Origin of the sequence: Psychrobacter immobilis (assembly GCF_904846235.1) — a bacterium.
Taxonomy (GTDB): domain Bacteria; phylum Pseudomonadota; class Gammaproteobacteria; order Pseudomonadales; family Moraxellaceae; genus Psychrobacter; species Psychrobacter immobilis_C.
Genome location: NZ_CAJGZN010000004.1, coordinates 1 through 57,671, shown reverse-complemented (window position 1 = coordinate 57,671; position 57,671 = coordinate 1). Strand labels below are relative to the sequence as shown.

47 protein-coding genes (1 of these 47 running past the window's edge) are annotated in these 57,671 nt (G+C 42.1%); 33 read left to right on the top strand and 14 right to left on the bottom strand.

The annotated features are described in order from the left end of the window. From JMX07_RS03715 to JMX07_RS03690, 6 genes are all read left to right on the top strand, one after another. Window positions 1-8, top strand: partial view of an IS607 family transposase gene (locus JMX07_RS03715; protein ID WP_201606360.1) — the final stretch only. The gene continues 604 nt to the left of window position 1, outside the view; 8 of the gene's 612 nt are visible here — the last part of the coding sequence; its start codon lies beyond the left edge, outside the window; the stop codon is at window positions 6-8. Next, window positions 5-1,159: an RNA-guided endonuclease InsQ/TnpB family protein gene (locus tag JMX07_RS03710; RefSeq protein WP_201606359.1), complete on the top strand. Its 1,155-nt coding sequence runs from the start codon at window positions 5-7 to the stop codon at window positions 1,157-1,159. Before JMX07_RS03715 ends, JMX07_RS03710 begins: the two co-directional genes overlap by 4 nt. A 298-nt stretch (window positions 1,160-1,457) precedes the next feature. Further along, window positions 1,458-2,735: a PQQ-dependent sugar dehydrogenase gene (locus JMX07_RS03705; RefSeq protein ID WP_201606358.1), complete on the top strand. Its 1,278-nt coding sequence runs from the start codon at window positions 1,458-1,460 to the stop codon at window positions 2,733-2,735. A gap of 178 nt (window positions 2,736-2,913) precedes the next feature. Further along, window positions 2,914-4,557, top strand: a complete 1,644-nt coding sequence (locus JMX07_RS03700) for a BCCT family transporter (protein ID WP_201606357.1) — start codon at window positions 2,914-2,916, stop codon at window positions 4,555-4,557. A gap of 244 nt (window positions 4,558-4,801) precedes the next feature. After that, on the top strand, window positions 4,802-6,454 hold the full coding sequence (locus JMX07_RS03695) for a BCCT family transporter (protein WP_201606356.1): 1,653 nt from the start codon (window positions 4,802-4,804) through the stop codon (window positions 6,452-6,454). 243 nt (window positions 6,455-6,697) lie between these two features. Beyond that, the gene (locus JMX07_RS03690; RefSeq protein ID WP_201606355.1) at window positions 6,698-8,350 is read left to right on the top strand and encodes a BCCT family transporter; all 1,653 of its coding nucleotides are present in this window, start codon (window positions 6,698-6,700) and stop codon (window positions 8,348-8,350) included. 143 nt (window positions 8,351-8,493) lie between these two features. Here JMX07_RS03690 and JMX07_RS03685 read toward each other — a convergent pair whose 3' ends face one another. The 8 genes from JMX07_RS03685 to dnaQ form a co-directional block, all read right to left on the bottom strand. Then, window positions 8,494-8,742: a hypothetical protein gene (locus tag JMX07_RS03685; RefSeq protein ID WP_201606354.1), complete on the bottom strand. Its 249-nt coding sequence runs from the start codon at window positions 8,740-8,742 to the stop codon at window positions 8,494-8,496. A 341-nt stretch (window positions 8,743-9,083) separates the two neighbouring features. Then, window positions 9,084-9,440: a DUF3144 domain-containing protein gene (locus JMX07_RS03680; RefSeq protein WP_102078350.1), complete on the bottom strand. Its 357-nt coding sequence runs from the start codon at window positions 9,438-9,440 to the stop codon at window positions 9,084-9,086. A gap of 76 nt (window positions 9,441-9,516) precedes the next feature. Further along, window positions 9,517-10,683 carry a methionine adenosyltransferase gene (metK, locus tag JMX07_RS03675; protein WP_201606353.1) on the bottom strand — a complete coding sequence of 389 codons (1,167 nt, stop codon included), beginning with the start codon at window positions 10,681-10,683 and terminating at the stop codon, window positions 9,517-9,519. A gap of 489 nt (window positions 10,684-11,172) precedes the next feature. Next, complete coding sequence (gene nth, locus JMX07_RS03670) at window positions 11,173-11,868, bottom strand: endonuclease III (RefSeq protein ID WP_201606352.1); 696 nt, start codon at window positions 11,866-11,868, stop codon at window positions 11,173-11,175. 139 nt (window positions 11,869-12,007) lie between these two features. Then, window positions 12,008-12,853 (bottom strand): RnfABCDGE type electron transport complex subunit B, encoded by an 846-nt coding sequence (locus JMX07_RS03665; RefSeq protein ID WP_201606351.1) that lies wholly within the window; start codon window positions 12,851-12,853, stop codon window positions 12,008-12,010. A gap of 238 nt (window positions 12,854-13,091) precedes the next feature. Beyond that, window positions 13,092-14,036: an NAD(+) diphosphatase gene (gene nudC / locus JMX07_RS03660; RefSeq protein ID WP_201606350.1), complete on the bottom strand. Its 945-nt coding sequence runs from the start codon at window positions 14,034-14,036 to the stop codon at window positions 13,092-13,094. Window positions 14,037-14,303: 267 nt separating this feature from the next. Further along, the gene (locus JMX07_RS03655; RefSeq protein ID WP_201606349.1) at window positions 14,304-15,986 is read right to left on the bottom strand and encodes a hypothetical protein; all 1,683 of its coding nucleotides are present in this window, start codon (window positions 15,984-15,986) and stop codon (window positions 14,304-14,306) included. A gap of 147 nt (window positions 15,987-16,133) precedes the next feature. Further along, window positions 16,134-17,780 carry a DNA polymerase III subunit epsilon gene (dnaQ, locus tag JMX07_RS03650; RefSeq protein ID WP_201606348.1) on the bottom strand — a complete coding sequence of 549 codons (1,647 nt, stop codon included), beginning with the start codon at window positions 17,778-17,780 and terminating at the stop codon, window positions 16,134-16,136. A 350-nt stretch (window positions 17,781-18,130) separates the two neighbouring features. On the opposite strand from dnaQ, the gene JMX07_RS03645 reads away from it, so the two are divergent. Beyond that, window positions 18,131-18,676 (top strand): hypothetical protein, encoded by a 546-nt coding sequence (locus tag JMX07_RS03645; protein ID WP_218870141.1) that lies wholly within the window; start codon window positions 18,131-18,133, stop codon window positions 18,674-18,676. 103 nt (window positions 18,677-18,779) lie between these two features. Next, a complete protein-coding gene (locus JMX07_RS03640) occupies window positions 18,780-19,085 on the top strand; it encodes a hypothetical protein (protein ID WP_201606347.1) in 306 nt (101 codons plus the stop codon). 109 nt (window positions 19,086-19,194) lie between these two features. Here JMX07_RS03640 and JMX07_RS03635 read toward each other — a convergent pair whose 3' ends face one another. Continuing rightward, window positions 19,195-19,674 (bottom strand): YkvA family protein, encoded by a 480-nt coding sequence (locus JMX07_RS03635; protein ID WP_201606346.1) that lies wholly within the window; start codon window positions 19,672-19,674, stop codon window positions 19,195-19,197. A 203-nt stretch (window positions 19,675-19,877) separates the two neighbouring features. Between JMX07_RS03635 and JMX07_RS03630 the strand changes: the two genes are divergently transcribed. Then, window positions 19,878-21,155 carry an LD-carboxypeptidase gene (locus JMX07_RS03630; protein ID WP_201606345.1) on the top strand — a complete coding sequence of 426 codons (1,278 nt, stop codon included), beginning with the start codon at window positions 19,878-19,880 and terminating at the stop codon, window positions 21,153-21,155. Between the two features lie 19 nt (window positions 21,156-21,174). Here the strand turns inward: JMX07_RS03630 and JMX07_RS03625 are convergent, their stop codons facing one another. Beyond that, window positions 21,175-22,197 (bottom strand): GlxA family transcriptional regulator, encoded by a 1,023-nt coding sequence (locus JMX07_RS03625; protein WP_101205632.1) that lies wholly within the window; start codon window positions 22,195-22,197, stop codon window positions 21,175-21,177. A 181-nt stretch (window positions 22,198-22,378) separates the two neighbouring features. Here JMX07_RS03625 and JMX07_RS03620 point away from each other — a divergent pair, with 181 nt between their 5' ends. The 6 genes from JMX07_RS03620 (at window position 22,379) to arfB (ending at window position 28,891) form a co-directional block, all read left to right on the top strand. After that, the gene (locus JMX07_RS03620) at window positions 22,379-24,184 is read left to right on the top strand and encodes an acyl-CoA dehydrogenase (RefSeq protein ID WP_201606344.1); all 1,806 of its coding nucleotides are present in this window, start codon (window positions 22,379-22,381) and stop codon (window positions 24,182-24,184) included. A 22-nt stretch (window positions 24,185-24,206) separates the two neighbouring features. Continuing rightward, on the top strand, window positions 24,207-25,214 hold the full coding sequence (locus JMX07_RS03615; protein ID WP_201540295.1) for an NADP-dependent oxidoreductase: 1,008 nt from the start codon (window positions 24,207-24,209) through the stop codon (window positions 25,212-25,214). A 3-nt stretch (window positions 25,215-25,217) separates the two neighbouring features. Further along, entirely contained in the window at window positions 25,218-26,000 is a 783-nt protein-coding gene (locus tag JMX07_RS03610) for an SDR family NAD(P)-dependent oxidoreductase (protein WP_201606343.1), read from the top strand. 174 nt (window positions 26,001-26,174) lie between these two features. Beyond that, complete coding sequence (locus JMX07_RS03605; protein WP_198331300.1) at window positions 26,175-26,936, top strand: SDR family oxidoreductase; 762 nt, start codon at window positions 26,175-26,177, stop codon at window positions 26,934-26,936. A gap of 341 nt (window positions 26,937-27,277) precedes the next feature. After that, entirely contained in the window at window positions 27,278-28,120 is an 843-nt protein-coding gene (locus JMX07_RS03600; RefSeq protein WP_201606342.1) for an HpcH/HpaI aldolase/citrate lyase family protein, read from the top strand. A gap of 357 nt (window positions 28,121-28,477) precedes the next feature. Then, on the top strand, window positions 28,478-28,891 hold the full coding sequence (gene arfB / locus JMX07_RS03595; protein ID WP_102078834.1) for an alternative ribosome rescue aminoacyl-tRNA hydrolase ArfB: 414 nt from the start codon (window positions 28,478-28,480) through the stop codon (window positions 28,889-28,891). A gap of 153 nt (window positions 28,892-29,044) precedes the next feature. On the opposite strand, the gene JMX07_RS03590 is transcribed toward arfB, so the two are convergent. The 3 genes from JMX07_RS03590 to JMX07_RS03580 all read right to left on the bottom strand — a co-directional run bounded on the left by JMX07_RS03590 (window position 29,045) and on the right by JMX07_RS03580 (window position 34,180). Then, on the bottom strand, window positions 29,045-30,928 hold the full coding sequence (locus tag JMX07_RS03590) for an autotransporter domain-containing protein (RefSeq protein WP_201606341.1): 1,884 nt from the start codon (window positions 30,926-30,928) through the stop codon (window positions 29,045-29,047). Window positions 30,929-31,349: 421 nt separating this feature from the next. Beyond that, window positions 31,350-32,627 carry an MFS transporter gene (locus tag JMX07_RS03585; protein ID WP_201606340.1) on the bottom strand — a complete coding sequence of 426 codons (1,278 nt, stop codon included), beginning with the start codon at window positions 32,625-32,627 and terminating at the stop codon, window positions 31,350-31,352. 353 nt (window positions 32,628-32,980) lie between these two features. Then, window positions 32,981-34,180, bottom strand: a complete 1,200-nt coding sequence (locus JMX07_RS03580) for a sugar transporter (RefSeq protein ID WP_201606339.1) — start codon at window positions 34,178-34,180, stop codon at window positions 32,981-32,983. Window positions 34,181-34,917: 737 nt separating this feature from the next. Here JMX07_RS03580 and JMX07_RS03575 point away from each other — a divergent pair. From JMX07_RS03575 to JMX07_RS03555, 5 genes are all read left to right on the top strand, one after another. Then, the gene (locus JMX07_RS03575; RefSeq protein WP_201606338.1) at window positions 34,918-35,832 is read left to right on the top strand and encodes a hypothetical protein; all 915 of its coding nucleotides are present in this window, start codon (window positions 34,918-34,920) and stop codon (window positions 35,830-35,832) included. 57 nt (window positions 35,833-35,889) lie between these two features. After that, window positions 35,890-36,474 (top strand): YqiA/YcfP family alpha/beta fold hydrolase, encoded by a 585-nt coding sequence (locus JMX07_RS03570; protein WP_201606337.1) that lies wholly within the window; start codon window positions 35,890-35,892, stop codon window positions 36,472-36,474. 97 nt (window positions 36,475-36,571) lie between these two features. Next, window positions 36,572-37,204: a TetR/AcrR family transcriptional regulator gene (locus tag JMX07_RS03565; RefSeq protein ID WP_201606336.1), complete on the top strand. Its 633-nt coding sequence runs from the start codon at window positions 36,572-36,574 to the stop codon at window positions 37,202-37,204. Between the two features lie 79 nt (window positions 37,205-37,283). Continuing rightward, window positions 37,284-38,267: an MDR family oxidoreductase gene (locus tag JMX07_RS03560; RefSeq protein ID WP_201606335.1), complete on the top strand. Its 984-nt coding sequence runs from the start codon at window positions 37,284-37,286 to the stop codon at window positions 38,265-38,267. 396 nt (window positions 38,268-38,663) lie between these two features. Next, a complete protein-coding gene (locus JMX07_RS03555; protein ID WP_201606334.1) occupies window positions 38,664-39,299 on the top strand; it encodes a hypothetical protein in 636 nt (211 codons plus the stop codon). A gap of 180 nt (window positions 39,300-39,479) precedes the next feature. Here the strand turns inward: JMX07_RS03555 and JMX07_RS03550 are convergent, their stop codons facing one another. After that, the gene (locus tag JMX07_RS03550; RefSeq protein ID WP_201606333.1) at window positions 39,480-40,118 is read right to left on the bottom strand and encodes a TetR/AcrR family transcriptional regulator; all 639 of its coding nucleotides are present in this window, start codon (window positions 40,116-40,118) and stop codon (window positions 39,480-39,482) included. 378 nt (window positions 40,119-40,496) lie between these two features. On the opposite strand from JMX07_RS03550, the gene JMX07_RS03545 reads away from it, so the two are divergent. From JMX07_RS03545 to JMX07_RS03485, 13 genes are all read left to right on the top strand, one after another. Further along, the gene (locus JMX07_RS03545; protein WP_201606332.1) at window positions 40,497-41,648 is read left to right on the top strand and encodes an acyl-CoA dehydrogenase family protein; all 1,152 of its coding nucleotides are present in this window, start codon (window positions 40,497-40,499) and stop codon (window positions 41,646-41,648) included. Window positions 41,649-41,710: 62 nt separating this feature from the next. Next, the gene (locus JMX07_RS03540; protein ID WP_201606331.1) at window positions 41,711-42,919 is read left to right on the top strand and encodes an acetyl-CoA C-acetyltransferase; all 1,209 of its coding nucleotides are present in this window, start codon (window positions 41,711-41,713) and stop codon (window positions 42,917-42,919) included. Between the two features lie 72 nt (window positions 42,920-42,991). Next, window positions 42,992-45,181 (top strand): 3-hydroxyacyl-CoA dehydrogenase NAD-binding domain-containing protein, encoded by a 2,190-nt coding sequence (locus JMX07_RS03535; RefSeq protein WP_227684606.1) that lies wholly within the window; start codon window positions 42,992-42,994, stop codon window positions 45,179-45,181. Then, window positions 45,174-46,304, top strand: coding sequence for a CaiB/BaiF CoA transferase family protein (locus JMX07_RS03530; protein WP_201606330.1), 1,131 nt, complete (start codon window positions 45,174-45,176; stop codon window positions 46,302-46,304). Before JMX07_RS03535 ends, JMX07_RS03530 begins: the two co-directional genes overlap by 8 nt. Before the next feature lie 287 nt (window positions 46,305-46,591). Then, window positions 46,592-47,296, top strand: a complete 705-nt coding sequence (locus tag JMX07_RS03525) for a hypothetical protein (protein ID WP_201606329.1) — start codon at window positions 46,592-46,594, stop codon at window positions 47,294-47,296. A gap of 456 nt (window positions 47,297-47,752) precedes the next feature. Beyond that, window positions 47,753-48,865 (top strand): polysaccharide biosynthesis/export family protein, encoded by a 1,113-nt coding sequence (locus JMX07_RS03520; protein WP_227684605.1) that lies wholly within the window; start codon window positions 47,753-47,755, stop codon window positions 48,863-48,865. Window positions 48,866-48,877: 12 nt separating this feature from the next. Beyond that, window positions 48,878-49,309, top strand: a complete 432-nt coding sequence (locus JMX07_RS03515; RefSeq protein WP_201606328.1) for a low molecular weight protein-tyrosine-phosphatase — start codon at window positions 48,878-48,880, stop codon at window positions 49,307-49,309. Between the two features lie 45 nt (window positions 49,310-49,354). After that, on the top strand, window positions 49,355-51,595 hold the full coding sequence (locus tag JMX07_RS03510) for a polysaccharide biosynthesis tyrosine autokinase (protein WP_201606327.1): 2,241 nt from the start codon (window positions 49,355-49,357) through the stop codon (window positions 51,593-51,595). 30 nt (window positions 51,596-51,625) lie between these two features. Then, window positions 51,626-53,590, top strand: coding sequence for a polysaccharide biosynthesis protein (locus JMX07_RS03505; protein WP_201606326.1), 1,965 nt, complete (start codon window positions 51,626-51,628; stop codon window positions 53,588-53,590). Window positions 53,591-53,646: 56 nt separating this feature from the next. Then, the gene (tviB, locus tag JMX07_RS03500) at window positions 53,647-54,924 is read left to right on the top strand and encodes a Vi polysaccharide biosynthesis UDP-N-acetylglucosamine C-6 dehydrogenase TviB (protein WP_201606325.1); all 1,278 of its coding nucleotides are present in this window, start codon (window positions 53,647-53,649) and stop codon (window positions 54,922-54,924) included. Between the two features lie 30 nt (window positions 54,925-54,954). After that, complete coding sequence (locus JMX07_RS03495; RefSeq protein ID WP_201606324.1) at window positions 54,955-55,974, top strand: NAD-dependent epimerase/dehydratase family protein; 1,020 nt, start codon at window positions 54,955-54,957, stop codon at window positions 55,972-55,974. Window positions 55,975-56,002: 28 nt separating this feature from the next. Continuing rightward, window positions 56,003-56,599: an acyltransferase gene (locus tag JMX07_RS03490; RefSeq protein ID WP_201606323.1), complete on the top strand. Its 597-nt coding sequence runs from the start codon at window positions 56,003-56,005 to the stop codon at window positions 56,597-56,599. Next, window positions 56,592-57,671, top strand: a 1,080-nt coding sequence (locus JMX07_RS03485) for a lipopolysaccharide biosynthesis protein (RefSeq protein ID WP_201606322.1), incomplete at its 3' end; no start/stop codon positions are given. The genes JMX07_RS03490 and JMX07_RS03485, both read left to right, overlap by 8 nt.

The window sequence follows — 57,671 nt, the reverse complement described above, 5'->3', positions numbered from 1 at the left end:
CATTATGATCCGTGGTCACTCAATCGAACTCAAACCTAACAACGTACAGGCAAATCATCTTGCTCGTGCTTGTGGCGTGGCGAGAAAAGCCTACAACTGGGCTTTGCATGAGTGGCAACGGCAGTATGCGCTTGACAAGGCGTACCGTGATGCGTGTTTGGTCACAGGCATTGAAATTGATGCCAAAAAGCTAAACAAACCCTCACAAGCGAAGCTCAGGCGCGAATTGAATGCCATTAAGCGTGAATTATTTCCTTATATGCTAGAGGTCACCAAATGTGCTCCGCAAGCGGCAATCATGCAATTGGGTGATGCTTATAACAACTTCTTTAAAGGCTTAGCGAAGTATCCAACCGCTCGTAAAAAAGGCCGTGACGACAGATTTAGTTTATCCAACGACCAATTTGCCATCAAAGGTAAATCCATTCGTATCCCAAACTTGGGCTGGGTTCGCTTAAAAGAAATTTTACGTTTTGAAGGTAAGATCATGTCAGCCACCATCTCTAAACGTGGTGGTAAGTGGTTTGTTAGTGTGGCTGTTGAAATACAAAAAGCTGTACTTACCACTAAAAAGACAGGTAAAAGCGTTGGTATCGATCTTGGCATTACCGACTTGTTAGTTTTATCGGACGGCACCAAAATTAAAGCACCAAAACCGCTCAAGACAAACCTTAAAAAACTAAGAACCCTAAACAAAACGCTTAGTCGCACTAAAAAAGGCAGTAAAAACAGAGAAAAAGCGAAAACCAAGCTCTCTCGTTTGCACTATAAAATCAGATGTATTAGACAAGATTCTTTGCACAAAATAACCTCCGATTTGATTAAAACGTTCGATGTGATTGCGATTGAGGATTTGAACGTCAAAGGTATGGTTAAGAACAGGCGATTATCAAGAGCAATCAGTGACTTGGGTTTCTTTGAATTTAAGCGTCAGCTTATCTACAAAGCCAATGGGCAAGGCAAGACGGTTAAATCGGTTGGGCGTTTTTACCCAAGCTCAAAAACTTGCTCAAACTGTAATCATATCCTTGGTAAAGATCAGCTAACATTGAAAATGCGTGAGTGGTTATGCCCTAACTGTCAGGCTTCTCATGACCGTGACCTCAACGCCAGCATCAATATTTTAAATAACGCGACTGTTATTTTAACAGCCATATAATCCTGTTTATTGGACGGTGAGTTCCATCGCCAATTAAAAAAAGTCTGTGGAGTCGTGGTCAGTCTAAATCTCAAACGAGAGGTAGCGCATGACAACGAAGCAGAAAGAGAACGTCAAACCTATTTAATAGTTAATATTAAATAGGTTTGAGTAAGATTTTTGGAACGGTTTTTATTTATAAGGCGCGTTTTACGTTACTGTTTTTTTACCATTTCAATATCTCTTAAGTATCAGGACTATGCTATAACTAAATCAATGTCTAATAGTACCAGTATCAACTGAACGGAGAAACAGAACGATGACAGCCCATATTGAACGTATAGATATACCTTTAACTTCGCCACTAATCATTGCAGCATTGCTGTTTAGCACTGCCGCGTGCTCTAACCCTTCTACAGTAAGTCCTAGCAATAACAAAAGCACTGCAACAGAATCTCAAGAAGTTTCCATTTCAGATAACGATGCTCAAACCGCCACACAAACCACCACACAAACAAAGACTAGCAAGCCTGACTTTACCACCAAAGCAATCGCTACCTTTAATGAGCCTTGGGCTATGACAGCGTTACCCATTGCAGATAACGAAGCGCCAAAATTACTGGTGACACAAAAAACAGGTGAGCTATTTATCGTAGATACAGCGACGGGCAATAAGACCAAAATCGAAGGCGTTCCTACAGTCGCTTACGGTGGTCAAGGCGGCTTAGGAGATATCATCGTGGCTCCGGATTTTGCGACGTCCAATACCATCTATCTTAGTTATGCGGAAGCAGGAACAGGAAATGATAGTAATAAATTTGGCGCTAAAGTAATCAAGGCGACACTCTCAGGATTAGAGACAGCCACACCTACGTTGCAAGATATCACGCCCATCTGGCAACAGACTCCGAAAGTTACGGGGCAAGGACATTATAGTCATCGCCTGCTGTTTTCGCCCGATGGCCGCTATCTATATATCAGCTCAGGCGAGCGTCAAGACAAAGACCCAGCACAAGACATGAATGGTAATTTGGGTAAGATAATACGGTTGAGTCCTGATGGTAACACCCCGACAGACAATCCGTTTACTGATAATGAGTTGGCCAAACAGTTTTGGACCATCGGACATCGCAATGTGCTTGGTATGGCATTTGACGATAGCGGACAGCTTTGGGCGCACGAGATGGGACCAAAGGGCGGGGATGAATTTAATATTATTGAGAAGGGTAACAATTATGGCTGGCCAGTGGTATCCAATGGACGCAATTATTCAGGTTTAGATATTCCTGACCATGACACAAAGCCAGAGTTTACGGCACCTAAAATTACTTGGACACCTGTCATATCACCATCTGCTATGAGCATTTATGCGACTGGTACTCATAATGACTTTCCTAGCTGGCAGGGCAATGCGCTTATCAGTGGCTTATCGTCTAAAGCGCTTATCGTAGTGGGCATAAGTGAAGACAATATCGCGGCTGAGCGTTACCGTTATGACATGGGTGAGCGTGTACGCAGTGTGCTAGCAGTAGACGGGCAAGTGTGGACACTTGAAGACGGTAATGATGCACAATTACTCAGATTATTACCCAAATAACATCTAAATAGCATCGAATTAAGGACGTATTTACCTACCTATATATTTAATTATTTTAATAAAACTATTCAATTCTTTTAGAGTAAATTAATAATTTTATCAAGTTTTATTTTGTAATAGATTGATAGTTAAGACCTATTTTGTTAAGGTAACGTTCCTTGAAATTTGAGACTTGCACATGGAAGAAGTAAAAGTAGGTAGATTAGGACCTTTTCCGCGGGTAAGTAAACCTGTGTTTATTACATCGTCACTGCTGATTATTGGCTTTATTATTTTCGGTGCGTTTTTCACCGAAACAGCAGGGGCTGTTTTTAGTTTTTTACAAAATTTTATTACCGATAAGTTTGGTTGGCTATTCATTATTCTAGTCAATACCGCGCTTGCGCTTTGTATTTACTTGGCAATGAGTCGCTATGGTGACATTCGACTAGGTAACCAAACAGAACGACCGCAGTACAATCTGTTCTCTTGGATTGGCATGCTATTTTCTGCAGGTATTGGTATTGGTCTGGTTTATTGGGGTACAGCAGAGCCGCTGTATCACTTTATGGCACCACCAATGGGCGATGCCGAGACAGTAGAAGCCGCCAAGCAAGCAATGAATATCTCATTTATGCATTGGGGTCTACATGCTTGGGCGATTTATACGATTGTAGCGCTATCTTTAGCGTACTTCCATTTCCGTCGCGGCCTGCCATTGTCGATTCGATCTACTTTGTATCCTTTACTTGGTAAAAAGATCTATGGTCGTTGGGGACACACGGTCGATATCTTGGCTGTGTTTGGTACGATGTTTGGTGTGGTTACCTCGCTTGGACTTGGAGTTATGCAGATCAACTCTGGACTCGAAAAGCTGTTTGGTACGCCTAACAGTCTTACCGTACAGTTTGGCTTGATCGCTTTCATCACAGCGCTAGCAGCAGCTTCAGTCTTGATGGGTTTGGATAAAGGTATTAAGCGTTTAAGTGATATCAATATTGGTTTCACTATCGTTTTATTAGCGTTTATGGTTATCTTAGGACCAACGCTATTTATCTTTGATAGTTTTATCGAAAACATCGGCAACTATCTGACTGTGATTGTACCTTTAGGTACATGGGGTGAGTCTTATAGCGGTACAGATTGGCAAAGTAGTTGGACGATATTTTATTGGGCATGGTGGGTTAGCTGGGCACCATTCGTTGGTATCTTTATTGCCCGTATCTCTCGTGGTCGTACGATTCGTGAATTTACGCTTGGTGTATTACTGATTCCAATGCTGATTTTGTTCTTCTGGTTTACCACCTTTGGCGGCGTTGCTGTTCATATGGAGCTTGCTTCTGCTGTGTCAGGTGTTAGCCCAGGATTGGTTGAAGCAGTGCAAGCGGATTCTGGTAGTGCCATCTTTAAGTTGGTTGAATACTACCCATTGGCAAAACCGATTACGCTACTGATTGTCGTCATGATTATGCTATGGTTTGTGACCTCGTCAGATTCTGCTAGCTTTGTCATCGATATGTTGACGGCTGGTGGCGATACCAACCCACCGAAAATCCAGCGCTTATTTTGGGCAACGACAGAAGGCGTTATCGCTGCTATCTTACTAGCGGCTGGTGGGCTGTCTGCTCTACAGGCGGCAGCTATCGTAGCAGGACTACCGTTTGCCTTAGTAGTCTTTGTCATGATGTATGCGCTACTGCGTGGTTTGAGTCGTGATCGTCTGATTCTATATAGAGCGCAGCAAGGCTTTATTACGGATGAGTCAGCAGACCATAACTCAGCGAATGAGTTCGTTGACGAGCATCTGCTAAAAGGGCCACCTAAGATTGCTAAAGGTGACTAAAAAGTAGATAGCATCAAGACAGCTACTTAAGCTTTTGATAGAAGAAGCCCCAATTTATTTTTAAATTGGGGCTTCTTTATTGGGTAAAGATATTTAAATCTATTCAGGAAAAATCCAGATTGTTGAAATATTATTGCTGTAATGTTACTACGATTTCTATACATTCGGCAGTATTTACATGGTGTTATATTTAGTGATTCGTTCATACCTTGGTATGGTTGCGCTCTTTTTTGGGGATATCCCTATGGATCATGTAAAAGTTGGCAGGTTAGGCCCTTTCCCGCGGGTAAGTAAACCTGTTTTTTTGACTTCAGCATTACTTATTATCATATTTATTATCCTTGGCGTTTTTTTTACTGAAGCTGCCGGTACATTGTTCAGTTTCTTACAAGGCTTTATTACCGATAAATTTGGTTGGTTTTTCATTATTCTCGTTAATGTGGCCTTAGCACTTTGTGTTTATTTGTCTATGAGCCGTTATGGCGATATTCGCCTTGGTGCTCAAACTGAGACACCACAGTACAGTCTATTTTCGTGGATCGGTATGCTGTTCTCTGCTGGTATCGGTATTGGACTTGTCTACTGGGGTACAGCAGAGCCCTTATATCACTTTATGGCACCGCCACTTGGTGAAAAGGAAACAATAGAAGCCGCCAAGCAGGCGATGAATATTACCTTTTTACATTGGGGCTTACATGCTTGGGCATTGTACGCAATTGTAGCGCTATCTTTAGCCTATTTCCATTTTCGCCGTGGCTTACCACTATCGATTCGCTCCACCCTTTATCCTATATTGGGTAAAAAGATATATGGCTCGTGGGGTCATGCCGTTGATATTTTAGCCGTATTCGGTACTATGTTTGGTGTGGTGACGTCACTCGGTCTTGGGGTTATGCAAATCAACTCAGGGCTTGAGAAATTATTTGGTATTCCTAATAACCTCACAATACAAATCGCTCTGATTGCTTTTGTTACTGCTTTAGCCGCCTGTTCTGTCATGATGGGCTTGGATAAGGGTATCAAGCGTCTAAGCGATGTGAATATCGGTTTGACGGCTATTCTACTTGGTTTTATGGTCGTCTTAGGGCCGACGCTTTTCATTTTTGATAGCTTCCTAGAAAATATCGGCAACTATCTTTCAGTGGTTGTACCATTAGGTCTATGGGGAGAGTCTTATGAAGGTGAGGCAAACTGGCAGTCAGCATGGACGATATTTTATTGGGCATGGTGGGTAAGTTGGGCACCATTTGTCGGCGTGTTTATTGCTCGTATCAGCCGTGGTCGTACGATTAGAGAGTTTGTACTTGGGGTATTGCTTATCCCCATGACCATATTGTTCTTTTGGTTTTCAACTTTCGGCGGCGTTGCTATTCATATGGAGCTGCTCGCTGCTATTGATCCAGCGTTGGTTAGTCCTGGACTGGTCGAGGCAGTACAAACAGATTTTGGTAGTGCCATTTTTAAATTGGTTGAATACTATCCATTGGCGCAACCCATCACATTTATGATTGTGATTATGATTGTATTGTGGTTCGTGACCTCATCAGATTCAGCAAGTTTTGTCATCGATATGCTGACGGCTGGTGGTGATACCAATCCGCCAAAGATTCAACGTTTATTTTGGGCAAGCACTGAAGGTGTTATTGCTGCTGTGTTGTTGGCTGCTGGTGGATTGAGCGCGTTACAAGCAGCCGCTATCGTAGCAGGATTGCCATTTGCCTTGGTTATATTTGCAATGATGTATGCGCTACTGCGTGGTTTGAGTCGTGATCGACTGATACTATATAGAGCGCAGCAGCATTATATTACTGAAGAATCAGCAGATCACAACTCGGCAGATGAATTTGCTGATGAGCATCTGCTAAAAGGACCACCCAAGATTGTAAAAGGTGACTAAGAAGTAGATAAAAGTAAGACAGATACTTAAGCTTTTAATAGAAGAAGCCCCAATTTGTTTTTAAATTGGGGCTTCTTTATTGGGTAAAGATACTTAAATTTATTCAGGATAAATTCGGATTTTTGAAAATTATTACCGAAATGTTACTACCATTTCTATACATTCGGCAGTATTTACAAGGTGTTATATTTGATAATTCGTTCATACCTTGGTATGGTTACGCACTTTTTTGGGGATATACCTATGGATCATGTAAAAGTTGGCCGATTAGGCCCTTTTCCGCGGGTAAGTAAACCTGTATTTTTGACTTCAGCAATCTTGATACTGGCGTTCATTATTTTTGGCGCTTTATTCAATGAACAAGCAGAAGTGGTATTTAACCAAGCAAAAGCATTTGTCTCTTTACGCTTTGGCTGGTTCTTTATTGTCGTGGTCAATTTAACATTGGTCATGAGTATTTATATGATATTTAGCCGTTACGGCGATATCAGACTCGGTCATCAGAATGAGAGACCAGAGTACAATATGGTTTCTTGGATTGGTATGCTGTTTTCAGCTGGTATCGGTATTGGGCTGCTTTATTGGGGCACCGCTGAGCCGTTGTATCATTTCATGGCACCACCATTAGGCGAGGCGGAGACGGTTGCCGCTGCCAAGCAAGCGATGAATATCTCGTTCCTACATTATGGTTTGCATGTCTGGGCGCTCTACGGCATGGTCGCGCTGTCGCTCGCGTACTTCCATTATCGAGTAGGTCTACCGCTAGCCATACGTTCAACGCTGTACCCTATACTGGGTAAAAAAATCTACGGTGGTTGGGGTCATACAGTTGATACATTGGCTGTATTCGGTACGATGTTTGGGGTAGTAACCACGTTGGGTCTTGGTGTCTTACAGATTAACTCAGGCCTCGAGACGTTATTTGGTATACCCAATAATATTACGGTGCAGATTATTTTGATTGGCTTTATCACCATGCTAGCAGGGTTGTCTCTGTTTATGGGTCTGGATAAAGGCATTAAGCGTCTGAGTGATACCAATATATTGTTCACTGTGATATTGCTCAGTTTTGTGATTATCTTTGGACCTACGCAGTTTATTTTTAATAGCTTCGTAGAAAACATCGGTAACTACTTGCATCAAATCGTACCTTTGGGCCTTTGGACTGAGTCTTATCGAGGCGAAGAAAACTGGCAAGCTTCTTGGACGATTTTTTATTGGGCTTGGTGGATCAGCTGGTCACCATTCGTAGGGGTGTTTGTTGCGCGTATTTCTCGTGGCCGTACCATTCGTGAGTTCATACTAGGTGTATTATTAATTCCTATCACGATCTTATTTTTATGGTTTACCGCCTTTGGTGGTTCTGCAGTAAATATGGAGTTGGTAGCAGCAGCAGACCCTAACATAGTTAGTCCAGGTCTGATCGAAGCGGTCAAAGCCGATACAGGGAGCGCTATCTTTAAATTAATGGAGTCTTATCCATTAACAGGTGCGGTCAAATTGCTCATCGTGGTGATGATTGTATTATGGTTTGTTACCTCGTCAGATTCAGCCAGTTTTGTCATCGATATGCTGACTTCAGGTGGCGATACCAATCCGCCAAAGATCCAGCGCTTATTTTGGGCAGGTTCTGAAGGCGTTATTGCCGCTGTATTATTGGCAGCAGGTGGTTTGAGTGCATTACAAGCGGCATCGATTGTCTCAGGCTTTCCTTTTGCTATTGTGATCGTCGTGATGATGTACTCTCTATTGCGTGGCCTCAGTCGAGATCGTTTGATACTGTATCGTAATCAGCAATGGTTCACCACAGAAGAGTCAGCAGAGCATAACTCGGCCAATGAATTCCGTGATGAAGAGTTGCTAAAAGGCCCACCAGCACTTGAAAAAGATGCTTAAGCTTTAGAGTTTATTTTCTGGCTATAAAAATACCCAGCTTGTCATAAGCTGGGTATTTTTATGGATGTTAAATATTTTTAATGAAAAATCTTTCAATACAGCAGCTTCCAATACAGCAGCTCTCGATACAATCACTTTATGGATTAGCTACATTCGCCTTTTGTATAACCGATAGCTTCAGGAATATTACAGGCTGAGCAGGCATTACTAGCCGTTCGGTAGCTAACAATTGATCCAACTTTCGTTTTTACACAGACGGGTTCATATTGTGCCGTACAGATATTATTGGCAGGATTAGCGGGTGGACATTGAGTAAGAGCATCTTCAAACTGCTGACTGATATCAGGAATGGATGGGGTAGGTGTTTGACCAGACGTGCCTACATCAGACATAGAGCTACAGCCCGTCAAAGCTAGAACTAATATCAATATAAGTGATAATGGTTTGAACGAAGATTGATTAATTTTGGAAAATCGACAATTGGATAGAGTTTGTTTCATAAGAAATGTCCTTATTAATAATATTCGATAGCGTCCTGTTATCGCTGATGGATTTGCCTATTGAGGCTAAACGCTTAAGTATTTATGGTAGCTCATTTATCAATAGCTATCCACTTAAACACCATACAAAAAACCCCAAGCTCAATTAAGCTTGGGGTTTTGTTTTCTGCCATCAAATATTGATACTACGACAGCATGTCTAAATGAAAGACATCTAGACTGACGACATTCGCTTATTCAGCTGGTTTGTCATCTTGGTTTAGCTGCACGTACTTGTCAAAGTTTTGAGCATAATCAGTTAAATTATCGCTTAGCATTTGGCGATACTGTTTAACATAAAACTCGACGATATCGTCTTTTTCTTTAGCGAAATCATCACCTTTGACGAAGCCGATAGAGGCAACTGACGCGCTATAGCGTGCTGCAGCATACAATAAAGAAGCACCTACTTGACCTGAATGTGCTTCAGGACCTAGCTGGCTGTTGGCGATACCGATGATAGCGTCAGCACGTTGATAGAATGCCTGCATTTCAGGGGTGATTTCAATGTTAGCATCAGCGTTTTGGTCTTGAATATTGTCTTGAGACATAAGCAACTCCTAATAATAAGTGTCAGTAGTTTTTAGTATATAAAAATGGTTGGCAAACGTTTTAAAGTAATGACTCTTATAAACCAGCGTCTGCTTTTAAGATATCAGCTTTGTCTGTTTTTTCCCACGTAAAGGCAGTCTCTGAGCCTGGACGACCAAAGTGTCCAAAGGTAGCAGTCTGCTGATACATTGGCTGTAGTAAGTTCAACATACGGGTAATGCCGTAAGGGCGTAGGTCAAAGTGAGTACGAATCAAGCGAATGATCTCATCGTTGCTAATTTTGCTGGTGCCAAACGTGTTGACTGAGATAGAGGTGGGTTCAGCGACACCGATGGCGTAGCTTACTTGTACTTCACAGCGATCAGCAAGTCCTGCTGCTACGATGTTTTTGGCCACATAACGTACCGCATAAGCAGCACTGCGATCCACTTTTGAAGGATCTTTACCACTGAACGCACCGCCACCATGACGTGCCATGCCGCCGTAAGTATCAACAATAATTTTACGACCAGTTAAACCAGCATCACCGACAGGACCACCAATCACAAACTTACCAGTGGGGTTGATATGATAGCGTGTGCCAGCGTGCAATAAGTCAGCTGGTAGCACTTGCTTGATGATAGATTCCATCACGGCTTCTTGTAGATCTGACTGCGAGATGCTTGGATCATGCTGTGTTGATAATACAACAGCATCGATGGCGACAGGGCGATTGCCGTCATACTTCAAGGTTACCTGCGCTTTAGCGTCTGGACGCAACCAAGGTAGCTCGCCTGCGCGGCGCAGCTCCGACTGACGCTCCATCAAACGATGGGCATACTCGATAGGCGCTGGCATCAATACTTCGGTCTCATTGCTAGCATAACCAAACATTAAGCCTTGGTCGCCTGCACCTTGCTCTTCAGGGTCGCTACGATCAACGCCTTGCGCGATTTCAGGAGATTGCTTGCCTAGCATGTTGATGACTGCACAAGTCTCGCCATCAAAGCCTAGGTCTGAATGGTGATAGCCAATGCCATTTACGGTGTCACGAACCAGACGCTCTAAATCGATATTTGCGGTTGTAGTGATTTCACCTGCAAGTATGACTGCGCCTGTTTTTACTAAGGTTTCGCATGCCACACGTGCGTGCAGATCTTCACGTAAGATAGCGTCAAGGATAGCGTCTGATATTTGGTCAGCCATTTTGTCAGGATGGCCTTCGCTCACAGATTCTGAGGTAAATAAGTTGTATTCACGCATAATGGGATCGCTTAATTGAATCAATAAGGGTAGGAAAAGCAGCACATCTGGGTGCTGCTCTAATTAATTTTGACCACGCATTTACGCGGCAGATAATCGGTATTTCTCAATTTAAAATCGGTTTTAACTAAAATCTTTGCTAATAAATATGACCAAAGGGTGAGCGGACTATCATTCAATCAATATATAAAATGATACTGCCTTGCTCTAATATGGTCTTGGCGGTAACGAGTTGGGTCAATACTTGACCTAATAGACAACGCTAATGTGCAGATTGCCTTATCAGAAGCAGGGTAATGGCCAAAATCTCTTAACGCAAAATAGGGTTATTCTACCTTGAAACGTTATAAAACTCTAGTGAGCAACACTTGCTCTACTATAAGAAATGCTCAACAAGCAGTTCACTGCAATCAAAGGTGGTTACTGGATAGCAGTTTATCTAGCTGAGTGATTAGCTAGCAGTAGCGTCTGCTTGAAATGAACAATACGTTACAACTCTAAAAATGCAGCTTTATCTTTAAACATACATTCTTCATAGACAGGGCAAGCGCCGCATTTGGGTGTACGTGCCTGGCAAGTATAGCGGCCGTGTAAGATAAGATAATGATGGGCGTCTACGATGAAGTCTTCTGGAATACGCTCGACCAGCTTTTTTTCGACGATGAGTACGGTTTTGCCAGTAGCAAGCCCAGTACGATTACTCACACGAAAGATATGCGTGTCAACGGCCATAGTGGGTTGACCAAAGGCCGTATTTAGCACGACATTGGCAGTTTTCCGGCCGACACCTGCCAGTGACTCTAAGTCTTTGCGGTTATCAGGAACAGTGCTATCAAATTTCTCAATCAAATCATGGCAGGTTTTGATGACGTTTTTTGCTTTGGCATTGTATAAACCAATGTTTTTGATATAGGATTTGAGACCGTCTTCGCCTAGTGCCAGTATTGACTCAGGTGTATTGGCCACAGGGTACAATTGCTTGGTAGCAATATTGACACTGACATCAGTCGCTTGTGCGGACAAAATTACCGCAATAAGCAATTCAAAATTACTGTCATAATTGAGTTCGGTGACAGGTTCATCAATAGTCGCTGCCAGCTTTTCAAAGAATGGACGCACGTTACGATTGGGCATTCGTCTAGAGGGCGGCGTGTCAGCTGTTTTATGTTTGACCGTTTTACTCATGGCATTTTGACTATTATGTTAATGAATGATTGTGCCAAATTATATGCTAGCGCTAGCATTCATGTTAATGATTATTAAAGTATCAATTTATTAACGCATTAATTTATTAACGCATTAATTGCGTAATCAGCTATTACCATTATAGCGCTACTTGCAATGACTCAAGCTCTGCTTGTAAGGATTCGAGCTCTGCCTGTTTCTTATCGTTTGCACGCACATTCAGCTGCTTTTCCAGTTTTTTGATTTTGGTACGGAGCTTGGCAGCAGCAATAGTGTTTTTCGCTTGCGATTCACTGATGTTTAGAGACTGACTTGCTGCATTATTGAGCTTAGCCTCTACCATACTAACGACAGGTCTACTATTGCTAGTATCAGCAAGCTGTTCTGTGACGCGTTTTAAATGAGTGTGGTAGCGTTGTCTCAAATCTTCTTGCTCTGCTATTCGCTCAGGTTCAGATATTTCCCGCTCAACCGTAACTAAGTCAATGCAATCAACAGGGCAGGGCGCGATACATAGCTCGCAGCCAGTGCACAAATCTGTAAAAATCGTATGCATATGCTTGCCAGTACCAACGATAGCATCGACTGGGCAAGCAGGAATGCATTTGGTGCAGCCAATACAGTCATCTTCACGGATCACCGCACGAACCTCGGTCGGACGTTCGGAAGTGGCATCTATTGGCCACTGTGAAGGCACTGCCGTCAGCGTAGTGTCAGGAGTATCTATATCGAGAGTCTGAGCAATCGCATTGGTGACTGGCTGACCACCGGGCACACATTTATTATACGGCTCGCCATCTAATACAATCGCAGCGGCATATGGCAGGCAACCATCTGGATGCTCACATAGCCCGCACTGCGTCTGTGGCAAACAAGCATCCACACGTGCAATTTTTGCCTGCATGTCAGCGGGCAAGGTATCAATGTGTAATGCATTGAATAAGATAGGTAGATTGACTAAGCGTATATTGGTGCTACTTTGCATTTAATTAAGGACCTTAATACCAGTTGTAAGAATTGGTATTAGTATAAATAGAGATAAAGTGTTGAGAAAGCGGTCTTTGTAAAACAGTATTTATAAGAGCACTTGCTCATGTTAGCGTGTTACTTATTAAAAAATAAGATTTAAAGTAAAACGCTTATAACAGAAGCAGCGATTTTAAAGAGATGAGATTGAAAATACAATACTATAGCGTAATGTGGTGTTTATAGATAAGGACTGATTATAAATCTATATTTTGTTCTTTAGCCACTTGGTCAATCAAATCGCGAGCAATACTACCCTTTGGCGGAATTCTGGGTAGGTTTGAGAGATCAAAGAAATCAGCATGTGCTAGCTCATCTTCTTGCAAGATAATATCGCCACTAGCATACGATGCACGAAAACCGAGCATCAAGTTAGAGGGGAATGGCCATGGCTGACTACTGACATAGCGGATATCTGATACGCTGATATTGACCTCTTCTGCGACTTCACGTACTACTGCATGCTCCAGACTCTCGCCAACTTCTACAAACCCTGCGATCAAACCATACATTGGCGGCAGGTTTTGCTGTCCATGACGATGATGGTGAGCCAGTAAGATTTGCATCTCACCTGTCACTGGGTTTGGCCGAGTAATAGCGGTGATGACGCACGGTTGCACGCGAGGGTATTGGCGCAACCGACATACTGGACAAACCATGGCACGTTCGCCTTGGTCAGCATGTACGGTAGGGCTAGCACAGCGACTACAAAACTGCGTATCTGCTTGCCAGCTTAATAGTTGTATTGCCTGGCTAATCTGATCTGATAAAGCGACTGGCAAATGAGTCATTAGTTTTCGATAAGGAACAAAGGTGTTACCACTGCTTTCAGCAATAATTGGTAGCGTCACGTTATGAGCAACTGCATAGTCATAAGTCATGGCGCTCGTCGCTTGAGCGGTAAAGCTATGAGCCATATTGGCGTCAACCGTACCCTTTGCATGGTTGCCAGCGCTATTGTTGTCATCTGATAGCCAATGATTTGGTGCTAGGCTCTCGTGCAGCGTTACGTGACCAACTTGATAAGCTTGCTCGCTTAAGTTATTACTATCGGGCGATAGCTGAACTTGCAAAGGCCACCAACCATCTGGCATTTGACGGCATAAGATACTGTCATCACTTAATACAAAAGCATGAGCCATATAAAATTCCAAACATTATGAAGTAAGTCCGCATCGAGGTGGACACAGACTGTTTTAGAGTAAAGTATCATCAATTCTATGTAAACCAGATACCCAGATATCCATACATATTGTCAGGCTGGTTCAGCCTAATGACTAGGCTAGTTTAACCTAATGACTGTAGCACTTTCACGTGCCTGACTTGTACCTACATTATCTTGAGTTATCTGTATTTAAATGAGATGTCATGGCTCAGAGATAATGACCATGACATGACAATGAGAAAAGTTAAGCAGCAAGTAGGTGGCTTAAGCTTTGTTGACCAACATCAAGCGCTTGCTTGCTGACAGGGCGATTATTTTCAAAACCATCTAAGTGATGATCGACCGCCATGATAACATCAGCGATGCAGGCTAATGTACTGTCTTCGATACGTCGTCCGCCATCGATACGTTGTTCGATATAGTTGGCTAGCTGACTCAGCATGCTGGCAGGTGTGGCCAGTTGTAAGAAACGTACTGCGCCTGCTACTTGACGCATCATCCCAGGAATATTTTGGATGTTGAGCATGTCGCGCTCAGGCTCCGCCAAATAATCATTGATGGCTTGCTCAGCACTAGCAATCGCAGTTCGGCTTTCTTGTATCAAGGTATCATTGGCCGTATTAAGCTGATGCAATGAGATATGCGGATTATTCAGTGGTAGATAGATTGCCCCTGGTGTATGCATCTCTGCCATAGCAATGGTGGCGTTCTCCGCATGCATTAGCGCTAGTAGCAAGTGATCGAAGTCTTCAGGAGAAGGCGCTTGCCAATGGATCACAGCTTCTGCTGCTTCGCTAAGACTATTGGCTGCGTTGGACAGACCTAACAAACGTAATGCCGAACTCAGTTCGGTCAGCTCTTTAATAATCTGTGCTGTCTGCATATCAATAGGGTTAATTGAATCGCCACGTGCATAACTGTCTACGTGTTCTTTAATGTTATTGATCTGATGTTGAATAATTGTGTTTAACGTATCGGTAAGTTCGCGGTTAGGACCGAATAAAAAGCGCTTCATTTGCTCTAGCTGAGCACCTTCTAAATGATTATTTGCATACTGTTCACGTAATTGCTGCGCTAGCTTGTTATCACGTTGACAGGCAAAGCTTACTAAATCTGCAAAGCGGGTATCCATGACTGGTAAATAGCTTTGAAATTGCTGCTCTAAATAGATAAGTGTGTGTTTTTGACTCAAGTTTAATGGTAATACTGCTGCGATATTAGTCACGGCAGCAGTTGCCGCTTGCCAAAACAAACTATCAGTATTTGCAGCGATTAATGCACAGGCTGCACTCATAGCATCTAGCTTTTGCTGATCCGTAGAGTCAATGTTGCCATCTTGATTGAGTAGTGCAATGCCAAGGCCACTACGATACGCGTTGGTCAGCAGCTCTGTGTCTAAATTAAGCGTGCTTAGAGATTCAAAGTTTTGTTCAGGATTGGCGATGATGACACTACTGCTACCAAATGCAGAAAAATAGTCTGCTGTAATAGGAGCTTTTTGACTATGTGCATTAAGCTTGTTAATTACAGGTATCAGTAGAGTAGGCTCTACCGATTCAGTCAATAGGACAAACTCGACATAACGATCCAAGGTCATGATGGCTTCTGATAGATCCATGATCAAATCAGTATCATTGTTGTCACCATTGTCATAAAGTCTCTGTAGACCACCAACAATGGCATCATTCAATGCTTCTGCACCGACCAAAGAAATCAGTTTGAAAATACAAGACAGCTGCTTTAATACTTCGATAGAGTCTGACAACAAAGGTGCCTGACTACTATCATCATTGAACTCACCTAAATGAATTTCAGTATCTTTAAGCGTTGCTATAACCTCATCATGCAGTAAATGGAGTGATGGTAAGTTAAAATCAGTAACACTAAGCGTTGGGGCGGTTAGCTTCATTTGCGCAGACTGGTCCATAAGTATTTTTCCATAATGTACTGATGAGAATAGCAATATTATAAATTTGATTTAGAAAGTATTGGCTAGTGATGTTTTAACGCTTTCTATCATAATAATCAAGACTAAATTATACAAATGTCGGTTCAATAAAAATTCGAACGACAATTATATGCTAGCTTTTAGGGCAGGATAATCTTCTGCCAAAGCGGCATACCAGCTTTGGTCAGCAGTTTCATCCGCCGTTGATGCCAGCAATAAATTCGCTAAATTGGCGAAACTTGCATGAGCGGTTTGTCCGCCATCGGTATCTGTATCCTCTTCGATGGCAAGCGTGACCTGTCCACCAGTCATCGCCAAATAAACTTCGGCTAAAATCTCTGAGTCAAGTAATGCCCCGTGAAAAGTACGGTCTTGCTTACCAACATCTAGGCGACGAACGAGGGCATCTAGCGTGTTTTTTTGCCCAGGGTATTGCTGCTTGGCCATCGCCAGTGAATCGGTTACTTGCACTCGATTAGCAAAGTTATTCAGACCAACTTTTGCAAACTCCATATTTAAGAAGTTCATATCAAAAGTAGCGTTATGAGCGATAATCTCAGCGCCGTCCATAAAGTCATACAAAGACTGAGCCACTTGATCAAAGGTTGGCTTATCGGTCAAAAATGCTTCAGAAATACCATGAATACGAATGACTTCGTCATCCATGCCACGCTGCGGATTGATATAAACGTGCAGCTTTTCACCAGTAAACTTACGTCCGACCAGCTCCACAATACCGACCTCGATAATACGGTCGCCTTTTAGTGCATCAAGCCCTGTGGTTTCTGTATCCATGATAAGCTGACGATCTGCTTCATGGCGGTGTATCGGCTTTGGTAGTAGCGGCTTAAAATGTGGGTTAGCACGGCTAGTATCACCATCGAACTTAGGGGCGTCAGATTCTACACTTGGCAACATATCATTGTCGACGGTATCATCTAGGTGCGTTTGAATATCTGGCATAGCTTTGGTACTCGTCGGGTTGTATGTATTGTCTTGATGGCTGTTAGATTCTACAGCAATGTCTTCATTTATCTTAAGGGTGTTAGCTGTACTTTGACTATCTTCTCTTAGCGGTTCAGGTTCTAATAGCGCTTCATCAAACTCATCGTCCATCATATCTAGACCCAATGGATCAAAACTTAGCCAGTCAGCGCTAGACGATTTTTGCAAGGTATCAGTGTTGATGTCAGCATTAGGATTAATGTCATTCACTATTTGGTCTTTTTTTTTAGTCGTATCTGCTTCACTGACTATAGCTGAATGGCCGCTGTTTGAGGTGACACCTAAGTTTGCCAGCTCATCTGCTTTTTCGTTACCAGCATGTCCAGCGTGACCCTTGACCCAATGCCAGCTAACATCACGCTGTTGGCAGAGCTTATCCAATTGTTGCCATAGGTCTTGATTGGCGACTGGCTTTTTACTGGCAGTTTTCCAGCCCTTTTTCTTCCAACCTTCAATCCATTCGGTTATGCCTTTTTTGACATAACTGGAGTCAGTCCAAATCTCAAGAGTGTGCTCATGCGGGCTATGGGTCAGGGCTTGTATCGCACCCATTAGTTCCATACGGTTATTGGTGGTTTCTTTGTCGCCGCCGTATAAATCTTGCGTGCTGCCATCACTAAATATCAGGTGTGAGCCCCAGCCACCAGCGCCAGGATTGCCTTTGCAAGCACCATCAGTATAGGCCACAGTGGTATTTGTTTTAGCAGCCAATGGATCAATCGCGTTGTCTTTATGAGTGTTTGGCATTGAATTACGGTTATCTGACATAAAAGAGTATGGACCTGATAAGTGGTAAGCATAGGGTAGTACTAGAGCATCTCGTTTACGTTATTCGAACGATGATGATGACGTTGTGAGTATAGCAAATCTATCATAAATATGGGCAGTCGTGACGCACAAAGTCAGAAAACCGTTACGGTAACTTATAACATAATAGTAACGTCTTGGTTTTCTGTTAAAATAGCGAAGCTCGCTGAAAGCCACTGATTTTTTAATGACAGAGCTGTCTTTGCTACAAAAATGCCCAAGCGCATTTTTTGTATCTGCTATTTGATGGTTTTTTGACAATAGTACACTTAATAAAAGTTTTTAATGCATGATTGCAGGATAACCCCATTATGTCCTTACGCTCGAATTTATTTAATAAGAGACTGACGTATCTGATGCTCAGTGTGACTGCCAGCAGCGCGATTTTTCTGAGCGCTTGTAATGATACTAGCCCTCAAGCGGATACGGAGGTTGCGGCAGACCTGTCTGTCTTTGAAGGTTGTTATACGGTGAGTCAAGATGAGCCTGCTCAGATAAAGGTCAGCCAGCAAGATGACACTTGGGTGATGCAGATGAAAGAACCCGTCACTGCTAAGCGCGTCTGGGATACTCCAGAGCCGTTAGAAGTGATCGAGAATAGTGACATACCTCAGTTTTTCTCTATTGATCCAGATAATGTCGATGCGGTTATTGGTCGTCCTGATCGAGTGCTTGTATTGGCGCACGTCAAACCAGCCTACGCAAATATTGATCCGCTCTTAGACAGTGAGTACTTGTCGTATATTTACCGAGGTGCCAACACAATCTACCGTGTGGAGTGCGATGAGGTGAATACTGATATTTTAGCCAATCCACATGCCAATCTTGTTATCGATAATGTTGATGACAGTATTTAAATAAGCGTTGACGATAGTCTTTAGATAAATATCATTGTTGGTGGATAATATTTGCATAGACAGTATTTTGTTATAAACAGTCATACCATTAGAGTTAAGCGATATGAATTTTTTTAGTTACGTGGTGTTAGGCGGGTTTTCTTATGCAGCTGGTTGGGTGGTAAGAACGTATGTATTAGACAAACAACCGACGCCTGAGCAGCCTTATAATTTGAAACATCCTGCGATTTTGGCATATTTGGGTGCATTTTTTATTATCATGCTGATCGTCTCTTGGCTGCTTGGTCGCTATGCACTTGGTCATGCTGCGATTGATTTACCTTTCATTATTGTCAACAGCCTCGTTGCGACATGCGTCTACTCGTTTGGTCTCAATCCAGAAAAAGCTAATTATGAAGTGCCTGATTAAAATTTAACGACAGATGAATCATGAAAACTAAAAAGCCACGACCGAAAAGTTAATTTGCGGTCGTGGCTTCTTCGATAGTGCAGTTTTTAATAGCTGAAAGTATTAATATTTATGAGGCTTTCTTAAGATTAGTACCAGTCTCGTCGCTATCTTTCTCATCATTACTAGTTTTATCGTTATCAGTCTTATCCGTGTCGTTCTTATCTTCTAATTTATCCTTAGTAGCTGATTGTTCTTGCTTCCACTCTTTGTATTTTTGCAGATCTTTTCTGGCCTGCTTTAAACAAAATTTAAGTACTAGTGCATCATCGATATGTCCGATAAACGGAATAGAATCAGGAATGAGGTCAATTGGATTTAGCACATAGAGCGCACCAACAACGCCAGCTGAGATTGTTTTGAAAGGAATCTTACGGTAGTCACCTTTATAATAGTCTTTGACAAGACTCATAAATAGCATTAAATCATCACTAAACGGCTCAAGATAGCCGCTGTCCTCTAACTTTTCTTTCAGCTTGTCTTCTTTGCCCAGCAAGTATTCTAAATTAGAGTCAAGTGACTTGTTTTTATCCGTTTTTTTATTAAACATAATTATTACCTTTTGTTTTTTGCGATGAATTTGTATTTACAGTAACAAATCTGATCGACCTATATTGTGTGTCTCAGTAGCGAAAAAGTAAATATCGGTAAAGATTAGGCAACCATCAGTGTCAGAAAAGCGTCTACAATATGCTGCCACAAGGTCTAAAAACACAAGTCATAAAAATAAAAGCGATAAGGTAGCAGTAAGATATGAGGATTAAGCGTCAGGCATGGACAGATAATAAAAATAGTCGTGCAACTGAAACAACATCTGGGCTAAACCGTCGGCAGTTTCTACGTCGAATCGGTGTGAGTGCAGGCACAGCAGTATTAGCGAGCCAAGGTATGTCTCAAGCGCTGGCAGCCAGTCCTATCGAGTCTGGTCATAGTACGCAGCTGACCAAGGATGATCTGCCAACTTCGTTATTGGATGATAGCTCATCATCACCAACGTCACAGGAATTATTGACGCAGACAGGTTGTATCACGCCTACGATTGAGACGCGACTTTTTGCTAGCTCTAACGTTGGTGGTAGTGATGAGCGTAATCAATTGGCATTAGATCGTGTGGCTTGCGCTGGGTTTAAAGTAGAGAATCCTGCTATTACCAATCGTCAGTATTTACGCTTTGCGGGAACGGACTCACAGCGTGCTAGCGATTTTCAAAATCTTGCCACTGGGGCAATAGCCGCGCCAAAGCTGCTGCTAGGTGTGCGCGGTGGTTACGGTGCCATGCGCATATTGCCTATGGTGGATTGGGCGACGCTAGGACGGATTATGAAGGAGCGTGGCACGATACTCGCAGGCTTTAGCGATGTAACGGCTATTCAGTGTGCGCTATTGGCAAAAGGGTCAATGAGCTCGCTTGCCGCGCCAATGCTCTATAGCGAATTTGGTAAAACCGCGCCCGATAAAGTCAGCTGTCAGCAGTTTGTTGAAGCACTAACCAATCCCAATCTAACTATCAGCATACAAGACGCTACCTTAACCAGTCAGCAGCTACCTGCCATACTGACAAAGGGTGAGCCAAAACCATTAACTGGTACGATTTGGGGTGGTAACTTAAGTGTCGTATCAGCGTTGGCAGGTAGTGAGTATTTACCGCGTATCGATGGTGGTATTGTGTTTTTAGAAGATGTCGGCGAGCAGGCATATCGTATTGAGCGCATGTTATATGACTTACATCTCGCAGGTATCTTTAAAAATCAGCAAGCGATTGTATTTGGGGCATTGTCTGGTACAGGCGAGGACAGCTATGACAAACGTTATGATGTCGGCACAGTCATTCGTCAATTGCATGAACTAACAGGATTGCCGATATATAGTGGTATGCCTTTTGGTCATATCGGCAAAAAATACAGTTTTCCGCTAGGAGCAACTTGCCAGATGAGTCCTGATGTAAATGGCGGCTATCAGTTGGTATTTAACGATTACCCAACTATAAAAGCTGATGCTATCCAAGTAGAAGGGTTGTGGCAAGATGCTTAAACGTTAAGCACCGTCTTTTTTAAATAGCCAACCGCGAAAACTTATCTTGGTACTCTTTAGGCGTCAGCTCTGTCGCACGTTTAAATAGACGCGTGAATGAAGAGATATCATCATAACCTACTTGATCGGCAAGCGACTTTATCGATACATCGCCTAATTCAAGTAAGCGTTTGGCTTGTTCAATTCTGACAGCCTGAATATACTCAATCGGTCGCATCGCCACGCAGGACTGGAAGCGCCTGTTTAAAGTGCGCGGGGTAATATTTACCATAGCGGCTAAACTACTGACCTGCAAAGAATGTTGAAAGTTTTCTTCGATATATTCTTGTACTTGTTTAATCAAATGGTCCGAATGCGGCTTGTGCAACGTCACATTAGTGTAGCTATTTTGACTACCTCTTTTGCTATCGATGATTTGAGTTTTTGCCACTTGTGTAGAGATTTCACGTCCGCAGTAGCGCTCTATTAATAATAGCCCCAAATCATAAAAGGCACTGCCACCAGCTGCACAAAATATATTGCCTGACTGGTTTGTTGACTCGCTTCTTGAATGGGTCACAAACTGATTCTCTTGTAAGTCCACCAATGGAAAGTCTGCCTTAAACTTATTGGCATAGCCCCAGTGTGTGGTGGCTATTTTGTGATCCAATAATCCTGCCTTTGCCAAAAAAAATGCTCCGCTACAATTGCTTGCTATATCTGCCTTGGTATTCGCAAGCCGTACTAAATGTGGCAATAGTTCACTATTTTGCTTCAATACTTTATCAATAGAATCGCCAATGGTGGGCACAAGCAATAAATCACATTCTGTCACGTCTCGGATATCACAGTGGGCTTGCATGATTAACCGATTACTGCACCTGATATCACCGCCACCCAAGCTTGCGATTTGCACATTAAATCGTGGCTCTACAGACTCATTTGAAAAGCGCTGCCAACTGACCCCGGTGAATGAAAACAAGTCCAATGCGCCAGAGAGTACACTGCCGAGCACACCATCGAAGCCAAGAATAATCATTTTAAAAGGTTTGAAATAGGGCATAAGTCATTCGTTTCCTTTGCTGTACTGACCAAAATAGTCATTATTTGGTTGATTTTAACCAGTTAGATACTCTGTCTATGTCTTATTTGACCATAATTATGTCATAAATGACAATACGGACAAGTATCAAATTAGACTAATATCAATTGATAACCACATTTAATCAGTTAACGAGAATACTATGGCCGCAGATACCCTCCTAAACGATTTTGAATTACCTTTCCAATTGTATGATGTGCTAGGTACAGAATCACTCACTGAACACGCAAAGTTCTCAGAACATAGCCGCGAGACATTTGATGCTGTGCTAGAGACGGCGAATAAGATTGCAACAGATTTATTTCTACCGCACAACCATATCGCAGATAAGAACGAGCCGCAGTTCGATGGTAAAAAAGTCAGCATGATAAACGATGTAAAAGTCGCTTTTGATGCGTTCCGTGATTCTGGCTTTATCGCAGGTCGTTATAGCTTCGAAGACGGCGGCATGCAGTTACCTGAGACAGTGATGACAGCTGTGGCAGGCTACTTTATGGCAGCCAATCCATCAACGACTGCCTATCCATTTCTGACCACTGCGGCAATCAACGTCATCTCGCATTTTGCTAGTGATGATATCAAAGCAGCCTTTATGCCGCGTATGCTGACAGGTGAATTCACCGGCACCATGGCATTGACTGAGCCGCATGCAGGTTCGTCGCTTGCCGATATCAAAACCATCGCTGTAAAACAGGATGATGGCTCGTACCGCGTCAAAGGCAGCAAGATTTATATCTCAGCAGGTGATCATGAGTTGTCTGACAATATTGTACATTTGGTATTGGCCAAAGTGCCAGGTGGTCCAGGCGGCGTCAAAGGTATCTCTTTATTTGCCGTGCCTAAGTATCGCTTGAACGATGACTTGTCTGTTGGCGAGCGCAACGATGTACATCTGACTGGACTGATTCATAAGCTTGGTTATAGAGGTGCGACTTCTACGGCATTGAGCTTCGGTGACGAAGGTGCATGCCATGGTTATCTAATCGGTGAAGAGCATTTTGGTCTGCGCTATATGTTCAAAATGATGAATGAAGCGCGCATCGCTGTCGGTTTTGGCGCATCGATGGTGGGTTATCGCGGTTATCAGTATTCACTTGATTATGCCAAAGACAGAACGCAAGGCAGAATCGCCCCAAACAATAAACCTGAAGATGCAGCAACCGCTATCATCAATCATGGTGACATAAAGCGCATGTTACTCGCGCAAAAAGCTTACTCTGAAGGCGGGATTTCATTATGTCTATATGGCTCAAACTTGATTGACCGTATCAACACTTGTGAAGGCGAGACCCTAAAAAATGAGCTAACAGAATTATTAGACCTGCTCACCCCAGTATTAAAAGCATGGCCATCTGAGTATGGGCCAAAAGCCAATGATTTGGGTATTCAAGTATTGGGCGGTGCAGGTTATACACGTGAGTATCAAGCCGAGCAGTTTTGGCGTGACAATCGCCTCAATCCCATTCATGAAGGCACAAATGGTGTGCAGGCATTGGATTTGTCATTTCGTAAGTTGTGGCAAAAAGGTGGTTTGGGTATTCAAATTCTTAAACGTGAAATCACGCAGGATTTAGAAAGCATCACTACACCAGAAACGGCTCAATTGGCAGGTAAGCTGATGCCTTATATGGGTCACTTGCATGAAGTATTGGTGCATCTCAGCAATGTGTTACAAACCGAAGAAGCTGTGACATTGACGGGCAACGCGCAAGCATTGATGAACATCTTTGCCTCAATTGTGCTGAGCTGGATCTGGATTCGTCAAGCAAGTAAGGCTGAGCAGCTATTAAGCACCACGCAAGATACTGAGCAGCAGAACTTTTACAAAGGCAAGATACAAGCGGCTAAATACTTCATTGATTGGGAATTACCATTAGTTAAACGCGACATCGAATTATTAACCAACACCAACTCGGTTTGCACTGATATGCAAACGGAATGGTTCTAAGGACAACTCTAAGGAAAGAGACATGACAAAAATGAATAAACAGTGGCGATTAAAAGCAAGACCGGTAGGCGAGCCTAGTGCCGAGACTTGGGATTATACCGAGACAGAAATCCCGACTATCACTGATGGTCAGCTGCTGATTAAGGTTGAATATATCTCTATCGATCCGGCGATGCGTGGTTGGTTGAACGATGCCAAATCTTATATCGCACCGGTTCAGATTGGTGAAGTCATGCGTGCTGGTACTGTAGGTGAAGTGATTGAAAGCAAGCATGAGAAATTTGCGGTTGGTGACTATGTCGCAGGTCACGATGGCGTGCAGTCCTATGCCGTCAGTGATGGTGCCAATCTGTACAAAGTTGATCCAAAACTGGCGCCATTGTCTTATTACTTGGGCGTGCTCGGTATGCCCGGTATGACAGGGTATTTTGGGTTGCTAAAAACAGGTCAGCCAAAAGCGGGTGAGACCGTGGTCGTCTCTGGCGCAGCTGGTGCCGTTGGTAGCTTGGTTGGTCAAATCGCCAAAATCAAAGGCTGCCGCGTCGTTGGTATCGCGGGCGGCGCTGAGAAATGCAAGTTCTTAGTCGACGAGCTTGGGTTTGATGCGACGATCGATTACAAAAATGAAGATGTCAAAAAAGCACTGAAGAAAACCTGTCCAGACGGCGTCGATGTGTACTTTGACAACGTAGGCGGTGATATCTTAAATGACGTGCTTACTCAGATTAATCTACATGCGCGTATCGTCATTTGCGGTGCGATCAGTCAGTATAACAACACCACAGAAGTCAAAGGCCCATCGAACTATTTATCATTATTGGTTAATCGTGCACGTATGGAAGGCATCGTGGTATTTGATAATATCAAAGAATATCCAGTCGCCATGAAAGATATCGCTGGCTGGATTCAGTCAGGTGATATGAAAGTGAAAGACCATATTGTTGAAGGTATCGAGACGTTCCCAGATACTTTGATGATGCTCTTTAACGGTGAAAACTTCGGCAAACTAGTACTTAAGGTAGAGGGATAGATCATGACACTGAATACAAACGGAATTGCATCAGATGTAACGGGTAAACGAATTTTAATCACGGGCGGTGCATCAGGCATCGGGGCAGCAAGCGCATTATTGCTAGCCAGTCGCGGCGCAAAAGTCGTGATTGGTGATATGGCAGAAGAGATGGGTGCTGCAGTTGCCAAGCAAGGTCAAGATGCTGGCAACAGTATCGTCTTCAAAAAAGTAGACGTGACCAGTGGTGATGAAGTGCGTGCGTTGTTTGACTTTGCAGTAGAAACGCTTGGCGGCCTAGATGTTGTGGTAAACAATGCTGGTATCGACCATAAGCCTTCGCCGATGCATGAGCTGAGTGATGATGACTTCGATCGCAATATTGCAGTGAATTTAAAAGGTGTGTGGCACTGTATGCGTGCTGCGGTCAATTGTATGATACCTAATGGCGGTGGTCATGTGATTAACGTGGCATCTATTGCTGGTCTACGTTCAGCGCCTATGATTTCAGCTTATAGCGCTGCTAAACATGGCGTTATGGGTCTTACCAAATCTGCTGCCCATGAGTATGCTCGCGCCAATATTCGTTTTAACGCGGTATGCCCAAGTTTCATTGATACGCCAATGGTACGCAATACCATGGCAACGATGGATGAGCGTACGCAGCAAGCAACGATCAAGGCCAGTCCACTGCGCCGTCTAGGTGATGTGAATGAAATCTCTAGTGCGATTGCATGGCTTGCCAGCGATGAAAGCAGTTTTATGAATGGTCATGCCTTCACCTTAGATGGTGGTATGCTAGCGTAACCGTGATCGTTGAGCGCTCTTTGTTCAGTTTATTAGTGCTCGATAATCGCTGTTAGTTATGACAGCGATTATCTGCGTTTAGTTATCTAGTTTTAGATACACGTTTTAGATATATGAATTCAGCGCTCGAAAATTATTGAAAATATAAAGTTTATAAAAATATAAGGAATAACGATGAAAGATCTATTTGATTTAACCGGTAAGATTGCTCTAGTAACTGGTGCTAGCCGTGGTATTGGTGAGTCTATTGCTCGATTATTGGCATCAAGAGGTGCACATGTGATTGTCTCAAGCCGAAAAATCGATGCTTGCCAAGCAGTCGCTGATAGCATCAAAGCTGACGGTCACAAGGCCAGTGCTTTTGCTTGTCACGTAGGAGACATGGAGCAAATTGACGCAATTTTTGAGCATATTAAAAGTGAATTTGGTCAAATTGATATCTTAGTCAATAACGCTGCAGCCAACCCTTACTATGGTCATATCTTAGATACAGATTTAGCAGCTTTTGATAAAACGGTTGAAGTTAATATCCGTGGTTACTTCTTTATGTCGACGGCCGCTGGCAAAATGATGAAAGAGCAGGGTGGCGGTGTCATCTTGAATACCGCATCGGTCAATGGTTTAGTAGCAGGCGATAAGCAAGGTATCTACTCAATCACCAAAGCAGCTGTCATCAGCATGACCAAAGCATTTGCTAAAGAATGTGGCCCACTTAATATCCGTGTCAACGCGCTATTGCCAGGTTTGACGGATACTAAGTTTGCCTCTGCATTGACTACTAACGATAAAGTCTTAAAAATGGCACTACACTCAATTCCGCTAGGACGTGTGGCTGAGCCTGATGAAATGGCTGGCACCGTATTGTATCTAGTGTCGGATGCCTCAAGCTATACCACAGGCGCAACAATCGTTGTCGATGGTGGTATGCTGGCTTAATTAGATAATCTATATAGTCATTCCACTATAAAAAGTATTACAGCGTTAACCTCGCTTGAAGTATTACATATACATCTACACTCGGTTGCCTTGTAATACTTTTAAATTGAATCGAATATAAGACATAGGTTAGATAAGAAAGTAATTGTTTAAAACTGAATGAGACTCAAGAACCGCATGAAATAATCTTTCATGCGGTTTTTTGATTTATTTTTTAATGGGGTGTCTAAATAATCTTGGTTTTGTACTAACGAATAAATTGCTAATTTTAATGAGCATCAGCGGTATAGTGGCATAATAAATATGCTAATAGCTACTTACACAATATAATGGGGTCACGCATGGATTCAATTATCAACAATAAAATAAAAACGATTTCTCAAAATAAAACATGGCTGTTTGTGCCAGCGACTCGCATCGATAGAGTAGCGAAAGCCTTTGCTAGTGGTGCAGATGCGGTTATTGTAGATTTAGAGGATGCCGTTGCGCTAGAAGATAAAGCGTCCGCACGCGAAGCATTACAGCAATATCACGACAGTGCAGGTTATCAGCCGATTTGGGTACGTATTAATAAGGCAGGCAGCGAAGAATTCTTTAAAGACATAGTGCTTTGTCAGAAGATGCCACATTTATCGGGAGTATTATTGGCCAAAACTGAGCAAGCAGAAGATATTAATAACGTACATCAGCTTACCAATTTACCCGTGATTGCATTGATTGAGAGTGCGATGGGATTGTATCAAATCGATAGTATGGCAAAAGCAGTCGGGCTCGCCGCGTTTAGTTATGGATTTTTAGATCTGTGCAATGATTTGCAAGTACAAGTAGGAACACCTGCCGCAAATATCATCGCCAATCAAATCCGCTATCAACTAATCCTGACGTCAAAAGTGCACCAATTATCGCCACCCATCGATACTATTTATTCTGATTTCAATGATAAAGTAGGCCTAAGCGCCCGAGTACAGCTATGGTCACAAATGGGTATGTCTGGAATGTTGTGTATTCATCCTAAACAAGTGGCAGCTGTGCAACAAGCATTGCAACCAACAGATGAGGCCTTATTATTCGCACAGCGTGTGATTGAAGAATACGACCGAAGCGGGCAGGCAGTATTCAAAATAGATGGCGAGATGGTCGATGCGCCAGTGATTGAACGTTGTCGTCAACTGTTGGCAAAGTAGCAGACCAATCTATAGTCGGTTCAATATAAGCAGTCGTTTCAATATAATTTAGATACTAGGGCGTGTCCTCAATTCAATCGATAGTTATCTAAATGGGTTAAAAATGGCTAAATCTTGCCAAATGGCGTCAAATAGCTGACTAATATCTCGATATTATCTGCGCTATTTTCCTTGTTTGACTGCGATTTATCTCATTTTTACCCCCATTCTTAAAATTAGGACACGCCCCAGAAAGCCGAGTGAGAGTATTACAAGCAGTATACTAAGCAAGACTGACACCGTACCTAATTTATAGAGGATTGACTATATAATGCTTTATCGTAAACCATATCCATTCACATTCGATAAAAGCATACTATGATTTTTATTAATAATAATATTAGCCTCAATGATAATGAGGTAGAGATCAGCGCCATACGAGCGCAAGGCGCAGGTGGCCAGAATGTCAACAAAGTATCTTCTGCCATTCACTTGCGTTTTGATATTAACAACTCAAGTCTGAGTGATGAGTACAAGCAGCGACTGCTAAATAGCAAAGATAGCCGAATAACAAAGGAAGGCGTACTAATTATCAAGGCGCAGCAATTTCGAACCCAAGAGCGCAATAAAATAGATGCGCTTGAGCGTTTGCAAAGCTTTATCACCAAAACCACTTACGTTAATAAAACGAGAAGGCCGACCAAGCCAAGCAGAAATGCCAAACGTAAACGGGTGGATAAAAAGACCCAGCGCGGTAAGACAAAGGCTTTACGCGGTAAAGTAGATTTTTAGAGAGTTTGTGATAGTAGGTTTTGTCGTTGACAAGTTGTGCGGCAGAAAATTTATAGAGCAAAAGCAATATAGTATATTGCAGAGGTTTTTGAATTTATAATGGTATAGGCGATTAACTATCACCTATACCATTTTTCTAGATTAACGATTTATTTAGAATGCACCATTAAGTCCAATAAATAGGCTGGTCGAGTCGTCGTCATTACCTTGTGAATGTGTGACGCCAGCATTGGCGTTCAACAAGCCAAAGCTTCTAGACAGGCCAAGTGTCATAGCAACGTTATCATCATCAGTTTCGATCGTAGGCGTCTCAAAGCTGATGTTCGGTAGCGTATTTAAACGTGCGGTTACCGCGTCGCGATTGTCACTCAGCTGCTTTTGGTAATGAATATCACCAAATACGTTGAGGTTTTCCATCAAAGTATGATTGGCTTTTAGCCCAAGCTTGCCATATGTCGTAGAGTATTTTTGTTCATCGAACTGCATGGCGATGCCAGACATCTCTTTTTCTTTGAGTCCGTCAATTTTTACACGGCTCGCTGTCGCACCGATATAAGGGGTGATGGCAATGCGACTGACTTGCATAGGGTAGCCTGCCTGTACATTGGCATAGAAGCGCTTGCCATCAGCATTTGACTCAAACTGTTGTCGGTTGCCACCAAGTGTGACATTACGTGTAACATCGACATCCATGTTGCCAAATCCTGCAGCACCATTGAGCTGCAAACCGCCAAGGTTGTTGCTGTGATAGACACCAAAACCAACTTCTCCTAGATCAATATCACTCAAACCTGTGCCAACGTCTGAGTTTTCAAAGTCTTTTTGGGTGATATTGCCATACAAGCCTGTCACGGCGTTGGCTGAGTTAGGATGAGCAAAATCTACGCCAAGCAATACCTGAGTATTATTGTCACCGTCAAACCCTGCAATTTCTTGATTAGCAACTTCACCGACGGCCCATAGTGTACGGGTAGGTTTTTGCTCACTGCTTTGGATTTGGTTGATGTGTGACTGCAAGCGCTCATTGGTTGCAAGTCCAGTGGTCGTCGCAATATGAGGCAAAACGCCTATCAGACTTGGTGCCGTGACAACCGCATTTGCATAATCTGCAATCAATTGATGAGTGCGCCCTGTAGGATGGATACCATCAGCGAAGAAGTAGGTTTCATTAGCATTTACCTCTACAAGATCATCAGGTCCACAAGTTAGAGAGCTATTATTGTCACCGCAGGCTTCATCAGTAACATTGGTAAAGCCATACTGAGCAGGTGATGCAATGATTTCTCGTGACAAGCTAAACATATCTAGGGGTATGATATTAGCCCCAGTACCCGCCACGCCACTGAGCATAAATTGATTGTATAGACCAGTTGCGCCAGTTGCAGCCCCTTGGGCGGCTAAAGCGTCTGCGAGCTCTTGTCCTTCTAAATCAGGATCCGGAAGAAATCTAGGCGTCAGGCCAACATCAGGAATATTAGGCACTAAAATGTAGTTTGCGCCATTATCCTTTAAGGTATTAATTGTGCCGATTTGGCTGGCTACTGCGCCTAGTATGGTAGCTTGAGCATTATCAGAGTCTTCACCCGCTGCCAGCAAATCATTTGCCCCTGCCCACACGACATAGAGTCCATTAGGATCGACGTTGTTATCAGCTAAGTAATTATTGACTTGACTATTGGCAGAAGCAATGGGAACACCACCAGGGAACACTTCATCTTCACCTGCTCTTGCACCGCCAATAGCATAGTTGTTGCCAGTTTGAGGACTACCAAACACCACAGGGGTAGCGGTTGTACCTAGTTGCTCAGCAAATGAGGTCGCCCAGGTATTATCAGGGTTAGTAGTGAACTGAGCAGGACCTGGCACAACTTGGCTAAAATAGCCACCATCGGTCAAGCTATCACCAAAAAAGGTGACACTGTCATAAGCATTTGCGTGAGAAATACCAGCGATAGATATGCTGATAGCAAGCATACTTTTGGTAAAAGTTTTGAGAGTGGTATGGCCAATTTTAGAACGTGAGGTATTACGAGGCATAGCGACTTCCTTGTCATCAATGTAATAGTTTGTCAACCGAGTGTAACCACTTTTTAGAAAGCTAGCAATCGTTTTGATTGCAAAATTGCAAGAATATTCCCTTATTTAAGTAAGTTTTTAGAGCATAAAAAAGGGGTATTCAAGTATTAAAAAATCATACTGTCTCGCTCACATAATATTTTGTTTCCTTCTATGTAATTATGCTGTAAGCACCTGATTTTTATTCAGTTATTTTTATTGAAAAGTATAAAGTATAAGGCTTATCTATTGATATTGCTTGTTTAACCCAAGTAACTGCCCAATTATATACAGTATAAACTCAACACTCCACAGTAAGATAATCAGGCCAAATTCGTATACAGACGTCACTAGCGGCTAGCTCAAAGTATAGTTAGGAGTATCAATACTATAGAGACTGGAATTAAGCTTGTTTTTGTGGACGCAATAATAAGGCAAGTCCAAGCGCTATAAAAGCGGCGATACCAGATATCATATAACTGATACTAAAGTCTCCAGTGGCTTCTGCAAGATAGCCTGCTGCCACTGGCCCGAGAGCCTGTCCACCTGAAAAGGCAAAAGTCAGCGCTGCGAGCGCACTTGCCGCCGCCGCAGGCCCGAAATAATCACCTGCAGAAGCTGCCATAATGACAGGCACACTCCAAACCACTAGGCCAAACAGTATAATTGACAAATACAGTCCTGAATGCCAATCAGTAAGTCCGACCAACAGATAAGCGATGGCAAGAAAGAAAAAAGCCAGCGCTAGACCAAGGCGTCTACCAATGTGGTCAGAAATCCAGCCAAACAACATGCCTGAGAACATGCTCAGCAGCCCAATCCATGCCCAAACACCACCAGCAGTCGCTTCACTCAGCTGATATGAGCCAACCATACTGGTCACGATGAAGGTGACGTAAACCATATAAGTAGCACCATAAATAGCAAAGATGACACCTAAATGTACGAGCAGCTTAATATTGCTACGTTCTAGCTTTTTCTTATTTTTAACAGGTAAGGTGGGTGCGCGCCCAAAAGGATTTTGACTAACATCGTCTGGATGGTTACGAATCAAAGTAAAAGTAAGCCAAGCTACCACAATATTAATCACGGCAAAAATTAGCCAACCTATCTGCCAAGACAGTAGGGTAGAGATAGGTAAGAGTTTGGGTACGACAAAGCCTGATAAAATGATACCAAAGCCGGGTCCCGCCATGACCAGTCCTAAAGCAAGCCCGCGGTGTGAAGGGAAAAACCAATGCGACATGACGCTCATCATTGGTAAGACCACGCCGCCGCTACCAATACCCGTCAACACATAGAGCGCGCAAAGTATTGGAAAACTGGTGGTAACAGTCATACCGAACATAGAGACAGCAATGAGGAGGAGGCTTGCCGTCGCAGTCGTTCGAGTACCTAATCGAGGTAGGATAAAGGGGCTTAGAAGCACCGCAACGAGATATCCTATCAAGTTGGTAAATCCCAATATGCCGCTTTGGGTATAATTTAATCCTAAAGAGGATGACATGGACGGTAGTAACATGCCAAATGCGAATCGTCCTAACCCAAGTCCGCAGAACATTGCTACAGAGCCTGTCGCAGCAACGATCCAAGCATAATGCAATTTACCCAATCTGAGGGGCGCAGTGTTATCTTGATTTCCTTGATCTTGACTGTCTTGTTGAGTCATTCGATCAGACATCACGAATCTCCATCAAGTTGAAAATTCGTAATATATATCGTTACTAAATTTAGATCGTAGGTAATGACTTCCTTGTGTTGAATATTATCCATTTCACACTCATCCTTTTGTGCTTAATCCTTATCAGTCCTTTATTAAGTATACTTATAGCCTAAGCATACTCATTTCCAATAAAATTAGTATAACTGCACCTGAACGTTCGTTCAATGAATATATAGGCAATCCTCGTAATGCTTTCATAGACCATAACAAAAAATGCCAGCCCATTTAGATGGCTGGCATTCTGCTTCTTGTTCTCTGACGGTTCCTTCCCGACTGCTATTTTTGGCTATCCTTTAATATCGACTTATTATTTAGCCAAGTCGTTTACTCAGTTCAGGAAAACGCTTGATCATAAATAGCATCAAGAGTAACGCCACAACTGCGATAGCCGCACCGGTGTACCCTACGCTAGATAGTGAGATATGCGTCACGGCATAACCGCCGAATAGCGCACCCGTACCAATCCCCAAATTAATAATACCTGAGAACATCGACATTAGCATGTCTTGCGCATTGACATCGACCATGATGACTTTGGCCTGCATTGAAATAATCAGTAGCATGAGTGCCGCGCCCCAAAGTAAGGCGATAAAGCTGAGCGCCCATACAGAGGACACTGCTAGCAACAGCGCAAGCATAGACACGAGCATCAGTATGGTCGATATCAGCATCAATCTGGTATTGAACCGATCGCCCCAACGACTAAAAATCACACTGCCCACAATTCCTGCTGCACCGAATAGCAACAGTACAAAAGTAGCAGCGTTTTCACTGATATTGCCAACTTGGCGCATAAATGGTTCTATATAAGAATAAGCCGTATAGTGCGCTGTAAAGACTAATAAAATAAGCAGGTACAGACAGACCAATAAAGGGTTTTTAAGGAGTTCTGGAATCTTTCTAAAAGATCCTTCAAACATACTAGGTAGCGTTGGTAAGAGCCTCGCTTGTAGAATAAATACAATTAAGGCGATGACGCCAATACCGCCAAATGTGGCACGCCAGCCAAACCATTGTCCGACTAAACGTCCCAGCGGCACACCCAGTACCATTGCTAACGACGTACCAGTCGCCAGTACGCTAAGCGCTAAGGCTTTTTTGCCTTCAGGCGCGACGCGTATCGCGATGGCAGCTGTGATCGACCAAAATATCGCATGCGATAACGCAATCCCAACCCGACTAATGAGTAGCACATCAAAGCTCCAGGCGAATACGGACAGTACATGACTGGCAATGAATACTACAAACAGTCCTAAGAGCAATCGCTTGCGCTCAAATCGACTGGTCAATAGCATCAGTGGTAATGACATCGCTGCGACAATCCAAGCATAGAGTGTCAACATCCAGCCGGTCTCTGCTGTCGTAATAGAGAAGTCTTGAGCAATGTCGCTCAACAGCGCCACAGGGACAAATTCTGTGGTGTTCATAATAAAGGCACTAACGCCCATCAAAAATACTTGAAAATACTGAGTTCGGCGAGCGTTTGAGCTGGCCTCATTGTTATGTGTCATAAAATCCAATACAGATGCAAATACTACGTGTGATAGGTCAAAGTGGGGCAGGCTTAATTAGAATACAAGGTTTGCGGGGCAAGATAGCAAGCCCACGTCAATCGTGAAAGGTGTTTTTTGATAAGGATTGTTAATTGGACGTTTATTGAGGATACTTGAATAATATGAAACTGTCGTTAATTATACTTATTGTGTTGGGCTCCTTGCTAACGACTAAACTACAATTCATTTAAAAAGAAGCGACACCAGTTGTCGTAGAAGTTTTAAACGGCTTTATTTTTATGTGAGCTTATATTATAGTTATTAGGTCAGGCAAAATGACATGAGGTAAAAACCAGTTAACCCTCGGGGCGCAATGCTTCACTTTTTAACTGAGTCTTTAAACGCTATCTTAGCGAATTTTTTCTAGTAATGTTATTTACGTTTTATCCTAAACTTCTGCGCCTGTACAAACCTAAAAAACCATATTTATTAATGAACGAAAAACCTAGCAGAAAAAAGCTCGTTAACATTGCAAAAATATAAGCAATGCAACAGCGAAAAACTGTGGCTAAAAAGCCTATCGGAATTAAAAAAATACTACCTTACCAAGTCGATTAATTTACGTAACTTTATAGATAATGACGTCATTTAAACGATGGCGAATAGGCTCGGCTGGCTTGAAATCAGCATTCATAATATAACAACAACGAAAAACTGCAGCGAAAAACCAAAATCAAAATAATAAGGATATAACGATGACGACATTAACGTATCAGTTTGAGAAAAAACGGTTAGACAATATGCAGTGGTCGGGTGGCTCAAAGCTATCTGGTATAACGGCACTAGCAAATGATGAGAAAGGCCGAGTACGAAAACAGCCATTGTTTTACCTCGAAACGGTTTCTGTAGACAGTTATGAAGATGATATTTATTTCGTGAACAATACTAATGAGACGCTCAGATGGGTAGCACCCTTTAAACCCTATCGAAGCATAAAAGAAGCACGAGCGGAGTTAGGCGATAGCAGTGATGAAAACTTACGTAAAGTCACGCTCTATAGTGATGATATAAATAGCGTGTATCAGGATGTACTGCCTAAGCAGGGCGTGCGGATTGGTAGTACTCATATTATGTATGACAGTGATGTGATGATGCAGTGGTTCGTACATGTGCCTTATAAAGGGCCAGATACTCATTATGCGATTTGGCAATTTAATATAGTAGAGAAGGGCGGGATTCGTGGAACTTATTCATTGTTATGGGATGATTTTAGTAAACCCTCGCACATGGTGAGTTGTGACTGTTTGTTTGATCAAGCTGATATGCCGATAGAGGTCAGTATTTACGAAGAGCGCTGTGCAATGCTTGACAGGCTTGTCGGGTCATTTGGGGTGTCGAATGCTATATTCATATTGGCGATCAATGATGTGCTCTATTGTTATGGCGTGGGCTGGAGCGCGCCCTATAGCGAGTCGGATATACAAGCGCAAGACATTGCGATGAAACTAACAGAACAAAAGCCAGAAAATGCAGAAGCGGTGAAAGCCATTGTCCAAGCGGTTTATGATTTTTGGTTTAACGAAGGTTTTGCAAAAAATATCTCAATGCAGGCTTGTGAGGAGATTTTGAGCTTGTATCAAGCGCAGATTGCTAGTCAAAAACGAGATTAATTTATAAGCCAAGTTATCAAGAATAAACCTAAATAATAATTAAAAAAGGAGAGGGTTATGATGTTTCCTATTGAAAACAATGATACGTTTTTACTGTTTTTTCATGGTCTCGATTCTAGCAATGAGACCAGCAAATATACCTGTATCACGCGTGAGCCAAAATACTGTCAAACGGTCAATTACCGCGAGAGTTTTGCAGAAATATTTGAGATTTATGATGCATTGATTCGCGAGAAAATGACACAGTATCCTCGAGTGGTGTTGGCAGGGCATTCGCTTGGTGGTTGGTTTGCCAATCATTTTGCGCATAAGTATAACTTGCGCGCGCTGTTGATTGCGCCTTGTATCTATCCAAGTGAGGTATTGGTTGACCGTATCCCTGACGTGGCTGATATGAAGCTGTCTTTTCCCACGACCAATACCGAGATAGTACGAGTTATGGTAGAAGTCGATGATGAAAGCTTAGACGTAGCGGTCGCTAGACGAACCTTAGTTAATCTGCCTGATAGCTGGAACATCGATTATTTTGTAGGCGGTCATCACCGTATCGCTCGTAGTAGTGATATCTGGTATCACGTAACTCATCTGTGCGAAGACCCCATCGTTTGGATGGATGAGGCAACATATCATGGTGAAGACTAATAGCAAGGGCAGTCAAAAAACTGTCGCGACTGATGGATAAATAGACCGCTAAAAATAATTGATTGACATTAAAGACGATCGGTCATAATATCTATGCATGACGATTACTAAGCCAAAAGCCCGTCGAGGGCGTCCACCTAATGTTGAACGAGAGTTTACGGATACCCGTGAAGCTCTTTTGAGATCTGGGATGGAGATGCTGACAGAGCAAGGCTTTGCGACCACTGGTATCGATGCCATACTCAAACGTATCAATGTGCCTAAAGGTTCCTTCTACAATTACTTCAAAAATAAAGAGGCGTTTGGACAGGAAGTGTTGCGACAGTACGCGTTATATTTTGCTCGCAAGCTAGATCATTGTTTTTTAAACGAGCAAGTGTCTCCTATGCAGCGCATTAGTGACTTTGTTGAAGATGCTAAGTCGGGAATGATCAAGCATGAATTTCGACGCGGCTGTTTGGTAGGCAATTTGGGTCAAGAGATTGTCGTGTTGCCTGAGAGTTTTCGCTGTGAGTTAGAAAACATACTGCTTGATTGGCAGGAGCGTTTAGCGGCTTGCTTGCGTCTTGCAGTACAACAAGGGCAAGTACATTCTAATAGTGATTGTGATGAGCTTGCTGCTTTCTTTTGGATCGGATGGGAAGGTGCGGTTTTGCGTGCTAAGTTGACGCAAGATGTCAGTCCATTAGATGCTTTTTTCCGAGGTTTTGTAGCAGGAATACAGAAGTAATTTTTTATCTATATTTTTAGACGACCGGTCTAAATCATTTTTACTCATTTATAGACGATTGGTCTAAATAGGAGCTACTATGTTTAATGCAATATTAATTGAAAAAAATGACGATGTTTATCAGTCTAATCTGACAGAGATACAGGACACGCAATTGCCAGAAGGGGATGTCACGGTTCGTGTGGCATTTAGTACGCTCAATTATAAGGACGGATTGGCCATTACGGGTCGTAGCCCTGTGGTACGCACATTCCCCATGGTTCCAGGGATTGATTTAGCGGGCACTGTCGAAACAAGTAGCCATCCTCGCTACAAAGCTGGCGACAAAGTGTTGTTGAATGGTTGGAGTGTGGGTGAGAAATATTGGGGCGGTCTATCACAAAAGGCGCGATTAAACGGTGACTGGCTTATCCCGCTCCCTGAGTCGATGACTGAACGTCAGGCGATGGCAATTGGTACAGCAGGATATACTGCGATGCTTTGTCTAATTGCGTTGGAACGTCATGGACTCACACCAGAGCGCGGTGAAGTATTGGTGACGGGTGCTAATGGCGGCGTGGGGAGCTTTGCCATCGCACTTCTAGCAAATCAAGGTTACTCTGTCACGGCTTCTACGGGACGTCTAGAAGAAGCGGAATACTTAAAGAGCCTCGGTGCTACGACGATCATTGACCGTACTGAATTGAGTAGCCCAGGACGAGCGCTTGGTAAGGAGAAATGGGCCGCAGCAATTGATTCTGTTGGTAGTCATACGCTGGCCAACGTTTGTGCCAGTACGTGTGAAGATGGTTTAGTCGCTACTTGTGGGCTGGCTCAAGGCATGGATTTCCCTGCTACTGTTGCGCCATTTATTTTACGCGGTGTCAGTTTACTTGGTATCAATAGTGTGACACGACCTTATGATGAGCGTGTAGAAGCATGGCAGCGTTTGAGTAAAAGTTTGGATATGACGCAATTAGATGCAATCACCAGAGAGATTGGTCTAAGCGAAGTCATTCCGACAGCAAGTGAATTGTTGGATGGTAAGGTTCGTGGTCGAATAGTTGTTGATGTCAATCGCTAAGCGTTAATTTTTAATACTTCAACCTTAATATTTCGATGTTGAACCTCGTGTTAGCACATGAATAAATGGTGCATCGAAACGTCTAAGATTGAGTGCTCAATGTGAAAAAGAATTATTCACAAACGGTCACAAATATCGGTATTTATTTTTTGTCATCTGATGTGCTATCATCGTTGAATGATCTATCGTGGGTTTAACAGTTTTGTTATCGCCGACCATGACAATAATCTCATGGCAGCGTGACAAACCTTGCAACTTCCAGCACGATATAAAACAACTCTGGTAAAGCGCATGAGCCTGTACTCCGACAACCTCATTTGTGCCTGATTTTTTGCCTATTTGGGCGTATATCATACTTTTTCGTCGGAGTTACAGGAGTCTAAGGTGTTCAATATCATGAGCCACATTGCTAATCCATCTAAATATACCCGTCGTTATCACCCACGCCATTCTCTAGCGCAATATATTATCAATCAAATAGAGTCGCTTGAGCTGCGTCCGCAAGATATCGTCAAGCAAATGGGCTATCCTCTTAAACATACCATACCTGCCTATGACCGCCTGCGCCATGTATTGTCGAGCAAATTCCTTGGGCTTGATGGTAGCTATATGGACAAACACTTTACCGCTGATGAGTTTTTGGCAAAACTGTTTGCTGTACTTGAGATACCGTATCAGCCATTCGCAGAAGATATTGCGCAAATTAAATACGACTTGGCAAATTACTCTAATACGCTACCCAGATATAGCTTACGAGCGGAAGTGGATTTTGCATTTACGAGTGCTGATAATTGGATGTCTCGTGGCGCAGCTTCACGTTTTGCGCAAGTACATCTGCCTAGCGGTTTTGCCAAATTAGACGATGCTGCACGTAAATTAGTGATTCAAGACAGCATCTGTGAGCATTATCAGCAGTATGAGGGCAGTTTGCCATATGACGGTATTATTAAAGGCTATCGACTGACTATTGAACAAAACAACCATGTGGTCGACCATGCAGAGTATGGCGTACCAAAATCTAGCAGTATCTAAAAAGTTTTGAATGTATAAGCAGCACGAGCTGTTAATTACATTGATTGAATAATCACATTGACCGAAAAAAAATATAAAAAAGCCTCACTTTCTCGTGGGGCTTTTTGGTTTTTTACGTTATGTTTTCTTGTAAGAGTCAAACACTGCTAAATATCAATTTTATAAAATTCATTTTAAGCTTCAGGATTCAGGTTTAGAGATGGCGCGCCACAAAATCACAAATAGCGCGTCAAACTCTGCATTTAATGGCGTCTCTGTTTGGCGAATGGTATGCATTAAACCAAGTCGACTGATGAACCCCATAAACACATCGAACAGTATGTGCAGTGGAACGGTGTCATTGAGCACCCCACGATTTTGTCCATCTTCTAATACCGCTAAAAACGCGCCAATTAACTCTTTGTTTTCATAGATCGCGATATTACGTATACGCGAGGCCGAGACAGAAGATAGCACCATCACCGCATCTGGATGCGAATCCACAAAGTCAAAGCAGACCCACAACGTCTTACGTAGACGATCTTGTACGCTATCAATCCCTTGCAGATGATCCATAATTCTAGCGGCCAATCTGCCAAGCACAATATCCATAATGGTATAAAACAGCGTTTGCTTGTCCCCAAAATACTTATAGAGCGTTTGCAAAGAGACGTTTGCAGACTTTGCAATCTGCGCCATCGTCACCTCATTAGCATCAAATCCTGCAAAGACTTTACGAACAGCTTGCTCAATTTTATCCAAAGTTGCGGGCCGCATATCGGATAGGGGCGCTAGAGATCGAGTTTGCGTGAGGCTATCTGACTGATTAAAGGTTTTCATATTTATCGCTTCTTAAAGTATTGGCTATTTAATACGTCCTACCAGTTAAATGGTGTGCTCGATAATTTAACGTGATTAAATTAACAAGTAATGTAAATTACCATTTTTATTTAATTGATTGCGAAGTGGTTTTTCGTAGCCTAGTATAAGACTCATGTATTAATAAATACAAAGAATTCATCGTATATCTATAACGGTAATATAAATTACCATAATTTACAAAACGACCTAGCTATAGTCAGTTCAATATAATTTCGATACAAGAAAACCGAGTGCAAGTTATACATTAGTATGCTTAGCGAGGATGACGATGTAGCGGATTTATATAGGCTTGACTATATAGTTGTTATTCACTCCACCTTGTCAAGGATAGACATCATGAGTATCGAAAAATTCACCCCAAACTGGATGACTGAAGAACATCAGATGGTGTATGACAGCGCCCTAAAAATGTTTCAATCTTGGGAGCCAAAGGATGAGCAGTGGCGCAAAAATGGCATGATCGATCGCGAAGCATGGGAAGAAGCAGGCAAGATGGGGTTTTTGTGTGCGGCAATACCAAGCGAGTATGGCGGCGGTGGTGGCGATTTTGGTCATGAAGCCGCGCTCATCTACGCTCAAACCGAGGCCAATCAGTCAGGATTTGGGGGTATGGTGCATTCAGGCATTGTCGCGCCTTATATTTTAGACCACGGTACTGAAGAACAAAAACAAGTGTGGCTAGCCAAAATGGCAACGGGCGAATATATCGGGGCCATCGCCATGACCGAGCCTGGCACTGGATCCGACCTACAAAACATCAAAACCTATGCGGTAAAAGATGGTGATGACTACATTATCAATGGCTCTAAGACTTTTATTACCAATGGTCAGCACGCCAATCTTATCCTATTAGCATGCAAAACAGACCGTGAACAAGGCGCGCAAGGCGTCTCGCTTATCATCGTAGAAACGGATAAAGTAGAAGGGTTTGAGCGTGGACGCAATCTCGACAAGATTGGTCTGACGTCGCAGGATACCTCGGAGTTGTTTTTTAGCAATGTCCGTGTACCACAAAAAAATCTATTGGGTACGGTAGAAGGTATGGGCTTTATCCAAATGATGCAGGAGTTGCCGCGTGAGCGCTTAATCATTGCGCTATCAGGGGTTGGCTCGATGAAACTTGCTATCAATCTAACCCTAGATTATGTAAAAGGCCGTGAAGCCTTTGGCAAACCTATTTGGAATTTTCAAAATACGCGCTTTAAGATGGCAGAATGCTATGCCGATTATCTCGCTGCTAGCACCATGTGTGATGCGGCAGTAGATGCGATGTTAGATGGCAAACTCTCTGTACCGCATGCCTCATTAATCAAATATTGGGTCACTGAAAAACAGTGCGAAGTCATCGACGAATGCGTGCAGCTGTTTGGTGGCTATGGCTATATGACAGAGTATCCTATCGCACGTCTATACGCTGATGCGCGCGTGCAAAAAATCTATGGCGGCACCAATGAGATTATGAAAGAGCTGGCTTCACGCTTTATGTAGACGCTTATATTATAAGACTACAATAATTATTGTTTATTTAAAAAATAAAAAAAGGATTTTTTATGACTGAGACTGCATATATTTATGATGCTATCCGCACGCCACGCGGCAAAGGGAAAAAGGATGGTTCCTTATATCAGGCATCACCAATTTGGCTGACACGCACCTTATTAAAGGAGATGGAGCAGCGCCATAACTTGGATACCAGTTTGGTCGACGATGTGGTGCTTGGCTGCGTGACCCCAGTGGGCGAGCAAGGCTCTGATATTGCGCGTATTGCTGTGATTGATGCTGGTTGGGTACAAAGTGTGGCTGGGTTAACTTTGTCGCGCTTTTGTGCCTCTGGTCTGGAGTCTATCAACCTAGCAGCGGCCAAAGTCATGTCAGGTATGGAAGACATGGTCGTGGCAGGCGGTGTTGAGTCTATGAGCCGTGTGCCGATGGGCTCAGATGGTGGTGCTTGGTACATGGATCCGCGCGTCAATGAAGCCACGCACTTTGTGCCACAAGGAGTAGGTGCAGATACCATCGCAACGCTCAAAGGCTTTAGTCGTAGTGATGTCGATGGCTTTGCCACCGAGTCGCATCGCCGCGCTGCACAGGCATGGGAGAAGGGTTATTACGATAAGTCTGTTGTCCCTGTTACCGATGTTAATGGCATGATGCTATTGGATAAAGACGAAACCATCCGCCCTAACACCAATGTCGAGACCTTAGCTGGGCTAAAACCTTCTTTTATTATGCCAGGTAAAATGGGCTTTGATAGCGTTATCTTGGACAGATACACCACAATTGAAACGGTAAATCATGTGCATCATGCGGGTAACTCCTCTGGCATCGTCGATGGCGCTGCTATTTGTTTGGTCGGTAGCGCGGCGGCTGGTCACAAAGCAGGGCTAAAACCACGTGCCAAAATCACGATGGCCTCAGTTGTTGGTTCAGAGCCTGCCATTATGCTGACAGGTCCAACACCAGCTTGCCAAAAAGCCCTCAATAAAGCGGGCATGCAAGCCTCTGACATAGACCTTTGGGAGATTAATGAAGCCTTCGCTGCTGTGCCGATGAATACCGCTGATGATTTTGGCATCTCGCTTGATATCGTCAACGTCAACGGTGGTGCAATCGCTATGGGTCATCCGCTTGGCGCAACTGGCGCGATGCTGATGACGACCGTCCTTGATGAGCTAGAACGACGCGATTTAAAGACCGCTATGATTACGCTATGTGTAGGCGGTGGTATGGGCATTGCCACCATTATCGAACGTGTTTAACTTCTCTCTAAAATAGACTGAAAACCAATTAGACTAAAACGCAACATACAAAGAATCATTTAAGGGATAAAAATGATGACAAATAATCAGACAGCAGATAGCGTAATAGCCATTAATGCATTAGAAAACTTCTCAGCTCAGCGTGATGACGATGGTATCGTCACCGTCACGATTGACCAAAGTAAACGCAAAATGAATGTTATCGGTGATGGCTTTACGGAGTCGTTCGCCACGGTGGTCGATAGTTTCATCAATGATGATGCCGCTACAGGCTTGATTCTCACATCGGCTAAAGAAACCTTTGTGGTTGGTGCAGATATTGATCAATTGAACCAGATCGAGACAGCCGAGCAAGCATTTGCAGTGACTGAAGAATTAAAAGGTAGTTTGCGTACGCTTGAAACATCAGGTAAACCTGTCGTCGCTGCTATGACAGGAACCGCACTGGGTGGTGGTTTAGAGCTTGCACTGGCATGTCATTATCGTATTGCCATTGACACGTCCAAGACCAAGCTTGGTTTGCCTGAGGTGAAACTGGGTTTGCTACCTGGCGGCGGTGGTACGCAGCGTTTGCCTCGGTTGGTGGGTATTCAAGTGGCACTGGAGCTGATGACGCAAGGCAAAGAATTACGACCATCAGCGGCAAAAGACATTGGACTTATTGATGCAACAGCTACTGATCGAGCAAATATGCTGGAGCAAGCAAAAGACTGGATTCAAAATAATCCAAGTGCGCAGCAGCCATGGGATAAGAAAGGCTTTAAAATTCCTGGCGGCGATAGTAAGCATCCAAAGGTAGTTCCTATATTCTCTATCGCCCCAGCCATGGCTAATCAGAAATCACATGGTAACTATCCTGCGATCACCCATATTATGTCTTGTGTGTTTGAAGGATGCCTAGTAGATATCGATACAGGGCTTGAGATCGAGTCGCGTTATTTTGCAGCTTGCGTACTGTCCACTGAATCTAGAAACATGATCAACACCTTATGGACTCAGCTGAATAGCATCAAAAAAGGTCAGTCTCGTCCTCAAGGGTTTGAACGCACAACCACCAAAAAAGTCGGTATCTTGGGCGCTGGCATGATGGGCGCAGGCATTGCTTATGTCACTGCCAAAGCAGGTATAGATGTCGTTTTATTGGACACAGAAATTGCCAATGCTGAAAAAGGCAAAGCGTACTCTGCCAATATTTTAGATAAAGCCATTAGCCGAAAGCGTGTTACCGAAGAGAAAAAACAAGCCCTCCTAGAACGCATTACGCCAACAGTTTCTTACGATGATTTGGCAGATTGCGATCTTATTATCGAAGCGGTGTTTGAAAACCGAGAAATCAAAGCAAAGTGTACCCAGCAAAGTGAAGCAGTGATTACAAACACGGCCGTCTATGCATCTAACACCTCAACACTACCAATTACAGGATTGGCAAAAGCCAGTACGCGCCCAAACCAGTTTATAGGTCTGCATTTTTTCTCGCCAGTAGACAAGATGCCGCTCGTTGAGATTATCATGGGCGAGCAAACCGACGATGCAACATTGGCCAAAGCTTTTGATTATGTTGTGCAAATAGGTAAAACGCCTATCGTCGTCAATGACAGCCACGGATTTTATACCTCGCGGGTATTTGGCACCTATGTATCAGAGGGCATTGCGATGCTAGGAGAGGGTGTGCATCCGCGTAGTATCGAAGTCGCCGGTATGAAAACAGGTATGCCGATGCCGCCGCTAGCATTGCAAGATGAAGTGTCATTGAGCCTCGCATTGCATGTCAGCGAACAGCAACAACTTGATATGGTAGCCGAAGGTAAGCCAATCGTAGTGCGCCCTTCTTATGACATACTAAAAAAATTGGTCAATGAGCATAGGCGCGAAGGTAAGAAAAATGGCAAAGGATTCTATGACTATCCAACAGAGGGTGATAAGCATCTATGGCCTGAGCTTATCAACTTGTACCCGCCAAAACCAGAGCAACCATCGCAGCAAGATTTGGTGAATCGCCTGCTGTTTATTCAAGCCAATGAATCCGCTAAGTGCTATGAGGAGAATGTTGTGCGCTCAGTAGCTGATACCAATATAGGGTCTATCTTTGGTTGGGGGTTCGCACCGCAGCATGGTGGTACGCTACAGTTTATCAATGCAATGGGCGTGAGTGCGTTTGTTGAGCGGAGTCGTGAGCTGGCTGCGAAATATGGTGAACGTTTTGAGCCAGCTCAAATCTTGCTAGACATGGCAGTCAAAGGCGAGGCGTTCTCTGATGACTGATAAATATGTATCAAATCCTGATCAAATGAAGGACTGTCTACAAGGGTTACGAGTGATCGATCTGACTCGTAATCTACCTGGGCCTTTTGCTACGCGTTTGCTTGCAGATTTGGGTGCGGATGTCCTTAAAGTCGAGCCTAAACAAGGTGATCCTGCTCGGGTATTTGGTGAGCTCTTCGCAGCTCTGAACCACGGTAAGACGACCGAAAAATATGACTTTCATGATCCCAAAGCGATTGAAACTATAAAAGCACATCTTAAAGAAGCTGATGTGATGCTAGATAGCTTTCGCCCAGGTATCTTGGCAGAAATGGGACTAGATGCTAAGGCCCTGCATGTCATCAATCCAAAGCTAGTAATAGTGTCAATCACTGGCTATGGCGTAGCAGATGGAAACTCAACAGAAGGTGTCTACTTAGAAAGTGCTGAGTCAAAAAATAGCTCTCAAGTGAATCATGACTGGGCCAATAAGGCCGGTCACGATATTAATTTTATGGCTATGAGCGGTGTACTAGATCAGCTAAAAACAGCGCAGGGTGAGCAAGCCATGCCCAATATCCAATTTGCGGATTTGGCAGGCGGTAGTGACACTGCAGTGATAGCCCTATTGGCTGCCGTATTTGCCGCACAGCGTACGGGCAGGGGACGACACATTGCTATTAGCATGACGCACAGTCTTTACAACCATATGGTCATGCCAAAGGTCACAGGCAAACTGATTAATAGCCTTTCAGGAAAGGGCTTAAACGACACTCTACTGCCGCAGCATGATTTTTTGGGTGGTGCATTACCATGTTACCGACTGTACCAAACCGCTGACCAACGCCATATGGCAGTCGGCGCTTTGGAGCTTAAGTTTTGGCAAGGGCTATGTGAGGTATTGGAGCTGCCGTCGCTTAAAGAAACACACTGGCAACTTGGTATTATGCCCAATAGACCTGAAAGTGAAGCCGCGACCAACACAATCACGGAAAAATTCGCCAGTCAAACGCTTGAGCATTGGCAACGTGTATTTGCAGCAACGGATGTCTGTGTGACCCCTGTGTTAAGTTTACATGAAGCCAAGGCTCACCCTTTATTTGCACATCAAGATGAAAATTGTGCGACATCAGGGTGGCAGTAAGTGAATTAGTATGTAAGTAGCTTTAGAGAAAAGTGAAAATTGTATTAACCTTTGAAGGCGATATCAAGCCGCTGCTGGCTAGTATCGTCTCTTTAGCCTGTCTAAACCAGAGTGATTGAACTTGTATATTTATAACTGTCTATCTAAAATTGCCTGAATAAGAGACAATACACCCATAAATCCTAAAGTTTTACGGTACTGAAGCATAGTAGCGCGTTCAAAGACTCTTAGAGATTGAGCAACACAGACATTTAATAAATTTAACTTAAGCAAAAAGGCAGTTCTGAATGACCAAACATAACCCGTATAATTTTTTACCTTTGCAACCAACAGGTAGAAACGAGACTAATACTGCTAATACTTATGCTCCTGAAGATATGATTAAAATATACGAGCAGCAGTTTCTCATTCAAGTGCCTGAAGAAGAGCTGACCGAGTTTTTGCCAGCGTTAAAAGCATTCTATGATATCGACAACCATACCTTAGATGTCAGTGCCATTATTTTTGATGCAATCGCAGACTCTGCTGTCATTTATAATCATAAAATTAAAGTCGGCGACTATCAGATATTAGGTGAGCTGATAGAAGAGACGATTGAATATGATGAAGATAACAAAAGTGATGAAAGCGCGGAAAGTGAAGAGATTCAAGCCTATACATTAGAGTGCCAACGTACATTTTTTATCAATGATGTAGAAATACCTTATCATTTCAACCTGTTCATTTATGGCGATGGTTATTCTACTTTGACCAAAAAAGAAACCGTACTAGAAAAAATGTACTGGTTTGTCAGAGGTAGATTTGAAGAGGATTTGCTAGATGACGCTGAAGATAACGACAGCTTAGAGTCTATTAATGCGCAACTAGCCAGTTTAGGCATTCGTGAAATGGATCTGACGACTGTAGATGAGATAATCAGCTATGTAGAAGGCAGTATCATTGACGATCCCATGGTGGACGAGCTTAACAAACTGTTGGATGATGCTGAGTAGTGTGGAAGATAAGTTAGTAGAAAGAGTGACTGATTTTATAATGAGTACTGAGGATTTTTAAATATCTAATGTACTATATCTCTGGATTTGCTGCTGTCAGAGAAGGACAAAGAAATTGTTAGTTTCTATGTCGAAGACTTGAATGATTGAAAAATATAGCAATAGTCTCTTGGATTTTATCTGAGAACTTGAGATTCTTATTATCCAGTTAAGCCTAATTGAATAAGTAATAATAAAAAATATTATAAGAATCAGAATGTAAGTGTTAACACTTTAACTCTAATTGTAAATAGAGTATAGGATACGTATAATTATGCTAGAATAGGTTTTTTTAACAAATGGGCTTCTTTTTGCATAAAGCTTTATACAAAAAGAAGCCCATTTTTTTGCATAACGATTATTTTTAATAGCTACTGTTTACTACGATATGTTGCTATGATTCGAAAGGTTTATATTATGCGACAGTCTCTTAAATTATTAAATGCCTCAAGTTTGTTACTTGTGGTGCTATGGTCTACTGGGTGTGCTACTACAACCATCAATTCTGGGCTTCAAGCTGGTCAGTTACCACCCAGTGGATCTTTTACTGCAGAGAGTGGTATAGAGTTTAATGTTCAGCCCTTAAATTTAGCAACATTACCAGCGAAAAAAACGATCACACCGAGTAGTGATTTAATACGTTTGATTAATACGTCTGGTCAAGTGGATTACCGTATTGCTAGAGGAGATATTTTAGGTATTACCTTGGTAGGTTATCCTGACATAGCGCCTCCTTTGACCAACAGTAGTAGTGCATCCAATCCATATGCATCTGGTTTTCCTATAGATCAGCAAGGGTTTATCCAGTTCCCACTTATTGGTCGTATAAAAGCTAGCGGTATGAGTGTGCCACAATTTACAGCGAACTTACAAAGTCGTCTTCAGCGTTATCTCAAGTATCCAGATCCACAAGTGAAAATCATTAATTATCGTGGTAACAAGTTTTTTATCGATGGCGAAGTTAAGCAGCCCGGTGAGTTCCCTATTGCTGATGTGCCCGTTTCTCTATATGGGGCAATTTCTATGGCAGGTGGTGCAACGCCTACGGGTGATTCAAACAATGTTGTGCTGAACCGTAAAGGCACAAGCTATAATATAGGATTACAGTCGTTACGACAGATGGGTGCTTCTGCTAACCAAATTTATTTACAAGACGGTGACTCTATCCATGTCAATAGCCAAGAACGTAATAAGGTATACGTGTTGGGAGAGTTTGGACAAGTGGAGCCAGTACCCATCTTAGAGCAAGGTATCAGCTTGGCACAAGTTTTAGGGGAATCCAAAGGTCTCAATTCTAATACTGCAAATGCGGCCAAGATATACGTCGTTCGTGACAATCTCAATACCAGAGCAACTGATATTTATTATGTAGATATGCAAACGGTTACTAGCTTTGCGCTTGCTAATCGTTTTGAGATGTATCCTAATGATATTGTCTATGTTGACCCGACTGGTCTTACGCGCTGGAATCGTGTTATTAGCGCCTTACTACCTTCTACTACTGCGCTTAGATCTTTTTCAACTCTATAGGTAACGATAATTATGGCGTTTAACAATATTTTGGTCGTTTGTGTTGGTAACATTTGCCGCAGTCCGATGGCAGAAGCGTTACTAAAAAAGCGTTATCCTAACAAAGTAATTGACTCCGCAGGCGTTGGAGCTCTAATTGGGCATCCTGCAGATTCATCTGCTCTCAAAATTATGACTGAACAGCAGATAGATATTACAGACCATGTAGCCAAACAAATCGACGAAAAATTAGCAAAAAAAGCTGACCTTATTTTTACCATGTCAGATAGTCAGACTAAATGGATTGAGGAACGTTGGCCATTTTGCCGTGGTAAAACTTTTAAGCTTGGTCACTGGCAAAATAAGGATATTGCTGACCCATATAAACATGAAATGAGCGCTTTTGAGACAGCATATCAAGATATTGTTGATGGTCTAGATCAGTGGGCCGATAAAATTAGCTAAGCAATGCTTATCCGATGAACAAGCTGAAGTGGTAGACCTATAGTTATGAGTACAGATTCGAAAAATTTATCAAACCCTGTTTCGAAAGAAGATAATGATGACATTGATCTTATGGCGCTGCTGTTTGCCATTTTGCGTGGTTGGAAAATCATCGTATTTTTTGCTGTGTTAGGCCTGATAATTGGGGTTTTGTATAGTAGATATGTCAACCCTACCTTTAAGTCAGATGCACTTATTCAAATTGAAGAGAACTCCAAAGGAGTTGCAGCACTAGGGGCTGATATTTCTGAGTTAATAGGGTCGGAAGCTAGTAAAGCAGAGGCAGAGGCAGAGCTGATAAGGTCGCGTATGATTTTAGAGCCTGTTGTCAGTTTATTGCATTTACGTATTCGCCTATCTGACCCTAATGTTGGCACCTTAGATAGAATAAAAAGTAATAGTACTGCGACTCAAATAAACAAACCTGAAGGTGTATCACTTAAAACTAAAGATGGTGAAGTAGAAATTAGTCAGTTTAATGTATCTCAAGAGTATTTAAATCAATCATTTAGCTTGATGCGCTCAGAGACTGGATTTATCTTGAGTAATGACTTTGAAGATTTCAAAGGTGAGATAGGTCAGCCCCAGCAGTTCAGAGGCATAGATGGTCAAATTCAAATCACAGTAAATAATTTACCTGCCGATGGTTATTCAATCAATCTTACTAAGCAGTCTCTTCAAATGACGACAGAGCGGTTAAATAGTGCTTTATCTGTGGTTGAAAAGGGCAAGCAGACTGGCATTATTCAGTTGTCTATGACCGGAGCCAATCAGCAACAAACCAGTTTGATCCTAAAACAAATCGTTTTATCTTATATTGATCAAAATCAGTCTCGTGGTTCTGAAGAAACCACTAAAACCATCAGCTTTATGGAAACTCAAATTCCAACCCTAAAGAAAAGGTTGGAAGATTCTGAAGCAATCTTCAATGAATTCCGTAAAAAGTACGGTACTATTGATGTGGCAAAAGAAGCCGAGTTGCTCTTAACCGAAAGCTCGCAAATTGAGCTGCAACTCAATGAGCTAAAATTGAAAAAAGCGGATCTCACTACTTATTATACGGAAGAGCATCCATTAGTAATCCAGATCAATGATCAACTTGCAGTACTTAATGCTAGAAGACAAGAAATAGATAACACTATTGCAGGATTACCTGAGATACAAAGAGAGTTTTTACAACTATCGGCTGATACGACGATCAACAGAGAGATCTATCTCACGCTACTCAAAAACTACGAACAGTTAAAGATCGTCAAAGCTGGTCAAATTGGTTTTGCTCGCATTATTGATTTACCAATCAGTACCCACCGAGCGATCGCACCAAAGAAACTACAAATTATCATATTGGCGATGTTATTAGGGACGATGCTTGGAACAATGCTCGTACTCCTGAAAAACATGCTTAGAAATGTGGTTAAAGACCCTGAACGTATCGAAGCAAAAACAGGCGTATCTGTGGTCGCGACGATACCCCGTTCACCTCTACTAACCAGATTACGTAAAGATAAAAAAGCGCCTAATCGTTTGCTGGCTTATGCTGATAGTAACAGCTTGAGTTATGAAGCCATCAAAAGCTTAAGAACGAGCCTGATGTTCGGTATGCCGACAGCAGAGCAAGTAGCTCAAAGAGCTAAGGTTATTTTAATTACTGGCGAGAGTCCTGGCGTTGGTAAATCATTTATTTCTGCTAACTTAACAGAAGTTTTTGCTCAGCTCGATAAAAAAGTACTGATCATGGATGCAGACATGCGCTTGGGTGAGTTGCACAAGATGTTCAGTATGAATCAAGACAATGGCTTAGCCGATTACCTTTCACAGCATGACAATACGTCACTACAAGGTAATACGGTTTCATCAGGAGAGCTTAGTCATTTTATTCATTCGACAGGGATAGATAATATCGATTTTATGCCTAGGGGTGAGCATCCACGTAATCCTGCATCACTACTGTCTAATAGTAGGCTTAATGGTTTAATGAAAGAGCTAGGCTTACGCTATGACTATATTATTATTGATACACCACCGATACTTGCAGCTTCTGATGCAATGATACTGGCGCAATATGCTGACAAAGTACTTATGGTAACTAGATATGATAACTCAATTGAGGGACAACTGGTCTATGCTGTCAATCAAATGAATAAAGCAAATATAGAAGTGGATGGAATTATTTTGAATGATGTACAGCAAGGTATTATGAGCAAATACAGCTATCATTATAATTATGCCTATGGCAACAATAAATAATCATCAATATATCAGCTGAGTATTAAATTTATGAATATTGAGCCAAATGGTGATCTTAGGTCTCAAGAAAGTTACGACAGTCCCAGTCAGTTACAGCGCATGGTTCTGCAACTGCTGGCATTACCTCGCAGTGTCAAAAAGAGCATTCTAACTACTGCTGATTTTTTAATGGCAGTAGTATGTCTATTTTTTGCCTTATCATTACGTTTTGGTTATATGGACGCTCATATTCCATTATTATCGTTATGTTTATACGCTCTGATTCCTATCATTAGTTTGCATCTTATAGGTTTTTATAGAGGTGTAGCGCGCGGGTTTTTTGATTCATTGATGGGACGTGTATTACAGTTGTTTTTTGTACTTATTATACTATATGAGGTTATATTGTATTTTGAAGTCTTGCCAACCATACCGCGCTCAGCACCCATTTTGTTTTTATTCATGTTCTTTATTTGGCTGTGGAACAGTAGGTTAACTATAAAGGAATTATTAACACGTTGGCAAAAGAATGCTGTAGAACATCAAAAAAATATGTCAGATCTAGATAATGTTGTCATTTATGGTGCAGGGCATGCAGGGCAAAAACTATTAGAAGGCTTGAGAAATTCACATAAGTATAATGTGGTAGCGTTTGTTGATGATGATCCGCAGTTAACAGGCGCATATGTGCTAGGTAAAAAGATTAACGCAGCCCAAGATCTTATTGAGATAGTTGATGAGCTTAATATTGCGCAAATTTTTTTGGCAGTACCCTCTATCAGTCGCGCTCGTAAACGTCAGATTATCAATAAACTGGCAGATATATCCATCAAGATAAAAGAGCTCCCCAGTTTACAAGAGATTGCTGATGAAAAAGTGACTGTCAGCCATATGCATAAGATTGATATTTTGGATGTGCTTGATAGGCAAACTGTTGAGCCTGATGAACGTCTGCTTGCTAAAAATATCACAAGCAAAAACGTGCTAGTTACGGGTGCTGGTGGTTCTATTGGTAGTGAGCTGTGCAGGCAGATTATCAAAAATAAACCGCAATGTCTGGTGCTGTACGAAGTGTCTGAATTTGCACTCTATAGCATCCATCAAGAGTTGCTCGCTAAGCAGAAACGTAATCCTGAATATCAGGATATTCAGATAGTCGCTCTTATTGGCAATGTTACTAATGAGGATAAGTTATATCGTGTGTTTCAGGAATACAGTATACAGACGGTATATCATGCAGCAGCTTATAAGCACGTACCTATTGTTGAGTTTAATCCTTTTGAAGGATTGATTAATAATACCAAAGGTACCTATCACTGCGCGTGTGCCGCCATACGCGCCGAGGTTGACACATTTGTACTTATCTCTACAGATAAAGCGGTGCGGCCCACCAACGTTATGGGAGCGACTAAACGTATGGCCGAGTTGACTTGCCAGGGGCTCAGTAAAATCAGTAATAAAACCTGTATCAGTATGGTGCGCTTTGGCAATGTACTTGGTTCATCTGGCTCAGTGGTACCTGTTTTTACCAAGCAGATTGAGCAGGGGCTTCCGATTACTGTTACCCACCCTGATGTCACGCGCTATTTTATGACGATACCAGAGGCAGCAAATTTAGTGATACAAGCAGGTGCTATGGCCAAAGGTGGAGAAGTCTTTGTTCTCGATATGGGTAATCCTGTAAAAATTGTCGATCTGGCACGGCGCATGATTCATTTAAGTGGCTGTGAGGTCAAAGATGATAATCATCCTAACGGTGATATTGAGATAATGTTTACAGGTTTGCGTCCAGGCGAAAAGCTCTATGAAGAGTTGATCATTGGAGATGACAACATCGAAACGACTGAGCATCCTCTTATTATGCAAGCGATGGAACACAGCTTCCCATTACATGATATTGAGGAAGTCTTGACGCATACACCTGATAAAGCGAAAGAAGATGATGTTGTGTGGCTAAAATCTCAATTAACAACATTTGTGGCAGGTTATCGGCAGGATGATACACAGACAATATAACACTTGATCAGTAATATAATTTTAAACAATGGGTAATAAATTTTTGAGGAACCATCATGTTAACTGTTAATGATATTAAAATCGCAGTAATTGGTTTAGGCTACGTCGGCTTGCCGTTGGCAGTAGAGTTTGGCAAATATCGTCCTGTGATTGGCTTCGATATTAATGCAAAACGTATTGGTGAGTTGTCATCAGGTATTGACCATACGCTAGAAGTCAGTGCAGAAGAGCTGGCACAGGCCACCCAGTTGAGCTATAGCTCAGATATTAACGCTTTGAAAGAATGTAATTTCTTTATTGTGACTGTACCCACGCCTATTGATGACTACAAACAACCTGACTTAACACCGCTTATCAAAGCATCGGAAGCAATCGGCAGTGTTCTAGAAAAAGGTGATATCGTCGTTTATGAATCAACCGTTTATCCTGGCGCGACTGAAGAAGTTTGTATTCCTGTACTAGAGCAGGTATCAGGGCTTACTTTCAATAAAGACTTTTATGCGGGTTATAGCCCAGAACGTATTAACCCAGGTGATAAAGAGCACCGTGTCACCAATATCTTGAAGGTAACTGCGGGCTCCACGCCAGAGGTCGCTGACTTAGTAGACGAAGTGTACAACCTTGTTATTACTGCAGGTACGCATAAAGCAGCATCTATTAAGGTTGCTGAGGCAGCAAAGGTCATTGAAAATACGCAGCGCGATGTCAATATTGCTCTCATTAACGAGCTTGCAGTCATCTTCAATAAGATGGGTATCGATACACAAGCTGTGTTAGAAGCAGCAGGCACCAAATGGAACTTCTTACCATTCCGCCCAGGTCTGGTCGGTGGGCACTGTATCGGCGTTGACCCTTACTATCTAACCCATAAAGCACAAGCTATTGGCTATAACCCTGAGATTATCTTGGCAGGACGCCGCCTTAATGATGGTATGGGTGAATATGTCACTACACAGCTGATCAAAACCATGATCAAAAAACGCATTCAAGTAGAAGGTGCCAAAGTACTAATCCTAGGACTGAGCTTTAAAGAAAATTGCCCAGATGTACGTAATACCAAAATTATTGATATTGTGCATGAATTGCAAGAATATAACATTGATGTTGATGTCTATGATCCATGGGTTGATGCCAGCGAAGCTGAGCATGAATATGATATTTCACCAATCACTGAGCCAAGTGCTGGTCAATACGATGGTATTATCCTAGCGGTAGCACATCAAGAGTTTGCAGCTATGGGCGTCCCTGCCATTCGAAATTTAGGTCGTGACAATCATGTATTGTATGACTTGAAGTATCTGTTTACCAAAGATGAAACTGATATTCGTCTATAAATCATCCATACATTAAGATTGGAAAGCATTATGTCAAAGTATGAACAAGTCAAAGAAGAACTGTTAATAGATAAAAAAACATGGCTGATTACAGGTGTCGCAGGGTTCATTGGCTCAAATCTGCTCGAGACCTTACTAAAGCTTAACCAAACCGTTGTAGGGTTGGATAATTTTGCCACAGGCTTTCAGCACAACTTGGATGAAGTACAGTCACAAGTGAATGATAAGCAGTGGCAAAACTTTCGTTTTATTGAAGGTGATATCCGAAATTTTGAGGACTGTCAGACAGCCTGCGCTGACGTAGATTATGTATTACATCAAGCTGCACTAGGTTCTGTGCCCCGATCTATCAAAGACCCAATCACTACCAATAGTGCAAATATTACAGGTTTCCTAAACATATTGACTGCCGCTCGTGATGCTGAAGTGTCTAGCTTCACCTATGCTGCTAGCAGCTCTACCTATGGGGATCATCCAGCACTACCTAAGATAGAAGATAACATTGGCAAACCGCTTTCACCTTACGCGGTAACAAAGTATGTCAACGAGCTATATGCAGAAGTATTTGCACGTACTTATGGCTTTAAGACCATTGGTTTACGATATTTTAATATCTTTGGTAAGCGTCAAACGCCAGACGGCGCTTATGCTGCAGTGATTCCTAAATGGACAGCAGCGATGATTAAAGATGAAGATATTTTTATCAATGGCGATGGCGAAACCAGCCGAGACTTTAACTTTATTGAAAATGCAGTACAAGCCAACATCTTAGCAGCGACCACGACCAATCCTGATGCCAAAGGTCAAGTCTATAATATTGCTGTTGGAGACCGTACTACTCTTAATACACTTTTTGATTGTATCAAAAATACACTACAAGCCAATGGTGTAAGCTACAATAAAGAGGCGATATATCGTGATTTTAGAGTAGGCGATGTGAAGCATAGTCAAGCTGATATTAGCAAAGCGAAAAGAAAATTAGGGTATTTTCCTGATTTTAGTATCTCTCAAGGTATTAAAGTTGCAATCAAACACTATATATCTGAGTAAGTATTGAGACTCTAGAGAGGTTAAAATAGTGAAAAAACTTATACTGAAATTTGCACAATCATATTGGCGTTTCAAATTTTCTAAAAAGGCTGTAATTGGAAAAAATGTCACTTTTGGCAGACATACTAAGATTATAGTATCTAACGGCAGTTCTCCAAGGGACATAATAATTAAAGATAATGCTAGAATATTTGGCACTCTACATGTATCTGGAGGAAAAATAGTCATTGAAGAGGATGTGCATTTCGGACCATTTTCTATTATAGGATCTACGGATTCAGTTTACGTAAAGAAACTGGCTATGATTTCGACGAGAGTTGATATTATTGATAATAATAATCATCCAGTACATCCTGCTGACAGAAATGTTATGAACGTATCTGGTGGAGTACCAGAGTATAAAAAATGGAAGTATTCAGATAAAGCTAAAATCGTTATAGGTGAAAATACTTGGATCGGAAAAGATAGCCTTATACTCAAAGGAGTTACTATCGAAGATAATAGCATAATTGCCGCTAGATCGGTTGTAACAAAGAATGTTCCAGAAGGGACAATAGTAGCAGGGAACCCCGCTACTATTGTCAAAAAAAATATACATAATACAGCGCAATACTTTAATGAATAATTTGTATAAAATACTTTCATACAGTACTTTAGGTACTTTATGCGCATTTTTAATTCAAATATTATCAGCTAATATACTGACAGTATACGAATATGGTGTTATAGGTAAGTGGCTAACAGACCTATCCTTTTTAAGTATTTTCCTGGTATTTGGGTTGGATAATTCATTATTGTTTTTTTCGAAAAACAATAATGAATTTTTTTCAAAAAATTTTTATAAAAACATAGTGTTCTTTACTATTATATCCATTTTCCTGTTAGTTACCTCCACGTTATCTAATAATATTTTATACTATAGCTCTCTTATAGTGGTGTGTTATATTTTAGCTATTGTCCAGAGCTTGAATGCATTTAATCTATTAAATAGTTCTTTCAATAAATATGGTTTGATCAACTTAGTTAGAAACTTAATAATATTTTTAATATTGCTAGTGTTTTATATTATAGATAGCGATATAGATTCCAGTGTCTATATAAAGATTTATATGCTTTCTATGTTTCTAGTATTAGCAGTCGTAGTACCAATGAGTTATAAGCCAAAAATAAAAATAATAAATATAAAAATGTCAATAGATAGGCTGTATTTGAAATATGGCTTTAAGAGTATGTCGAATACGCTATTCGCAGTGCTGTTATATTCTTCAACAGTATATGTCTTAGACTTTTACGAAACAAAAGAATCTGTAGGTGTGTTTTTTGCGGCAACAGTTTTTTCTAAGCTTGCTTGGGTGATCCCTGATTCTATAGGTAATCTACTGTATCCAAAATATTTAAAAATTGGTGATGCCTATAGTAAAGAAGATGTATTTAAAGAAACATATTTCTTTGCTCAGTTAAATTTATTTTTGAATATTTTATCAATTTTAGCTTTTTATTTCATCGGAAAATTTGTAATAGATATTTTGTACGGCTCTAGTTATCTAAATATGTTTTGGATAGTTATAATTCTTCTAATCGGTAACCAAGGTATGGTTTTTTACAAAATACTTGGAAGGTATCAAGCTTCTATTAATGAATGGAAGACTCAAAGAGTTGCTCTGATTTTAGCAATTTTCTCTAATATCATACTAAAT

Coding starts and splice junctions, on each gene's coding strand:
- JMX07_RS03525 (WP_201606329.1), top strand. CDS start 46,592: ATGACCAAACATAACCCGTATAATTTTTTACCTTTGCAACCAACAGGT.
- JMX07_RS03610 (WP_201606343.1), top strand. CDS start 25,218: ATGACACTGAATACAAACGGAATTGCATCAGATGTAACGGGTAAACGA.
- dnaQ (WP_201606348.1), bottom strand. CDS start 17,780: ATGTCAGATAACCGTAATTCAATGCCAAACACTCATAAAGACAACGCG.
- JMX07_RS03695 (WP_201606356.1), top strand. CDS start 4,802: ATGGATCATGTAAAAGTTGGCAGGTTAGGCCCTTTCCCGCGGGTAAGT.
- JMX07_RS03680 (WP_102078350.1), bottom strand. CDS start 9,440: ATGTCTCAAGACAATATTCAAGACCAAAACGCTGATGCTAACATTGAA.
- JMX07_RS03710 (WP_201606359.1), top strand. CDS start 5: ATGATCCGTGGTCACTCAATCGAACTCAAACCTAACAACGTACAGGCA.
- JMX07_RS03690 (WP_201606355.1), top strand. CDS start 6,698: ATGGATCATGTAAAAGTTGGCCGATTAGGCCCTTTTCCGCGGGTAAGT.
- JMX07_RS03555 (WP_201606334.1), top strand. CDS start 38,664: ATGAGCCACATTGCTAATCCATCTAAATATACCCGTCGTTATCACCCA.
- JMX07_RS03520 (WP_227684605.1), top strand. CDS start 47,753: ATGCGACAGTCTCTTAAATTATTAAATGCCTCAAGTTTGTTACTTGTG.
- JMX07_RS03585 (WP_201606340.1), bottom strand. CDS start 32,627: ATGTCTGATCGAATGACTCAACAAGACAGTCAAGATCAAGGAAATCAA.
- JMX07_RS03495 (WP_201606324.1), top strand. CDS start 54,955: ATGTCAAAGTATGAACAAGTCAAAGAAGAACTGTTAATAGATAAAAAA.
- JMX07_RS03515 (WP_201606328.1), top strand. CDS start 48,878: ATGGCGTTTAACAATATTTTGGTCGTTTGTGTTGGTAACATTTGCCGC.
- JMX07_RS03615 (WP_201540295.1), top strand. CDS start 24,207: ATGACAAAAATGAATAAACAGTGGCGATTAAAAGCAAGACCGGTAGGC.
- JMX07_RS03560 (WP_201606335.1), top strand. CDS start 37,284: ATGTTTAATGCAATATTAATTGAAAAAAATGACGATGTTTATCAGTCT.
- JMX07_RS03535 (WP_227684606.1), top strand. CDS start 42,992: ATGATGACAAATAATCAGACAGCAGATAGCGTAATAGCCATTAATGCA.
- JMX07_RS03510 (WP_201606327.1), top strand. CDS start 49,355: ATGAGTACAGATTCGAAAAATTTATCAAACCCTGTTTCGAAAGAAGAT.
- JMX07_RS03550 (WP_201606333.1), bottom strand. CDS start 40,118: ATGAAAACCTTTAATCAGTCAGATAGCCTCACGCAAACTCGATCTCTA.
- nudC (WP_201606350.1), bottom strand. CDS start 14,036: ATGGCTCATGCTTTTGTATTAAGTGATGACAGTATCTTATGCCGTCAA.
- JMX07_RS03705 (WP_201606358.1), top strand. CDS start 1,458: ATGACAGCCCATATTGAACGTATAGATATACCTTTAACTTCGCCACTA.
- JMX07_RS03630 (WP_201606345.1), top strand. CDS start 19,878: ATGAGGATTAAGCGTCAGGCATGGACAGATAATAAAAATAGTCGTGCA.
- JMX07_RS03575 (WP_201606338.1), top strand. CDS start 34,918: ATGACGACATTAACGTATCAGTTTGAGAAAAAACGGTTAGACAATATG.
- JMX07_RS03685 (WP_201606354.1), bottom strand. CDS start 8,742: ATGTCTGATGTAGGCACGTCTGGTCAAACACCTACCCCATCCATTCCT.
- JMX07_RS03700 (WP_201606357.1), top strand. CDS start 2,914: ATGGAAGAAGTAAAAGTAGGTAGATTAGGACCTTTTCCGCGGGTAAGT.
- metK (WP_201606353.1), bottom strand. CDS start 10,683: ATGCGTGAATACAACTTATTTACCTCAGAATCTGTGAGCGAAGGCCAT.
- arfB (WP_102078834.1), top strand. CDS start 28,478: ATGATTTTTATTAATAATAATATTAGCCTCAATGATAATGAGGTAGAG.
- JMX07_RS03605 (WP_198331300.1), top strand. CDS start 26,175: ATGAAAGATCTATTTGATTTAACCGGTAAGATTGCTCTAGTAACTGGT.
- nth (WP_201606352.1), bottom strand. CDS start 11,868: ATGAGTAAAACGGTCAAACATAAAACAGCTGACACGCCGCCCTCTAGA.
- JMX07_RS03545 (WP_201606332.1), top strand. CDS start 40,497: ATGAGTATCGAAAAATTCACCCCAAACTGGATGACTGAAGAACATCAG.
- JMX07_RS03580 (WP_201606339.1), bottom strand. CDS start 34,180: ATGACACATAACAATGAGGCCAGCTCAAACGCTCGCCGAACTCAGTAT.
- JMX07_RS03530 (WP_201606330.1), top strand. CDS start 45,174: ATGACTGATAAATATGTATCAAATCCTGATCAAATGAAGGACTGTCTA.
- JMX07_RS03505 (WP_201606326.1), top strand. CDS start 51,626: ATGAATATTGAGCCAAATGGTGATCTTAGGTCTCAAGAAAGTTACGAC.
- JMX07_RS03665 (WP_201606351.1), bottom strand. CDS start 12,853: ATGCAAAGTAGCACCAATATACGCTTAGTCAATCTACCTATCTTATTC.
- JMX07_RS03600 (WP_201606342.1), top strand. CDS start 27,278: ATGGATTCAATTATCAACAATAAAATAAAAACGATTTCTCAAAATAAA.
- JMX07_RS03645 (WP_218870141.1), top strand. CDS start 18,131: ATGTCCTTACGCTCGAATTTATTTAATAAGAGACTGACGTATCTGATG.
- JMX07_RS03635 (WP_201606346.1), bottom strand. CDS start 19,674: ATGTTTAATAAAAAAACGGATAAAAACAAGTCACTTGACTCTAATTTA.
- JMX07_RS03625 (WP_101205632.1), bottom strand. CDS start 22,197: ATGCCCTATTTCAAACCTTTTAAAATGATTATTCTTGGCTTCGATGGT.
- JMX07_RS03655 (WP_201606349.1), bottom strand. CDS start 15,986: ATGGACCAGTCTGCGCAAATGAAGCTAACCGCCCCAACGCTTAGTGTT.
- JMX07_RS03570 (WP_201606337.1), top strand. CDS start 35,890: ATGATGTTTCCTATTGAAAACAATGATACGTTTTTACTGTTTTTTCAT.
- tviB (WP_201606325.1), top strand. CDS start 53,647: ATGTTAACTGTTAATGATATTAAAATCGCAGTAATTGGTTTAGGCTAC.
- JMX07_RS03590 (WP_201606341.1), bottom strand. CDS start 30,928: ATGCCTCGTAATACCTCACGTTCTAAAATTGGCCATACCACTCTCAAA.
- JMX07_RS03540 (WP_201606331.1), top strand. CDS start 41,711: ATGACTGAGACTGCATATATTTATGATGCTATCCGCACGCCACGCGGC.
- JMX07_RS03565 (WP_201606336.1), top strand. CDS start 36,572: ATGACGATTACTAAGCCAAAAGCCCGTCGAGGGCGTCCACCTAATGTT.
- JMX07_RS03640 (WP_201606347.1), top strand. CDS start 18,780: ATGAATTTTTTTAGTTACGTGGTGTTAGGCGGGTTTTCTTATGCAGCT.
- JMX07_RS03620 (WP_201606344.1), top strand. CDS start 22,379: ATGGCCGCAGATACCCTCCTAAACGATTTTGAATTACCTTTCCAATTG.